The sequence below is a fragment of the Serinicoccus sp. CUA-874 genome (assembly GCF_001942225.1).
GTDB lineage: Bacteria > Actinomycetota > Actinomycetes > Actinomycetales > Dermatophilaceae > Ornithinicoccus > Ornithinicoccus marinus.
The window spans coordinates 1-55,140 of sequence record NZ_MKJZ01000003.1; the positions used below are offsets into that span (position 1 = coordinate 1).

A 55,140-nucleotide genomic window follows, 5' to 3' on the forward strand; every position below is an offset into this window, starting at 1 on the left:
TCGGACCCGTCGGTCACGGTTTCGGGAGTGCCGAGCCGGTCCCGGATCACTGGCTGCAGCTCGCCCAACGCGTCCCGGGAGTAGATCCGCGCGGAGAAGCCCTTCGGCAGCCCGAACATCTCGAACCCGGTGATCTTCGGGTCCATCTCCTCCAGCCACGTCTCGAACAACTCACGCGACGCCGGCAGACCCGCGCTCACCGCACCAGCGTCGGCGCTGCCGCTCGTTCCCCCTCCGGCACCCGCGTCGTCGTCACCACCTGCGGAACGCTTCCACCACGGCATCTTCTGTCTCGTCCTCTCGGTGCTCTGGTTACGTACTCGAACTTAGCCTGTGGGGGTGCCCGTTCCTACCCAGACCTCCCACTCGATGCCCGCCTCCCGCATCCGGCGCTGTGCCGCGGCGCTCGGTTCGTCGCTGAGGATGTAGATGATCGTCCACTCCCGCTCGCGAATCATCTCCGCGTCCTTCTGGATCTGTGCGGTGCTCGGGTTGCCGCCGGACTTGAGCTCGTAGGCGATACCGTTGGACTCGTCGACGTAGTCGTAGTTGCGTGTCCGGCCGTTCTCCAGCTGCACCTTTGTGTTGCGGCGCCAGCCGTCATCAACACGGAAGCCATGGTCGTCCCAGAAGGCCTGCTCGTAGGCCTCGCCCTTGCGCTGTCGGCCCCAGTTGCTGATCGTGTTGTTGTGCCAGCGCTCCCAGCTCCACGGAGTGGTGCCAGCCTTATCATGCCGGTCGATGTACTCCTGCCAGCGCTGATAGAGGTGCTCGCGGGTGCCGACCGGGTAGGCGGCATCCACGTCGATGTCGTCCAGGTCTGCATAGCTCGGCTCGGGGCTGTTGCGCAGTGACTCGCCCGGGCTGTCGTACTCGTACCGTCGGGGGTTGTCCGCGCTGCCACCGACCAGAGGTCGGTTCTTGCCCGGGAGATCGCCCGGTCCAGGGCCTCGCGGTGTGGGCGTGGGCGGTTGATCCCGCTTGAGGAGACGGTCGAGGAAGTCGGTGATCTTGCGCTTCATTGACGCCGGGAGCTGGTCGAGCAGCTTGCGGCCCACACGGCCGAACGCTCCTCCCGGGATGAGAGCGGAGACAGCGGTGAAGGCCCCTTCCATCGCAAGCCGCTTCACGAGCTCCTGGCCGTCGATCTTGCCCTCGCCCCAGTCGGCGACGGTGTCGACCATGTCTCCGGCGCCGATGAGAGCGGCACCGCCTCCCATGAGCGCGATGGCCACCCCCGCGCCGGGCACTCCGGCCAGCGCCCCGATCCCGGTCAAGCTGGCGACGACAGACAGGATCAGCAGCACGGCACCGATGACGACGAGCACCCAGCCGACGACCTTCAGGATGACGGCGACGACGCGCAGGATGATGACGTTGTCCTTGATCCACTCGCGGACGTCGGCGAGGTTCTCGTCGATCCACGCGCCCAGGTCGGCCGTCAGGTTCTCCCACCAGGCCGCCATCGCCTCCCAGGCCTTGGAGACCTCCTCGGCGAGGGTGTCCCAGGCATCGGAGATCTTCCCGGCGAGCCACTCCGCGCCGTCCTTGATGCCGCCGAGGACGTCGCCGCCCAGCTTCTTCAGGCCACCGACCGACAGCAGCGGCGGCTCCTCCTCCGGAGGCTCCGGGGATTGCTCGGGCACGAACTCGGTAGGCGGGGGCGTGCTCGTCGTGCCCCCCGTCAGAGCGCTGATCGAGGTGTCCGCAGGGGTCGGTGGCTGCTCGTCGACGCCGAGGTCGCGGTCGGCCAGCTGGTCCAGCAGCGCGCCGGAGTAGGGCAGCCCGGCCAGCTCTTCGGCTTCCCGCTCGCGCCGCCGCAGGGCGGGGACCACCCGGGTGTCGAGCTCGTCCTGCACCCCCAGGACGGCGTTGAGGTTGTGACTGGGCACCCCGAGCCGGGCGAACTCCGCGCGCAGCGACCTGATCTGGGTCTCCACCGACCGGACGACCCGGTCCAGGTCGCCGTTGGCGCCGTGCAACCCACGGTGGTCGATGTGGACCTCGGTGCCCATCAGAGACCCCACTCGCGGCGCAGCTCTCGCGCGCGCTCCGGGCTGACCTCGCGCGGTAGCCCGTCCCTGACCGAGGCGACGTCGTCGACCAGCCGATCCAACGGACCGTAGAGACCGCTTCGTGCCGGGTCGAGATGCTGATCGCGGAAGCGACGGGCGGCAGGTCCTCGCCACGCGTCCCCGTCGCCGACTGCGGTGAGCGGTGCCGACATACCGGGCACCCGACCGGTCGCCTCCTGGACCCGTCGCACCAGGTCGTCCAGCTCCGCCCGCAGCGGGTTGCCGACCGGCTCCTCCGGCTCGCTCATCGTCTGATCCCCTTGCCCCGATCGTGATCCCTGCGCCCGGCGATCACCCTGCCATGCCGCCCCCACTGGCACAAGCACCGCGCAGCCGGTGCAGACGACCGGGCTCCCGGCGGCTCCACGGTGACCGACGCGGTATGCGGCAGGATGGTCCCATGGACGACGACCGGCTCCGGTGGGGTGATCTGGGAGCTCCTGGCTCCCAGATGGGGGTGGGGGAGCCCCCGTTCGGCTACCGCATCCAGGTGCCTCCCGGCTGGAAGGTGCTCCGCTCCGGTGAGCAGATGGCCGCGGACGTGGAGAAGGCGTGCACCACCACTCCCGGCTGGTCCAACCTGGACCCGGCCCACCAGGTCTCCCTCCGCCAGCTGCTCACCAGCGTGGCGACGCAGGCCGCCCTCGCCGGCGCCGCCCTCACCGCCGTGGACGCGGGGTACGACCGCGAGACCCGCGAGCTGCTCATGGGGTCGCTGACCCTGGCCTGGGTCCGCACCGCACCGATCGAGGCCGACACGGCACTGGCCGAAATCATGGCGGAGGGGGGACGTGAGGTGCGCCAGTTCCCCGGCGCCCACTCCGTCGCCGTCCTGTCCGCGGGCGTCAGCGACACCGGACGGCCGATGATCGAGGGCACCGGCTCCACCGCCTACACGATCCAGGCCTACGTCCCGACGCCCGGCACCACCTGGATGGCCATGGTCACCGGCACGACCCCGCAGGAGCGGATGGCCCCGCTGATGGAGAAGGCCGCCGAACGGATGGCCCGCACCCTCGTGCTCGCTCAGCGCGAGGGTGACGAGCCCGGCGGTGAGGAGCGGACAGGCTAGGTGCACCCGACGCATACCATCGAGGTATGCCCGCCCGCCCGCGCCTGCAGGACCGCCTCCTGACGATCCTCACCACGCTCGCGGCGGTCGTCATCTTCGTCGCGGGGATGTCCCGCGGCAACACCCGGGTCGCCGTGATCGGCGCGGCGTTCTTCCTCGGCTACGGCGTGCTGCACGCGGTCACCCGGCGGCTCGAGCCGGCCGCGCGGCTGCTCACCGGCAGCGAGGCGGACCGCGCCGAAGCGATGGCGCAGTTCCGCGCGACCAGGCTCGCGGGGCAGGGGGCGCTGCTCATCGCGCTGGTCGGCGTCATCCTGGACCTCACGCTGCAGTGGCCGCCCGGGCTGTGGGTGGCCGGCACCGCGCTCGGGGTGCTGGCGATCTTCGTCGGCGGGCTGTGGGGCTTCAGCCGCGGCCTGCGCGCGCGCTGAGCGTCACCGCGTCAGCGTCAGCGCGTCGAGCACCCGGCGGGCCAGCTCCTCGTCGCCGCTCACGTGGTATGCCGTCTGCCCGGTGGGCGTGCGGCCGGCGGTGCGGCGGGCCAGCGCGTGGGTGGACATCGCGATCGTGGTCGTCGGCGAGGACCCCACGCCCGAATCGGACTCGGTGACCGGCACGTCGTCCTCCTCCTCGGCCGCCGAGTGGCCGGTGAAGAGCTCGTGCGCGACCGGCTCACCGGCCTCGTCGACGTCGACCCGCACACCGGCCCGCCCGGTCACCGGGCCGGTGCTCTCGACGATGACCACCGTCCCCGGCTCCGGCGCCACGCGGCGCAGCACGACGCGCGGCACGGCGTCGAGCACCATCGCGGTCCACTGCGCGGCCCCGTCGCCGTCGAGCGACCCGGGGCGTCCCACCGCCTCCCGGATGTCCTGCTCGTGGGTCCAGATGTCGCACAGCCGCAGCCGCACCAGGTCGACGAAGCGCGCCTCCTGGTCACGGATCGAGCGGACCGTCGACTCCAGCTCCAGGTCCGGGGCATACAGGTCCGCCGTGCGGATCTCGACGAGGGAGCGGAGCTCGGCCAGCAGCTGCTCGGGGGAGAGGGCGGCCCGCGAGCGCAGCCCCTGCTCCATCCAGACACCGAGGTCGTTGCGCACGTGCTCGGGCGTGCCGACCTCGATCGTCTCCTCGACGACGGGCTGGGCGGAGCCGGAGAGGTAGTCCTCGACGTGCACGACGTGCGCCACGTGGTCGCGGACGCTCCACCCGGGGCAGTCGGTGGGCAGCTCCCACTCGGCCTCGCGCAGCCCGTCGCAGACGTTGACCAGGGACAGCAGCACCTGGCGGTATGCCTCGACGAAGCCGGGCACGTCGGCGGGCGGGGCGGGGTGGACGACCATATGGCCAGCCTAACGAGGCGACCTACCATGGAGGTATGCCCGTGCCCCCTGCCGCGACCCCAGCGGCACTGCGCTGGACGGTCCCCGTCACCACGGTCCTGACCGCGCTCGTCGTCGCGGTCCCGGCCGCCGCGCTGAGCGGGGCGGCGGCGCCGCTGGTCATCGGCGACGCCGGGCCGCTCGTGCGCTGGGGGATGGTTGTCGTCGAGACGGTCCACCACCTGGCCGCGGCGCTCACCATCGGCCTGCTCGTGGTCGCGGCCTTCCTGGTGCGGGAGGGCCGGGAGACCGACCGGCGCCGCACCGCCGCCCGCGTCGCCGCCCTGGCCGCGCTGCTCTGGGCCACCTGCGCCGCGGCGATCCTCGTCGTCGGCTTCGGCGACCTGGCGGGCATACCGCCGAGCACACCGGGCTACCTGTCCGACCTCACCGCCAACCTCTGGGGCCTGGAGCCGCTCCGGTTACGGCTGATCGAGGTGCTCCTCGTCGCGCTGCTCGTGCCGCTGGCCGCGGCGGCGCGGACCCGGGGCGCGCTCGCCTGGTCCGCGGCGCTCGCGCTGGCCGCCCTGGTGCCGCAGGCCTACGGCGGCCACGCCAGCGGCACCGACGGTCACGAGACGGCCGTCACCGCGCTGCTGCTGCACCTGGGCGGGATGACCGTCTGGGTCGGCGGGCTCATGGCGCTGGGCCTGCTGCTGCCCGTCCTCGGCTCGGCCCTACCGGAGACGCTGCGTCGCTACTCCGCGCTGGCCACCTGGTCGTTCGTCGCGATCGGCTTCTCCGGTGTCCTCTTCGCGCTGCTCACCGCGGACGACCTCGGCGACCTCACCACCGCCTACTGGGCCGTGATCTGGGCCAAGGTGGTGCTGCTGGGTGTGCTCGGGGCCTTCGGGGTGCTCCAGCGACGGGCGATCATCGCCCGCGGCGCCGACCGGCCCTGGCTCTTCGCCGCGCTCGCCGCGAGCGAGCTCGCCGTCATGGCCGCCGCCGTCGCGCTGGGGACCGTGCTGTCCCGGACGCCCCCGCCGGAGGTCGAGTCCTCCGCGGCGACGGACACCGCGGTCTACGCCCTCACCGGCTACCCCATGCCGCCGCCCTACGCCCCGGCCCGGCTGCTGGACGTGTGGCAGGTCAACTGGCTCTTCCTGCTCGTCGCGCTGCTCGCGGTGGGTCTGTATGCCGTCGGCTGCGTCCGCCTCTGGCGGCGCGGTGACCGGTGGCCCTGGTGGCGGCTGCTCGTGTGGGTGCTCGGCTGGGCGGTCTTCGGCTACGCGACCAACGGCGCTCCAGGGGTCTACGGCCGGGTGATGTTCTCCCAGCACATGGTCATGCACATGACGCTCATGATGGCGGTGCCGATCTTCCTGGTGCCCGCTCAGGCGATCACGCTGGCTTACCGCGTGCTGCCGGCGCGCAAGGACCGCACGCTCGGGCCGCGCGAGGTGCTCACCGCCGTGGTCCACTCCCGGTGGGCCGCCTTCGTCGCCAACCCGCTGGTCGCCGGGGTCATCTTCTTCGTCAGCCTCATCGCCTTCTACTGGACCGGGCTGTTCGAGCTCGCCCTGACCACGCACACCGGTCACGTGCTCATGGTGGCCCACTTCACCCTCACCGGCTTCGCCTTCGTCTGGTCGCTCGTCGGGCAGGACCCGGGCCCGCCGCGGTGGGCGCCGCCGTTGCGGATCATGGTGCTGCTGGGGACCCTGGCCGCGCACGCCTTCTTCGGGCTGGCACTGATGCAGGGCACCTGGCTGCTCGCGCCCGGCTTCTTCAAGACGATCGAGGTGCCCTGGGTCGAGGACCTGCTCGTCGACCAGCAGCTGGGCGGCACCATCGCCTGGGGCGTGGGAGAGCTGCCGACGGTGGTGCTCGTGCTCATGGTCATGGTCGACTGGATGCGCAGCGACGACCGGGAGACCCGACGCTCGGACCGGCGGGCCGAGCGCGACGACGACGCCGAGCTGGCCGCCTACAACGCGCGGCTCCAGCGGCTGGCGGAGAGGAGCAGCAGGTGAAGGTCGCGATCATCCAGCTCGGGTATGCCGAGGGTGCCGACGAGAGCGTCGAGGCCCGGGCGCAGCGGGTCGCCGGTCTGGTGCGCTCGGCCGGCGCCGGCCACGACCTGGTGCTGCTGCCCGAGCTGTGGAGCGCCGGCGGCTTCGCCTCGACGGAGTGGGAGGAGCGCAGCCAGGACCTCTCCGGGCTGGAGCGCGGCGAGCTGCCGCCGGCCCTGGTGCCCGTCGCCGAGGCGACGCGCGAGATCGGTGCGGTCGTGCATACCGGGTCCGTGGTGGAGCGGACCGTTGAGCCGGGCGAGGAGGGGCGCCACCTGTGGAACACCTCGGTCGTGCTCGACCCGCGCGGCGAGGTGTGCGCGACCTACCGCAAGATCCACCGCTTCGGCTTCGGCGGCGGCGAGCCGAAGCTCATGGAGGCCGGCGGCGAGGTGGTCGTCACCGACCTGCCGGCCCCGGCGGACGGGCTGAGGATCGGGCTGTCGACCTGTTACGACCTGCGCTTCCCCGAGCTCTACCGCGCCCAGCTGGACCGCGGCGCCGAGGTCTTCGTCATCCCCTCGGCATGGCCGATGGCGCGGGTCGAGCACTGGCGGCTGCTGCTGCGGGCGCGCGCGGTCGAGGACCAGTGCTTCGTCGTCGCCGCCAACACCGCCGGGACGCACGCCGGGGTCGAGATGGGCGGCCACAGCGCGGTCGTCGACCCCGCAGGTTCCGTGCTCGCCGAGGCTGGGGCAGAGGAGGAGACGCTCTCGATCGAGATCGACGCCTCGCAGGTGGGGCGGGTGCGTGAGGCCTTCCCCGTGCTCTCCGACCGCCGTCTGTGAGGGCCGCCGGTTAGGCTGGCCCCAGGCACATCGAAAGGATCACTCATGGGCATCGGCCTCGGAATCTTCCTGCTCGCCGTCGGCGCCATCCTGTCGTTCGCGGTGGGCGACCTGACGAGCGTCGTCGACCTCCCGACCGTCGGCTACATCCTCATGGCCGCCGGTGTGCTCTCGCTGCTGCTGGGGCTGGTGATGAACACCCAGCGCAACAACACCACGCACCGCGAGATCATCGAGCGCAACAACCGTGGTGAGACCCGCTACCGCGACCGCGACGGCTACTGAGCGCCGGGGCGCCGCCGACCGCTTCGCCCGGGCCCGCGCCCGGGTCTACGCCGCCCTCCCGGGGCTGCTCCGTCGGTGGGTCCCGGAGACCGCGATCGGCTTCGCCGCGATCAGCAGCTTCACGTATGCCGTCGACCTGACGCTGCTCGCGGTCCTCTTCGACGTCCTGCGCTGGCCCTACCCGCTCGCGGTGACCACGGGCTACGTCGTCGCCTTCGGGCTCGCCTTCGTGCTCAACCGCTGGCTCAACTTCCAGAGCCACGGCCCGGTGGGCCGCCAGACCGGGCGCTACGTCCTGACCGTCGTCGCCAACTACCTGCTCTTCATCCTCGCGCTGTCCACGACCCTGGAGTGGGTGGGCGTGCAGTTCCTTGCCGCGCGGCTGATCGCCGGTGCGTGCGAGGCGGTCTTCATGTATCTCATGATGCGCAGCTTCGTCTTCCGGCTGAAGCGCTACACCTGAGACGCTCCGCTCTGGCGGCGCGACCGGGCGGATCGTGCGAGAGTGCACCAGGACGGGGATGTCGGCGCGCGCGGGCTCAGAAGGCGGCCTCCGGCAGGTCCATCACGGACGCCACCTGACCGTCATCGGCGGCGGTGACGGTGCGGCGGTCGGCGCCCAGGCGCGGGAGCACCTCGGTGGCGAAGAAGCGGGCCGCGGCGACCTTGCCCTGCAGGAAGGCCTGGCCGTCGTCGTCGGCGGCGCTCACCCCGCTGACGCCGCGCTCGCCGGAGTCCAGCAGCCGCTGGGCGGCCTCCGCCTCGCGCAGCAGCAGCCAGCCGATCAGCAGGTCACCGGTGGCGAGCAGCAGGCGGGTGGTGCCCAGGCCGACGGCATACACCGCCTCGGGCCGGGTCTGGCTCTCCACCGCCCTCGCGGTGAGGAACTCCACCATCTCGTTGACCTCGCCGAGCCCGCGCAGCACCGCGCCCCGGATGTCGCCGAGGCCGTCGTCGACCTGCGCCGAGGCGGTCTGCTGCACCTGCGCCGCGACGTGGCCGAGGGCCTGACCGCGGTCGCGCAGGATCTTGCGGAAGAAGAAGTCCTGCCCCTGGATCGCGGTGGTGCCCTCGTAGAGGCTGTCGATCTTGGCGTCGCGGACGTACTGCTCGATGGGGTAGTCCTGCAGGAAGCCGGAGCCGCCCAGGGTCTGCAGCGACTCGGTGCCGAGCAGCGTGAAGGCGCGCTCACTGCCGCAGCCTTTCACCAGCGGCAGCAGCAGGTCGTTGACCCGAGCGGCCAGCCCGACGTCGGGGCCGTCGCCGGTGTCCTCGCCCTGGTCCTGCGCGGCGTGGACCTGGTCCTGGACGCTCGCGGTGTAGAGCATGAGCGCCCGCAGCCCCTCGGAGTAGGACTTCTGCAGCAGCAGCGAGCGGCGCACGTCGGGGTGGTGGGTGATCGTCACCCGCGGGGCGGTCTTGTCCGCCATCTGCGTCAGGATGGCGCCCTGGACCCGCTCCTTGGCATAGGCGAGGGCCGCCTGGTAGCCGGCCGAGAGCGTGGCGATCGCCTTCGTGCCGACGAGCATCCGGGCATACTCGATGATCCGGAACATCTGCGCGATGCCGTCGTGGACCTCGCCGAGGAGGTAGCCGACGGCCGGGCGGTCCGGGTCCTCGCCGAAGGAGACCTCGCAGGTCGTCGAGACCTTGAGGCCCATCTTGTGCTCGAGGCCCGTGACCCGGACCCCGTTGCGCTCGCCGAGCTCACCGGTCTCGAGGTCGGTGACGTGCCGGTCGGTGAGGATGAACAGCGAGAGCCCCTTGGTGCCCGGGCCGGCGCCCTCCGGGCGGGCCAGGGCGAAGTGGACGACGTTGTCGTAGAACGGCGCGACGCCGCTGGTGATGAAGCGCTTGGTGCCGGTCAGGTGCCAGGTGCCGTCGCCGGCCTTGACCGCCCTGGTCCGGCCCGCGCCGACGTCGGAGCCGGCGTCGGGCTCGGTGAGCATCATGGTCGCGCCCCACGCCTTGTCGACCATGAGCTGCGCGAGCTGCTGCTGCTGGGGGGTGCCGAGGCGGTGGAGGACGTTGGCGAAGGTGTAGCCCGCGGCGAACATCTTGACCGCCGGGTTGGCGCCCATGACCAGCTCGGACATGGCCCAGGTCAGGCTCGGGGGAGCGGGCGTACCGCCCAGCCCCTCCTCGATCTCCAGCCGCCAGAACTCGTTCTCCACCCACGTCTGGTAGGACCGGACGAAGCTCTCCGGCATGCTGACCTCGCCGGTGGCCGGGTCGAAGACGGGTGGGGTCCGGTCGGACTCGGTGAAGGACGCCGCGATCGGGCCCTCGGCGAGCTCGGCGACCTGCGCCAGCGCCGCGCGGGCGGTCTCGACGTCGATCTCCTCGTAGGGCGCCCGGCCCAGGACGTCCTGGCGGCCGAGGACGTCGAAGAGGACGAACTCCGCGTCCCGGACGTTGCTGCGGTAGTGGCCCACGCTGGCTCCTCAGGTGTGCGGTCCTGACCTCTGGTCAGGTATGCGGTACCGACGGTACGCCGTATCTGGCGTCAGTCTATACCGGCCCCTCGGCTCCCTACCCGCGGGTAACCGCTCGCGCCCTGCAGACCGTGCGGTCGGTGCGTGCTTGGCCGTGCGGTCGGTCAGGCGAGGGTGGTGAGCTGCTCGGTGACGGCGCGCTCGAGGCAGTCGGCGGTGTCGGTCCAGGAGGCGGCGGCGCCGTAGGTCGCCGAGAGGTCGACGACGCGGAGCCCGGCGAGCCGCGCCGCGGGGGCGTCCTCGCGCACCACGCCCGCGACGACGATGACAGGTATGCCGTAGGGCTCGGCCTCGTCGACCACCCCGCCGACGACCTTGCCGTTGAACGACTCGGCGTCCAGGGCGCCCTCGCCGGTGACGATCGCGTCGGCCCGCGCGACCGCGTCGGCCAGCCCGACCTGCTCGGCCACCAGCCGGAGCCCCGGCACCAGGGAGCCGCCCAGCACGAGCAGCCCGCCCCCGAGGCCGCCGGCCGCACCCGCGCCAGGAGTGGTCGACACGTCGACGCCGAACTCCTCGACATACCTGCCCTGCAGCTCGAAGAGGCGCCCGGTGAGCTCGACGACCTGGTCGCCGCTGGCACCCTTCTGCGGCCCGAAGACCTGAGCGGCCTCGACGAAGGGGGTCTGCACGTCGCACGCCGCGAGCAGCTCCACCCCGCGCTCGGCCGGCGTCTGCCCGTCGAGCACGGCCCGCGCCGCCTCGACCGCCCCGCGCCCGCCGTCACTCATCGCCGACCCCCCGAGGCCCACGACCACCCGCATCGCACCCTCGAGCACGGCCTGCGCGACGAGCTCGCCGGTGCCGGCGCTGGTCGCGCCCACGGGGTCGTTGCCCTCCTTGCCGCCGGCCAGCACCAGCCCGCTGGCCGACGCGGACTCGATGACCGCCACGCCGTCGTCCCCCAGCCGCCACTGCGCCTCGACCGGCGTGCCCAGCGGTCCGGTCACGGTGCTGGTCCGGTTGGCCCCGCCGAAGGCGTCGAGCATGCCCTCACCGCCGTCGGCCATCGGCATACCGATGACGTCCCATCCCGCCCCCTGCGCCCCGGCGCGCGCGGCGGCGACGACCTCGGGAGCGGTCAGCGACCCGCGGAACTTGTCCGGCGCGATCAGCACGACGGGGCGGGCGGGGGTGTCGGCGGCGGTGCTCACAGCCCTGACCCTAGGGCAAGGATTGGCGCGGGCGTGTGCGGATGCACGATGATGGCGCGCATGACGACGTCGACGAAGACTCGCTCGCTCATCGCCGCGCTGGCCGCGACCGCACTGCTCGCCGGCTGCAACGCCGGGGCCGGCAGCAGCTCGGACACCGGGTCGCCGGAGGAGGGGGAGTCCGCCGGGTCCGGTGACGGCGGCGAGGACACCGCCGCGGCCCCGGAGCCCGGTGGCTCGGACGAGACGGTCCGTATCGGCCTCGTCGCCGAGCCGGCCAGCCTCGACTTCACCACGACCGGAGGGGCGGCGATTCCTCAGGTCATGATGGACAACGTCTACGAGACCTTGGTGCAGATCGACGGGGAGAGCGCGGAGATCGTGCCGGGACTCGCGACGGAGTGGGAGGTCAGCGAGGACCGGCTGACCTACACCTTCAGGCTCGAGGAGGGCGTCACCTTCTCCGACGGCAGCGAGTTCACCGCCGAGGACGCGAAGTTCTCGATCGAGCGGGTCTCCTCCGACGCCTGGACCAACGGGCTCAAGGCCAAGTTCGACGTCGTGGAGTCGGTCGAGGCGGTCGACGACACCACGCTGGAGGTCACGCTCACCCGCCCCAGCAACCAGTTCCTCTACAACCTGACGACCCTCGTCGGGGCGATGTTCGACACCGAGGGGGTCGACAACCTCGCCGAGGAGGCGATCGGCACCGGTCCCTACGTCTTCGAGAACTGGGACCGCGGCTCGCAGATCACGCTGGAGCGCAACCCCGACTACCACGGCGATGCGCCCTACTTCGCCTCCGTCGAGATGCGCTACTTCGACGACGCCAACGCGCTCAACAACGCGATGCTCACCGACTCGATCGATGTCGTGTCGACGGTGCAGGCCCCGGAGTCGCTGGCCGAGTTCGAGGGTGGCGACTTCCAGATCGTCGAGGGGACCACCAACGGCGAGGTCGTGCTGTCGATGAACCAGGAGGAGGGCAACCCGCTGGCCGACGTCGAGCTGCGGCGGGCGGTCCGGCACGCCATCGACCACCAGGCCCTCATGGACACCTGCTGGGCCGGGCGCGGCGAGCTCATCGGCTCGATGGTCCCGGTCACCGACCCGTGGTACGAGGACCGCACCGGCGACTACCCCTTCGACCTCGAGGAGGCGCAGCGGCTCATCTCCGAGGCCGGCGCCGAGGGCACCGAGCTGCGGCTGCGCATACCGTCGCTGCCGTATGCCGTCTCCTGCGGCACGGTAGTCGAGTCCATGCTCGAGGACGCCGGGCTGGAGGTGACCGTCGACGAGCTGGAGTTCCCCGCGGCCTGGCTGGAGACCGTCTTCACCAACAAGGACTACGACATGTCGATCGTGTCGCACGTCGAGGGGCGTGACATGTCTGCCGTGTTCGGCAACCCGGACTACTACACGACCTACGGAACGGAGGAGGTCCAGACCCTCTTCGAGGAGGCCGACGCCGGCACCGAGGAGGAGCAGACCGCGAAGCTGCAGGAGGCCGCCGCGCTGATCAGCGAGGAGGCCGCCGCCGACTTCCTCTTCCTGCTGCCCAACCTCATGGTCGCCGACCCGGACATCACCGGCCTGCCGACCAACGCGATCCGGGAGTCCTTCGACCTGGGCGACCTCGCGCGGGAGTGACGGCGCCCGGGGCTTTCGGCGCCTCGGCCCGACCTGGGCAACCTTGTGCACCGGATACGCCGTCGAGACGGGCGCATCTGGTGCACAACCTCGCGCAGGTCCGAGACGTGCGGCACAACCTTGCCCAGGTCGAGGTATGCCTGTCGCCGGGTCCGTGCCCGCGTCACCCTCTAGGGTGCTGAGCCATGCTCCTGCGCCTGCTGCACCGCGCGCTGGTCCTCGTGGCCAGCGTGCTGGCGGCGTCGGTGCTGGTCTTCGGCTTCATGCGGGTGCTGCCGGGTGACCCGGCGCGGGTGGCGCTCGGGATCAACGCCTCGGACGAGGCCGTCGCCAGGTTGCGCGAGCAGTTCGGGCTGGACCGGCCGCTCGTGGTGCAGTACCTCGACTGGATGCGCGGCCTGGTCACCCTCGACCCGGGCATCGAGTTCGTCTCCAAGGCGGCGATCGGCCCGCAGATCGCCGACCGGCTGCAGGTCACCCTCATCCTCGTCGTCACGGCCATGGTCCTGGCCATGCTCGTCGCCGTCCCGGTCGGCATCTGGATGGCGGTGCGCCACCGCCACCTCGACGGGCTCCTCATGTCGGCGCTGTCCCAGGTCGGCGTCGCGATCCCGGCCTTCCTCGCCGGCATCGTGCTCATCTCGGTCTTCGCGGTGCGGCTGCGCTGGGTGCCGAGCGGCGGCTGGGTCGTGCCGTCGCAGGACCCGGTGGGCTTCCTGCAGCGGATCGTCCTCCCGTCGGTCGCGCTCGCGATGGTGCAGGCGGCGGTGCTGGCGCGGTATGTCCGCTCCGCCGTCCTCGACGTGCTGCGGGAGGACTACCTGCGCACCGCCCGGGCCAAGGGGCTGCGCCCGGTGCAGGCGCTGTGGCGGCACGGTCTGCGCAACGCCGCGGTGCCGGTGGTCACCGTGCTCGGCCTGCAGCTCGCGACCCTGCTCATTGGCGCGGTCGTCATCGAGCAGGTCTTCGTCATCCCGGGCCTGGGGTCGCTGCTGCTGGACTCGGTCGCCGACCGCGAGCTCCTCACCGTGCAGACCGTCGTCATGGTCCTCGTGGTGGCCACGCTGCTCATCAACTTCCTCGTCGACGCGCTCTACCTCGTCATCGACCCACGGCTGCGGACGGGGTCGCGATGAGCGAGATCCAGGGCGCGGCCGCGCAGGGGCTCGAGGCGCAGGCTCCCGCGGGCGGCTCGGCCGGGCGCCGGCTCAACCCCTCGCTGCTCCTCGGCGGGGGTCTCGTCGCCGTGGTCGTCGTGCTCGCGCTCGTCTCCTACGTCTGGACGCCGTATGTGCCGATGCGGGTCCTCCCGGTCGAGGCCTACCAGACGCCCAACGCCGAGCACTGGCTCGGCACCGACCGCTACCGCCGCGACGTCTTCACCCAGATCCTCGTCGGGGCACGCACGACCCTGTATGTCGGCTTCGTCGCCGTCGGCGTCGCGGCGCTCGTCGGGGTGCCGCTCGGCATCCTGGCCGCGATGTCGCCCGGCTGGCTCGGGCAGCTCGTGATGCGCTCCAACGACGTGCTGCTGGCGTTTCCCGCGCTGCTGCTGGCGATCATGTTCGCGGCGCTCTACGGCGGCTCGACGCGGGTGGCGATGATCGCCATCGGCATCGCGACGATCCCGGCCTTCGCCCGCATCACCCGCTCCGGCGCGCTCGGGGTGATGAAGACCGAGTACGTCGTCGCCGCCCGGGCCGCGGGTCGCTCGCCGCTGGGGATCGCGGTGCGCCACGTCATACCCAACGTGGCGGGGCTGGTCATTGTGCAGGCGTCGGTCTCCTTCGCCATCGCGATCCTCGCCGAAGCGGCGCTGGCCTACCTCGGCCTGGGCACGCCGACCGGGCAGGCGAGCTGGGGGCGGATGCTCTACGAGGCGCAGACCACGTTGCGCACTGCGCCGCACCTGGCGCTCATCCCCGGCGCGGCGATCGCGCTGTCGGTGCTCGGCTTCAACCTCTTCGGCGACGGGCTGCGGGACTGGCTGGACCCGAAGCTGGAGGGTCGGTGACAGGATCAGAAAAGTAAAGACTTCGTCAATTCTCGCAAGCGTTGTAGACCTCGATTGGGGGGGGGGAGGTACTGTCCTTGGTATCGAGAGTCTCCGGCGCAAGTGCGCGGCAGAGGCGGTAAGCGAGGGAGGACGGCATGAAAACACGTACAGGACTGTGTGCATTCGTTGCTGGTACGGGCCTGATGTTTGCAGGCGCCATGCCGGCGTTCGCGGCGGTAACCGAGGACGGCGTGTACAACTGCGCGGCCTACCCTGCGGTCCAATTTCGAATCCAGGGGGGTGGCGTCGTCTTGGGGCCGGGAGATGGGACGGCGACCAGGTACACCGCATCCTCGTCAACTTGGCGATCAGGCGACAATCGTGGACCAGGTGGATTTTGGTCCGTCACGGGAAACACCACTGTTGATCTTGCCTATACACGCGGCGTTTGCCGAAACTTTGGGTGACCAGCAAGTCGGCGAGGGGAGTCACCTTTGTTGGGCAGGCAACATCTCACAAGCTTCGTCGCACTGGTCGTCGGCGCAGCGCTCGCGTCCCTTGGAGCCTGTTCGTCGGTTGACGCCATCGGCTCGGCCGTCTCCACCGAGGCATCGAGCAGTGAGGCAGGGGATGTGCCAAGGCAGGAGTTTGTAGGGAACCCACGTGACTATCAAACGTCATTGGCAAAGTGCTTCAGCGACCGAGGGTTTCCCAGTGAGGTGGTGGTGACGGAGCAGGGGGATCTGGCGGTCGATAGTGCGGGCGTCAATCAGCAAACAATGCGGGACTACCTAGAAGTCGACCAGATCTGCACAGAGACGCTGCCTCCCCCCCCGGAGCCGCGCTCTGATAGTGATCTTGCGAGATATTACACGTCGTGGTCCACCCAGCATGAATGTCTCACCCAAGCAGGTTACGATATTCCAAGCCTTCCTACTCTGCAAACTTTCACTGCTACATTCCGGAGCGGTGAGCTTGCGTCGTCGCCAGTGAGTTTGGTTGAGGGTCCACAGCAGTCGGGGGCTGCCAAGCTTTGCCCCCCGGACAATGACCATTGGTGGTGAACCGGCGTCGCGGGACCAACCTTGGCTCAGGAAACAAACCGCACAAGAACGGAAGGTGTGAATGAGATGAAGATGTCAAGAGGAGCTGTCAGTGCTACAGTAGCGATGATTCTAGCGCTGGCGCTCAGCGGAAATCCCGCCATAGCTTACGAGACCAAGCGGGTGAGTGGAAAAATCAGTGGGTGCGGCGGCTACTCTGCCCCGTATGCGAGTGCCTACTCCATCGGCCAGATGATACATGTCAAGCCTGGTGGTAGTAAGAGCCAGGCAACGCGGTACACCAACCCGAGTTGGGCATATAGGGGCCTCTACGGTCCCGGTGGTGAGTGGTCAGTAGATGCGAACTCCAGCTCCAGTTGGATCGAGACCACACGTAGTGGCGGCTATTGTCGCAATCTCTGATGAGGAGAGCCAGGCCCGCAGAGGCGTCCAGTTGTGTGGCATTAGTGTCCGCTGTTTTTCTGCTAAGTGGGTGTAATCCAACTGGCGACACGGATACGGCGGACTCTGTAGCTACAGAGGAATTCAAGAATTTTGACCAGCAGGTGCGTGCATACTATGAGAAGCAAGCGGCGTGCTTGACTGAGGCTGGATTTCCAACAACAATCAATGCCGATGGGAGTATTACGATTTCGGGTATCGACTTCGAGCGCGATGCTCAGGTGGTCCGGCGGTGCGATGACGTATCGGGTGAACATCCTGAGTTGCCTACGCCAAGCGAGGAGGGCCTGAGCGAATTCTATGCTCGGTTGCTCGATGTCCATGAGTGTCTTGAAGCAAATGGCCTGTCATCAGTCCAGCCTCCGAGTGAGCAAGTTTTCATCGAAAGCTATCTGGCGAGCCTTCAAGGCGGATCTAGCGATGCGCCGTGGCATCCGTATGCAGAGTTTTCCAGCGAGGTCGAGAAAAAATGTCCCGCCCCTCTCCTCGAAGACGTGTACCTCGAGTAGTCCAGGCCAAGTTCCGGAGGGGATTCACTTCATCTTTGTGCACCATATCCCCGACCGAGGGCGGCTGGTGTGAGCCCAAGTTGCAGCAAACACAGCCCCGATTTCATGGGGACCCTGCCAAGCCACCGTCGACACAGTTGACGCCATAGTTGGCGTCGTGAAGTCGTAGGTAGGCGCTGGCATGGAGGGGCGAGAGAGCTTTGCCGGTTCTTGTGGCTCAGATGGGATGATGGACTCATGACGGATGAGGTGACGAAAGCCCCACGCAAACTGGGCGTCGTGGTGCTGTTATTGGTGCTCGTGGTTGGCTCCGTTGCCGGCACGTGGGTGTCGCTTCGAGTAACGCTGCTGACGGAATCAGCTGCAGATGCCTCGTCGGCGGCCGGTGAAGAGGTGTGGGGCGAGGTAGTGAGGGGGTCGGTTGGGCGGTCGTTGCCGTTGTCGACCACGGTGCGGCAGCCGGTGGGGGTGGTGGCGGTGAACGGGTTGTCGGGGGTGGTGACCTCGTCGTCGCCGGGCCGGGTGGAGTCTGGTGGTGTGGTGTACGTGGTGGGGCGGACACCGGTGCGGGTGGTGCAGGCGCAGCAACCGTTCTGGCGGGAGCTGTCGCGGGGTGTGCGCGGTGAGGACGTGGTCGCGTTGCAGGAGCTGCTCATCGCCGGGGGGTACCTGGATGCTGAGGCCGATGGTGACTTCGGTCAGGGCACGGAGGATGCGGTGGAGGCGTGGCAGGAGGAGCAGGGGTTGCCGGAGTCTGGGGTGGTGGGCCTGGGGGAGCTGGTCGCGGTGCCGGACCTGCCGGCGACGGTCACGGTCGGTGAGGCGATCAGGGTGGGGGGTCAGGTGTCGGGTGGTGAGGACGCGGTGCTGGCGCCGACGGGGGAGCGGGACTTCGTGCTGGTGGTGACCGCGGAGCAGGCGAGGTTGATACCGGCGGAGACCACGGTCGAGATGACGTTTGAGGACCAGCAGTGGACGGGGGTGATCGCCGGGTCCACCGTGGATGACACAGGTTCGACGGTGTTCGAGCTGACCGCGCCGGGCGGTGGGCCGGTCTGCGGAGAAGACTGCGGGGTGCTGCCGGGGGATGAGCAGGTGACGGTGCGCTCGGAGGTGGTGGTGGTGCCGCGGGTGGAGGGGTTGAGTGTGCCGGCGGCGGCGGTGCGGACCCGCGCGAATGGCAGCGCGTTCGTGTTGACTGAGGACGGGCAGGTCGAGGTGGTGGTGGCCGGTTCGGGGCAGGGTGTCGCGATCGTGGAAGGTGAGGGGCTCGTAGAAGGGTTGCGGGTGCTGGTGGCCGGGGACCCGGTGCAGGCACCGGGTGATGGTGGCGATGAGACCGGGGGAGGGTGAGGCGTGCTGGCCCTGGAGGGGGTGTCGTTCGCCTACGCGAAAGGTGGCGAGGAGTTGTTCGGGGGGTTGTCCCACGTGTTCACCCCGGGGGTGGTGACGGCGGTGACGGGGCCGTCGGGGCGGGGGAAGTCGACGTTGTTGTACGTGCTGGGATTGATGCTGACCCCGACCAGCGGGCGGGTGCTGCTGGGCGGTGAGGCGGTCTCGGCCGCGCCGGATGCGGTGCGTGCGCGGGTGCGGGCGCACCGGATCGGGTTCGTGTTCCAGGACGCGGCGTTGGACCCGACCCGGACCGTGCTGGACTCCGTCATCGAGCCTGCGTTGTATGCCGGGTGGCGCCTGGGCGATGCCCGGGCCGCGGGTCGGGGTTGCTCGAGCAGATGGGGGTCTCGGCGCGGGCGGGTCACCGGCCGGGAGAGATCAGCGGTGGGCAGGCGCAACGGGTCGCGGTGTGCCGTGCCCTGGTGACGGACCCGGTGCTCGTGCTGGCCGATGAGCCGACGGGCAACCTGGACCGGGACAACGCCGCCGGGGTGCTGGCCGCGCTGTCTGCAGCCGCCGGCGGCGCCGACCAGGCCGCAGAGAGTGCCGATAACGGGGCAGGCTCGGGCCCCGACAGGGGGACTCCCGAGGGGCGGACGGTGGTGATCGCCACGCACGACCCGTTCGTGCTGGACCATGCCGATGAGGTGCTCGCGCTGTGAGGTGGGTGCTGGTGGTGCGGGAGGCGGCCGCGACGGCGTGGGCGTCCAAGGTCCCCTCGGCGCTGGTCGGGTTGCTGGTCGCGGTGATGTGCGCAGCGACGATCGCGACCGTGGGGCGCACCGCCGCCGCGGAGCAACAACTCACTGACCGGTTGGACGAGGCCGGGTCGCGGGTCCTGGCCGTTGCCGACGCCCGCGGCGAGGGTCTGCTGCCGGCGACAGTGGTGGACCAGGCGAGCACCCTGTCGACGGTCGAGCGTGGGGTGGGCACCCTGATCCCAGTCGATGTCGTCAACGGGGTCATCGGGCAGGGCGGGATCCGGGTGCCCGCGTGGGGTGTGCACGGTGATTTGGCCGCGGTCGCCGACCTGCAGGCCGGGCGTTGGCCAGGCCCGGGCGAGGCGATCGTCACCGACACCGCGATGACACAGCTCGGGATGGCCGACCCGTTCGGGTGGGTCGCGTTGGCCTCGACCAGCGAGGTCGACGACTGGTCGGTGGTCGGGACGTTCACCCCCAGGGACCCGTTCGGTGACTACGCCGCTGGGGTGCTGTACGTCGCGCCCAGCCACCAGCCGATGGACACCCTGCAGGTCGTGCTGACCGACGCATCGGCCGCGCAGGCCACCCAGGCCAGTGTCCTGGCCCTGGTCGACCCGCCCACCCCGGACGCGGTCACCATCACCTCCCCCGTCTCCCTGGCCGACCTGCAGGACCAGGTCACCGGCGACCTCGCCGCATTCGGTGCGACCTTGCTGCTCGGGGTGCTCGGCGGCGGTGCCCTGCTCGTGGCGATCGTCGTCCTGGCCGACGTCCTCGTCCGCCGCAAGGACCTCGGCCGCCGCCGCGCCCTGGGCGCCACCAGGGCCACCATCATCACCCTCGTCATCGGCCGCACCCTCGCCCCCGCCATACTCGGCGCCGCCCTCGGGGTCGCAGCAGGCCTGGCCCTGGCCGCCCGCATCGGCCCGGACACCATCCCCCCGGCCGACTTCACCACCGGCACCGCCACCCTCGCCCTCATCGCCGCCACCACCGCCGCCATACCACCCGCCCTCTACGCCGCCACCCGAGACCCCGTCCGCATCCTCCGCACCCCATGAGGGCTATACACCAACAATACACGCGACGTGTATCATGCGTGCATGAGCAGGGTGAGGACCAATATCGAGATCGACGACACCTACGTCGAGACGATCATGGATCGCTACGGGGTGAGGACGAAGACCCACGCCGTCGACCTGGCGCTGCGGCACCTGGCCGGGCAGCCGATGTCGAGGCAGGAGGCGCTCGCCATGCGCGGGGCTCGCGCTATCGAGGAGGTCCCGGACGACCTCCCGCCGCAAGGCGTCGCGTGATCCTGGCGGACACCTCGGCCTGGGTCGAGTACGACCGGGCAACAGGAAGTCCCGTCGATGAGCGGATGGCCGAGCTGATCGCCTCCGGATCATCGCTCGCCGTCACCGAGCCGGTCATGATGGAGGTGCTGGCCAGGGCCCGGACCGCGGACCGCGAGGACGACCTGCGCCGGCTCCTCCTCAGCGTCACGTTGCTGCCTGTCGAGCCGGTTGCCGACTTCGACGCGGCGGCGCGGATCTACCGGCGCTGTCGGGAGTCGGGGGTCACGCCACGAGGGCTGCTGGACTGTCTCATCGCTGCTGTCGGGTGGCGACACGGGGCTTCGCTGCTCGCCCACGACGTCGACCTCGACCGCGTCGCAGGAGTCGTGGGTCTGCCGCTCGACGACGCCTCGCTCCGCGCCTGAGCCATGACCTTCCCCCAGATCGCACTCTTCGCCATCTTCGGCGCGGTCATGGTGCTGCTCGTGTCGGTGCCGATGCTGCTCGTGGCGTGGCCGCTCCAGGGGTAGCACCGTGGGTAGGGCGCGAGTAGCATAGGGGTATGAAGGTGAGTATCAGCCTGAGCGCCGAGGACCTCGGGGCCCTGGACAGGTATGCCCGCCAGGCCGGCCTGGCTCCCGCTCGGCAGCCGTCCAGGCTGCCATCCGACGGCTGCCCGACGCCGAGATCGAGAACGACTACGCCCAGGCGTGGGACGAGTGGGCGAAGGGCGACGGCGGTCGCTGGGAGTCGGTTGTCGGTGACGGACTTGCCGATGCTCCGAGGTGAGATCCGCCTCGTCGACCTCGATCCGACCAGCGGCAGCGAGGCCGACAAGCGTCGGCCGGCGGTGCTCGTCAGCAACGACCGTGCCAACACCACAGCAGCGCGCCTCGGGCGTGGGGTCGTGACGGTGGTGCCCGTGACGAGCGCCGTCGAACGCATCTACCCCTTCCAGGTGCTCCTGCCCGCCGACGAGACCTCCCTGCGTGTCGACTCCAAGGCCCAGGCGGAGCAGGTCCGCTCGGTGGACGTGCGACGGGTCGGGGCGGCGGTCGGTCGGGTGCCGACACCGCTCATGGTCGACCTCGAGGACGCCTGCGGGTGCACCTCGCTCTGTGACGCTGGGCGACGTCGAGCACAGCGGCACTCCGCGATCTCGACCTGGTCAGCAGGCAGGCGGTTGCCGCGGCCGCTGTCCAGAGTCATACTCCAGGTATGACTGGGCTCACGACCATCAAGGTGGCGTCTGCGACACGGGACCAACTCAAGGCGCAGGCGAGCCGGGCCGATCTGACACTGGGACAGTACCTGGACGCGCTCGCACGCCGAGGGGAACGAGAGGGGCGCTTCGCCCGGCTCAAGGCACAGATCGCGGCGACCAGCGCGGCGGACCGGGACTCCTGGTCGCGGGAGACCTCGGGTTGGGAGCGTGCCGAGCTCGCTGACTCGGTCACCGATGGGTGAGGGCGCGAGGCCACCGTCGCTGGGGGACATCTGCTGGGCCTGGCTCGATCCGGTGAGCGGTCGGGAGCAGGGTGGGCGTCGCCCGGTGGTCGTGGTGAGCGGCCGCGGCTACCTGGACGTGGTCGATGCGCTCGCCATGGTGGTGCCCGTCACCCGCGTCGACCGGGGGTGGGAAAACCATGTCGCGGTGGAGGCTGGTGTGGTGTCCGGCTTCGCCATGACCGAGCAGGTCCGGACCCTCTCGCGGCAGCGGCTGCAGGGCATCGTGGGTGCCGTCGAGGATGACGTCCTGCGCGAGATCCGCAGGTGGCTCGCGGACTTCTTGGAGTTGGGTGAACCGTGGCCGGGGTTGCCGTGAGCACCGAGGCGGCGCAAGAGGCCAGCGGCGAGCGCACGGTGCTGGCGGTGGAGGGGCTCGACGTGGGGACCGGCATACCCCGTTGCTGCACGACGTCTCCTTCTCCATCGACCGGGGCGAGCGGGTCGGGCTCATCGGGGAGTCCGGGTCGGGCAAGTCGCTGACCGCGCTCGCGGTCTTGGGGCTGCTCGGCGAGGGGCTGCGGGCGAGCGGTGACGTGCGGCTGTCCGGGCGGACCCCCGCCGCGCGCAACCTGCTCGACGTCGGCGAGCGCGAGATGGCGCGGCTGCGCGGTGACGCGATGTCGATGGTCTTCCAGGAGCCGATGACGGCGCTCAACCCGACCATGCGGGTCGGTGCCCAGGTCGCCGAGGTGATGCGGATCCACGGCACCCGCGACAAGGCCGGGGCGCGACGACGGGTCGTCGAGCTGCTCGACCAGGTGGGGCTGCCCGACGCGGCGCACCTGGCCCGGTCCTACCCGCACGAGCTCTCCGGTGGCCAACGGCAGCGGGTCGTGCTTGCGATCGCGCTCGCCAACGACCCCGCCCTGCTCATCTGCGACGAGCCGACCACCGCCCTCGACGTGACCGTCCAGGCCACCGTGCTCGACCTCGTGGTGCGCGGTGTCGAGGAGCGGGACGCCGCGATGCTCTTCATCACCCATGACCTCGCCGTCGTCGCGACGGTGTGCGAGCGGGTGCTCGTGATGTACGGCGGGCGCATCGTCGAGGCAGGCCCCGTCGGTGAGGTCTTCTCCGACCCGCGCCACCGGTATACGCAGGGCCTCATCGGCGCCTCCGACCTCGCCGGCGGGGAGGGTCGTCGAGCCCGGGCCGCGCTGCCGACGATCCCCGGCACGGTGCCCTCCGCCGGCCGCTTCCCCGACGGGTGCGTCTTCCGCAGCCGGTGCGACCACGCCACCGACCGCTGCGAGGCGTTGCCACCGTGGACGGCGCGCGGCGAGCACCCCGCGGGGGAGCTCGCGCACGGCTTCGCCTGCCACCACCCGGCGGGCGAGGCCACCGCCGAGAAGGAGGGGAGCCGTGGCTGACTCCGAGACCCCCGCCGTCGAGCTCCGCGGGGTGTGCCGTGACTTCCGCCGCCCGCGCACGTCGCTGCGCGAGGCGCCCCCGGTCGTCCGCGCGGTGCGCGACGTCACCCTGACCATCGGGCAGGGCGAGCGCTTCGGGATCGTCGGCGAGTCCGGGTCGGGCAAGTCGACGCTGCTGCGGCTGATCTGCGGGCTGGACCGGCCGACGTCGGGAGAGGTGCTGGTCGAGGGGCGCCCGGTCGGCGACCAGCCGGCCCGGCGCCTCGGCTGGCTGCGGGAGAAGCTGCAGCTCGTCTTCCAGGACCCGATGAGCAGCCTCGACCCGCGGATGCGGGTGCGCGACATCGTCGCCGAGCCGCTCTTCGCGCAGGGCATCGGCGGCGACCACGGGGCGCGGGTGCGCGAGCTGCTGGAGCGGGTGGGCCTCGACCCGGACGCCGCCGACCGCTACCCGCACCAGTTCTCCGGAGGGCAGCGCCAGCGGATCTCGGTGGCCCGCGCGCTCGCGCCCGACCCGGACATCCTCGTCGCCGACGAGCCGGTGTCGGCGCTGGACGTGTCGGTCCGGGCCCAGGTGCTCAACCTCGTCGACGAGGTGGTCGACGGGCTCGACCTCACGCTCGTCTTCGTCAGCCACGACCTGTCCGTGGTGCGGCACGTGTGCGACCGGGTCGCGGTGATGCAGGACGGGCAGGTCGTCGAGGTCGGGGAGACCGAGCAGCTCTTCGCCGAGCCGCAGCACGCCTACACCCGGTCGTTGCTGGCCGCCATCCCCGACCTGCACGCGGCGCTGGACGGCCGCACCGCGCAGGACCTCGCGCGCGGCGCCTCGCGCGACTGACCAGGGAGTGCGGTCACCAAGCTGCAACCTCCATCGCCCCTTAGCGTGATGGAGGATGCCGGAAGCTGACCGCACTCCGAGGTGGGGCGGGGTCGGCTGCGCCGGTGTCGGTATGCCGGGCTAGGGTCGGTCTCGCTTCGAGGCTCGAGGACGAGAGGGGAGCACCGGTGCTGATCGGCATACCGCGGCAGGCGCGGGAGACCCAGGCGATCGTCGCCGCCACGCCCGGCACGGTCGCCACGCTGCGCAAGCGGGGGCACACGGTGCTGGTCGAGAAGGGCGCGGGGGAGCGGGCGTCCTACCCCGACGTGGCCTACAGCGACGCGGGCGCCACCCTCGTCGACCCGGGCGGGCTCACCAAGGTCGACCTGCTGGCGACCGTCGACCCGCCCACCCCCGAGGAGATCGCCACCCTCCCGCGCGGCCTCGCCGTCGCCTCGCTCCTGGCCCCCGCCCGCTCGCCCGACCTCCTCCGGGCGCTCGCCGACCAGGGCGTGACGGCCCTCGCCATGGACGCCGTGCCCCGCATCTCCCGCGCGCAGAGCCTCGACGTGCTCAGCTCGATGGCCAATCTCTCCGGCTACCGGGCAGTCATCGAGGCGGCGCACGACTACGGCGGCATGCTCGCCGGCCAGGTCACCGCGGCCGGCACCACGCCGCCGGCCACCGTCTTCGTCGTCGGCGCCGGGGTCGCCGGGCTGGCCGCGATCGGTGCGGCGCAGTCGCTCGGGGCGCAGGTGCGCGCCTTCGACGTGCGGCCGGAGGTCGCCGAGCAGGTCGAGTCGATGGGCGCGACCTTCGTCCGGCTCGACGTCGACACCAGCAGCGGCCGCAGCGACGGGTATGCCGGCGAGCTCACCGAGGACGCCGAGCGCGCCACCTCCGAGCTCTACGCCCAGGAGGCCATCACCGCCGACATCGTCATCACCACCGCGCTCATCCCGGGCCGCCCAGCCCCGCGCCTCATCGACGCCGGGACCGTCGCCGCGATGCGCCCCGGGTCGGTCGTCGTCGACCTCGCGGCGGCCAACGGCGGCAACGTCGAGGGCACCCGGGCCGACGAGCGGGTCGTCACCGACTCCGGGGTCGTGCTGCTGGGCTGGACCGACCTCGCGGGGAGGATGCCGGCCCAGGCCAGCCAGCTCTACGGCACCAACATGGTCAACCTCGTCGGACTGCTCTCCGGGGAGCCGGAGGACGACAGCGCCGGCGGCCCCCCGCTCGTGCTCGATCTGGACGACCAGGTGCTGCGCGCGATGACCGTGGCCCACGACGGCGAGGTCCTCTGGCCGCCGCCGCAGGTCTCGGTGAGCGCCGCCCCGGCGCCCGCCGCGGCGGTGACGCCCGAGGTCGACCCGGAGCACGGGCATACCGAGGCGCGCCCACCGGACCCGCGCCGTCGGCGAGCGGTGCTCCTCGCCCTCGCGGTGCTGGCGGCCCTCGGCGCCGCCTTCGCGCCGGACGAGCTGCGCATGCACCTCACCGTCTTCGCGCTCGCCGTGATCGCGGGCTACTACGTCATCTCGCACGTCACCCACGCGCTGCACACGCCGCTCATGTCCGTGACCAACGCGATCAGCGGCATCATCTGCGTCGGCGCGATCCTGCAGGTCGGCAGCGAGAGCACCTGGGTCACCGCGCTCGCGCTGATCGGCATCACCGTGGCCTCGATCAACATCTTCGGCGGCTTCACCGTCACGCACCGGATGCTCGGGATGTTCCGGAGGGCGGAGTCGTGACGCTCACCTCGGCGGTCGACGCCGCCTACCTCGTCGCCGCGCTGCTCTTCCTCGGCGCCCTCGCCGGGCTGTCGCGGCATGAGTCGGCGCGCCGCGGCAACCTTCTCGGCATCACCGGCATGACGCTCGCGCTGGTCGCGACGGTGGCGCTCGCGGTGAGCACCGCGCAGCGCGGGGCGCTCACCACCCTCCTGCTCATCGCGGTGGCGATGTCGCTGGGAGCGGTCATCGGCATCTGGCGGGCGCGGCGCGTCGAGATGACCGGTATGCCCGAGCTCGTCGCGATCCTGCACAGCTTCGTGGGCGTCGCGGCGGTGCTCGTGGGCGTCAACACCTTCCTCGGCGAGGGGTATGCCGGTGCCGCCGGCGTCAGCCAGCGCATCGAGATCGCGGCCGGGGTTTTCATCGGCGCGGTCACCTTCACCGGGTCGGTCGTGGCCTGGGCCAAGCTCTCGGCCCGGATGAAGAGCTCCCCACTCATGCTGCCGCGGCGCCACCTGCTCAACCTGCTCGTCGTGCTGGCTAGCCTGGCGGTGTCGGTGTGGTTCGTCGTGGCCTCGAGCCTGCTGCCGCTGCTCCTGCTCACCGCCCTGGCGCTGCTGCTCGGCGCGCACCTCGTCGCCTCCATCGGTGGCGGGGACATGCCGGTCGTCGTCTCGATGCTCAACTCCTACAGCGGCTGGGCGGCGGCAGCGGCGGGCTTCATGCTCGGCAACGACCTGCTCATCATCACCGGGGCGCTGGTCGGCAGCTCGGGCGCGATCCTGTCCTACATCATGTGCAAGGCCATGAACCGCTCCTTCGTCTCGGTCATCGCCGGGGGCTTCGGCGCCGACCCGGTGGGGCCGGCGGGGGATGGCGAGGAGCAGGGGACCCACCGCGAGGTCAGCGCCGAGGGTGTCGCCGAGCTGCTGCGGCAGGCCCGGTCGGTCGTCATCACGCCCGGCTACGGCATGGCCGTCGCCCACGCGCAGCACCCGGTCGCCCGGCTGGTCGAGCGGCTCGCCGACCTCGGCGTGGACGTGCGCTTCGGCATACATCCGGTCGCCGGGCGCCTGCCCGGGCACATGAACGTCCTGCTCGCCGAGGCGCGGGTGCCCTACGACATCGTGCTCGGCATGGACGAGATCAACGACGACCTCGCCTCGACCGACGTCGTCCTGGTCATCGGCGCCAACGACACCGTCAACCCGGCCGCGATCGAGCAGCCGGGCAGCCCGATCGCGGGGATGCCCGTCCTCGAGGTGTGGAACGCCCGCGACGTGGTCGTCTTCAAGCGGTCGATGGCGACGGGCTACGCCGGGGTGCAGAACCCGCTCTTCTTCCGCGACAACACGCAGATGATCTTCGGCGACGCCAAGGACAAGGTGGAGGAGATCCTCACCGCGCTGGCAGGCTGAGGGGTATGCACCCCGCCGCCGGCCCCACCAACTCGCTCCTCGACGTCGGCGGGTTGGGGGTGGGGCACCACCAGAGCGTCGGCGACGGCTCCCTCACCGGCACCACGGTCGTGCTCTGCCCGCCCGAGGGCGCGGTCGCCGGGGCGGACGTGCGCGGCGGGGCGCCCGGCACCCGCGAGACCGACCTGCTCGACCCGCGCAACCTGGTCGAGCGGGTGCACGCGGTCGTGCTCTCCGGGGGGTCGGCCTTCGGGCTGGCCGCGGCGGACGGCGTCATGCGCGAGCTGTATGCCCGGGGCCGGGGCTTCCCGATGGGCGGGCCCGGCGAGGTGGTCCCGATCGTGCCCGCGGCGGTCTGCTTCGACCTCGGGCGGGGCGGCGACTTCGGCTCCTTCCCGGACGCCTCCTTCGGCGCGCGGGCCCTGGCCGACGCCGAGAGCGGTGGCGTCGCGGGGCTGGGCAACGTGGGTGCCGGCACCGGCACGCAGGTCGGCGGGCTGCGCGGCGGGGTCGGCACGGCGAGCGCCGTGCTGCCCGACGGCACCACGCTCGCGGCGCTCGTCGTGGTCAACGCTGTCGGGTCCGCCGTCGACCTCGGCACGGGCGAGCTGTGGGGCGCCCGCCACCTGGTCGAGGCGGACGTGCGCGGCATACCAGGATGGCCGGAGGGGGTGCTGCCCGCCCGGCCCGATCCGGCTGAGCTGGAGGCGGCGCGGCGGGCGGCGGAGGAGTCCAACGCGACCAGCCGCGTCCCGCGCTCGCTCGCGACGACGATCGGGGTGGTCGCGACCGACGCAAGGCTGACCCCAGCGCAGTGCTCGCGGCTGGCGACGAGCGGTCACGACGGCATGGCGCGCGCGGTCAACCCGATCCACACGATGTTCGACGGCGACGCACTCTTCGGCCTGTCGACCGGTGCGCGAGACGTGCCGGACGTCGCCGGCTTCCACGCCCTCCTGCACGGCGCGGGGGAGGTGGTGACCCGCGCCATGGTCCGCGGAGTGCTGGCGGCGGAGTCGGTGACCACCCCGGCGGGCTCCTGGCGTGGCTACCGGGACGCCTTCCCCAGCGCGGGGCGGGACGACTCACCGCGCCAGGGCTGCACGCCGGGCCGAGGCGGCCGTCCCTCGAACGGCCACGCCTGCGCCCCTGACCTCGGCTCAGCGTGAGGCGTCGGCGCGGGCGGCGGCACATGCCCGCAGCCCCGAAGGCCGACCCGGTGGACAAGAAGGTCCCCGCCCAGGTCGGCTCCGTCGCGGAGGTCAGCATCACCCTCTGACCCCGACCGTCCCGCCGCCGGTCGAGGAGCGAGCGCAGCGAGCGTCTCGAGACCACGGGTGACGAACGGCCCCCGGACCACCACGGTCCGGGGGCCGTTCGTCGCGAGGTGCCAGCGCCCGTGGCACGAGGTGCCAATCTTCGTACCGTGGGCCGCGGCGGCGCTCAGCCGATCCGCACGACCGCCCGACCGCGGACCCGGCCGGCGCGGTGCGCTTCCCAGGCGGCGGGCAGATCGTCGAGCCCGAACACCTCGTGGTCGACGGCGAGCTGCCCGGCGGCGGCGTGGCAGAGGATCTCGGCCATCGCGACCGCGCGTCGCTCGGCGGTGAGGTCGTTGTTGGTGAAGCCGAGGATGCTGCGCGAGCCGCTGCGCAGGTGCGCGCTGGAGAAGGTCGCGTCCGCCCCGGCCGACGAGCCGAGGTTGACGAGCCGGCCGTGCGGCGCGAGACACAGCGCGGCCGCGCTCGCGGGCACCCCGCACAGCGGGTCGAGCACGACGTCGACCTCGCCGACGACGGTACGCATCCGCTCGGCCAGCGCGGCGACGTCGGCCTCCCGGTCGGAGCCGTCGAGGCCGCCGAGCGGCACGAACCCGTGCGCCCCCAACGCCGTCGCGGCATCGGCGGCACCGGGCTCGACAGCCGCGGCGAACACCGCCGACGCGCCGCGCAGGACCGCGGACCGGACGGCGACCGAGCCGACCACGCCGCTGCTGCCGAGCACGAGCACCCGCTCACCGGGACGCAGCCCGCCCCGGTCGCGCAGCGCCGTCCACGCCGCCATCGCCGACAGGCCGAGGGAGGCGACCACCGTGTCGTCGGGCGCCTCGGCGTCGAGCCGGACCAGGTCGGCCTCCGGCACGACGGCGAGCTCGGCGAGCGCCCCGTCGCCGGGCGTCATCCCGGCACTGGTCGGGAACCAGACCCGGGTGCCCGCCGGAAGTCCTGCGGCCTCCACCACCTCGCCGACACCTTGGACTCCGGGGACGTACGGCAGCGCCGGCGCGCCGAAGTAGCTGGTCCCACTCGCGCAGAGCACGTCCAGCGGCGTCAGCGGCACCGCCCGGACCCGGACCAGCGCCAGCCCCTCTGGCGCAGCTCCGCGCGCCGGGTCGGGGTGGTCATCGACGACGCGGGGGACGCCGCCGTGCTCGTCCAGCAGCCCGGCGCGCATTCAGCCGGCCTGCCCGTCCGACGGGTCGACGTAGACGGCGTTGCGGTCGATGCTCAGGTACATCGAGTTCGCGATCGGGCGCCGGATCTCCTCGGCGACGTGACCCAGCAGCCCGGCGCAGCGCGCCAGCAGCACCGTGCCGCGCAGCAGCTCGGTCGGGATGCCCAGGTCGGCCAGCGCGGCCCCGCTGACGCCGGCGCCGTTGAGCGGCAGCCGCTTGCCGAGCACCTGCTCGTGCACGCGGCCGATCGCCTCGAAGAGCGCCAGGTTGGTGCCGTACTGGCCCTCCTCCCGCGCGATCTCGATGATCCGCGGCGTACGCGGGTCGCCCTGCTTGTGCACGGGGTGGCCGAGCCCGGGCACGAACGTGCCCTTCTCGCGCTGGGCGCGCACCGCTGCCAGGGCGACCTCGTCCCACCCGGCCTCGTCGGTGGGGACCTCGTCGAGGTCGGCGACGACGGCGCGCAGGAAGCGGCCGGTGTCCTCGGTGACGCCCAGGTAGCGCGAGCCGCCGCCGAGCAGGCCGGAGGCGAGCGCACCCTGGATGGCGTCGGGCGCGCTGAGGTAGGTCAGCCGGGCCGCGATCGCGGTGGGGGTGAAGCCGTGGTCGGCCAGGCCGAGCAGCACCGCCTCGAAGAGCCGGCCCTGCTGGCGGGTGGGTCGCTGCAGCGTGAGCAGCCAGTACGCCAGCTCGCCGAAGGTCACCTCGCCCATCAGCTCGGTGGCGACGTCCTTGCCGAGCAGGCTCATCGACGTCAGGTCGGAGGTCCCCAGCGAGGTGGGGAAGGAGGGCTGGTCGGGCGTGCTCATGCGCGGGGTCCGTCCTGGCTCGTGTCGGGGGAGGTGTCGGAAGAGGGCTCGGCCAGCCAACGGCGTACGTCGTCGCCGTCGGCGTCCAGGCGCGGCGGTGCCAGGTCGTAGCGCACGGTCGCGTCGCTGAAGCGGATCGGGTTGCGCACGGTCGGGATGTCGCCGGCCATGGCGACCGGCTCCAGGCCCAGCCGGTCGGCGAGCTCGATGCCGCCGCGGACGTCGTTGATCGGTCCGCACGGGATGCCGACGTCGCTGAGCACCGCGAACCACTCGTCGGCGGAGCGGGTCGCCAGCGCCTCGAGCAGCAGCGGGCGCAGCTCCTCGCGGTTCTCGTTGCGCAGCCCGACCGAGGTGAAGCGGGGGTCGTCGGCGACCTCGCCGATCCCGAGCGCCTCGGCCAGCTTGCGGAACTGCCCGTCGTTGCCGGCGATCACGATCAGGTCGCCGTCGCCGGTGGCCAGCGGCTCATAGGGGAACAGGCTGAGGTGGGCGTTGCCCATCCGGCCCGGCACCACGTCACCTGCGACGTACGCCGAGGTCTGGTTGACCAGGGTTGACAGGGCCGTGGAGAGCAGGTTGGTCTCGACGTGCTGGCCGCGGCCGGTCCGCTCGCGCTGGCGCAGCGCGGCCTGGATGCCGATCACCGAGTGCAGCCCGGTCATCACGTCGAAGACCGAGATCCCGGCGCGGTAGGGCGGGCCGTCGGGGCTGCCGGTGAGGCTCATCAGCCCGGAGACCGCCTGCACGAGCAGGTCGTAGCCGGGCAGGTGCGCGCCGCCGTCGGAGCCGAACCCGGAGATCGAGCAGTAGACCGAGCCCGGGTTGGCCGCGGACACGTCCTCGTAGGACAGGCCGTACTTCGCGAGCCCGCCGGGCTTGAAGTTGTGGATGAACACGTCCGCGCGCCGGGCCAGCTCCTGGGCGACCTGCTGGTCCTCGGGGTCGCGCAGGTCGAGGCTGATCGAGCGCTTGTTGCGGTTGATCGCCAGGTAGTAGGTGCCCTGGTCCTCGCGCAACGGGGGCACCCAGTGGCGGGTGTCGTCACCGGCCGGGCTCTCCACCTTGACCACCTCGGCGCCCAGATCGGCGAGCAGCATCGTGGCGTACGGGCCGGCCAGGACCCGGCTGAAGTCGGCGACCAGCAGGCCCGACAGCGGCCCCTCGGACGGACTGGGCGGGGAGTCGGAGTTTTGCGGACGCATGTCCACGATCTTGGGTCACCGACGCCACGACGTCAAGAAGGGGTCCCGTCGCCGCAGGTCACAGCGGTGGCGCGGGGTCGTCGGAGGCTGGGGCGGATCCGACTGCGGCGCCGGCGACACCAGTGATCCGGGGTTGACATGTGACGCCGGCAACAGCAGGCTGAGCGTCAATGGACATCTGTCCGGCATACGTTCCCCAACGAGGTGGTCGATCATGAGCAGCCAGTCCAACCCGTCCCCGGCGCTGTCCAGCGCGGACGTCGCCGCCGCCCCGGCGACGGTCTTCCGCGGCGGCACCGTCCTGACCATGGACGCCGCCGGCACGGTGCTCACCGACGCCGACGTGCTCGTGGTCGGCGACAAGGTCGAGGCCGTCGGCCCGGCGCTGGAGGTGCCCGACGGCACCGCAGAGATCGACGCCTCGGGCGGCATCGTGATGCCGGGCATGGTCGACACCCACCGCCACATGTGGCAGACCGCGATGCGCGGCTACGGCGCCGACTGGACGCTGACCCAGTACTTCGTGTGGAACTACCTCGAGCACGGCAAGCACTTCCGCCCGGAGGACATCTACACCGGCAACCTGCTCTCGGCCCTGGACTCGCTCGAGGCCGGCGTCACCACGAGCGTCGACTGGTCGCACGGCCTGCAGTCGGTCGCGCACGGCGAGGCGGCGCTGTCGGCGCTCGAGGAGGTCCCCGGACGGTTCGTGCTGGCCTACGGCAACATCCACGCAGGCCCCTGGGAGTGGGCCGACTCCGCCGAGTTCCAGTCCTTCGCGCGCCGGGTCATCGACGGCGGGAAGGTCGGCTTCCAGATGGCCTTCGACGTCACCGGCGACCCGGAGTTCCCCGAGCGGCGGGCCTTCGAGGTGGCGCGCGAGCTCGGCACCACCGTCACCACCCATGCCGGGGTGTGGGGCGCCACCAACGACTCCGGCATCAAGCTGATGCACGAGAACGGCTTCATGACCCCCGGCACCGTCTACGTGCACGCCGCCACCCTGACCGACGACTCCTACCAGCGCATCGCCGCGACCGGCGGTGTCGCCTCGGTCTCCGCGGAGAGCGAGTCCTCCTGCGGCCAGGGCTACCCGTCGAGCTGGGCGCTGCGCCGCCACGGCATCCCGATCTCGCTGTCGGTCGACACCTCGGTGTGGTGGAGCGGCGACGGGTTCTCCGCGATGCGCTCGACGCTCTCGGCCGACCGGGCCCGCGAGCACGACCTCGCCCACGTCGACGGCGAGACGATCACCAACGTGTCGCTGCGCGCCTCCGACGTGGTCGGCTGGGCCACCCGCGGCGGCGCCGAGGCCCTCGGCCTGGGCGACGAGATCGGCAGCCTCGAGCCGGGCAAGCAGGCCGACGTCGTGCTGATCAAGAACGACGCCTCGCCGACCATGTTCCCGCTGCTCAACCCCTACGGCCACGTGGTCTTCCAGGCCCAGCGCGGCGACGTCGACACCGTCCTGGTGCGGGGTCGGCTGGTCAAGCACCAGCACCGGCTCGTCGACGCCGACCTGGCCAGGGCCCGCGCCGCGGTGGAGGACACCGTCGCGCACCTCACCGAGCAGCTCGGCGAGGAGGGCTGGCGGGCCGGGATGACCCCGGAGATCCCGGAGTCGAAGGTGCTCGACAACCCCTACACCTACACCGAGTACCGCGACGCCGGCACCCACGCCCGCGCCTGAGGAGCCGCACGTGAACCAGATCCGCAGCCACTACCCGGTCGTCGTCGTCGGGGGAGGGCCGGTCGGGCTCGCCTCGTCGCTGATGCTCAGCCGCCTCGGCGTCGAGCACCTGCTGCTCGAGCGCCACGAGGGCACCTCGATCCACCCCAAGGCGGTCGGTCTCAACCAGCGCACGGTCGAGATCCTGCGCCAGCTCGGGCTCGGCGAGGAGCTGGCCGCGGCCGCGGCGCCGCCGTCGACGGTCTCGCGCACCGGCTGGTACACCTCCTTCGGCGGCTCGACCGAGCTGCACGGGCGCGAGATCGCCTCGCGCGACGCGTGGGGCGGCGGGCAGTACGCCGAGGAGTACGCCGCGGCCAGCCCGGCGCCGTACACGATACTGCCCCAGATCCGGCTAGAGCCGCTGCTGCGCGCCACCGCGGAGGCGCAGCCGCAGGCCGACGTACGCTTCGCCACCGGCGTGACGGCGCTGGCCCCCGACGCCGACGGGGCCGACGTCACCGTGCTGGTCGACGGCCACGAGCAGGTGGTCCGCGCCGACTACGTGGTCGGCGCCGACGGCGGCCGGATGGTCGCCGACGCGCTGGGCGTGACGGTGTCGGGACCGACCAACCTGGTCGACATGGTCAGCGCCCACTTCGGCGCCGACCTGACCGACGCGGTGCCCAGCCGGGAGAACCTCATCTCGTGGTTCGTCAACCCCGACCACGGGGGCTCGATCGGCAGCGGCTACCTCTACCACCTCGGCCCCTGGGACGAGCAGGGGCGCTCGGAGGAGTGGGTGTTCGCCTGCGGGTTCCTCGCCGACGACCCCGACCGCTTCGACGAGGAGGCGATGGCCGCGCGGATCGGGCGCAGCCTGGGCCTGCCCGACCTCGAGGTCGACCTGCACTCGATCTCCCACTGGTACATCCAGTCCGTCGTGGCCGACTCCTTCACCGAGGGCCGCTGCTTCCTCGTCGGCGACGCCGCCCACCGGATCCCGCCGTGGGGCGCGCTGGGCCTCAACACCGGCGTCCAGGACGCGCACAATCTGACCTGGAAGATCGCCCTGGCCCTGGCCGACCCGCGCACGGCGGGCCTGCTCGACTCCTACGAGCAGGAGCGCCGGCCGGTCGCGCAGAGCGTCGCTGCGAGCTCGCTGCACAACTTCCAGAGCCACGGCGGCGTGATCGACGCCGCGATCGGCCTGCGTCCCGACCTGCCGCCCGAGGAGGGCTGGGAGCGGCTGCGCACGCTGTGGTCGGGCAGCGAGGAGGGGCAGCGGCTGCAGGCCGCGCTCGACGAGGCCGTGGCGTTCATGGACCGGGAGTTCCATGCCCACGGCGCCGAGAACGGCTTCGCGTACGTCGACGGCGCGCTGTGCCCCGATCCGGAGGCCAGCGCGCTGCCCGAGGACACCCTCGTCTACCGCCCGACCACCCGGCCCGGCCACCACGTGCCGCACGCGTGGCTCGAGGGCCGGGGGAGTCGCTGCTCGACCCTCGACCTGCCGGCGCCCGGGCGGTTCGCCTTGCTCGTGGACGCCGAGGCCGACACCTGGCGGGCCGCGGTCGACGGGGTCGACCACCCGCTGGCCGGCCTCCTCGACGTGGTCGCGGTCGGGGCCGGCGGGTCCTGGGAGGACCCGGACGGCTCCTGGTCCTCGCTGCGCGAGGTCGGGCCCGGCGGCGCGGTGCTGGTGCGCCCGGACACCGTCGTCGCCTGGCGCAGCACCGACCTGCCCGCGGACCCGGCGGCGGCGCTGGGCGCCGCGCTGGCCGAGGTGCTCGAGCCGGCCAGTGATCTCGCGCGTGATCCCGCGCGGGAGCCGGCCTGATGCGGCTACTCGACGTGCGGGCGGGTCAGCCAGTGCGCCCAGTCGGCGGAGACGTCGGAGGCGGTGCGGATCAGCAGCGGCAGGTGGTCCTCCAGCAGGGTCTCCCGGCTGGTCTCGGAGGCGTGAACCGTGACGTTCATGGCGGCCCGGACGGTGCCGAGGTGGTCACGCACCGGGACCGCGACCGAGCGGATGCCTGGGGCGAGCTCCTCGTCGGCGACCGCCCAGCCCCGGGCGCGGACCTGGCTGAGGTCGTCCTCGACGTCGCCGTCGTACGCCGGCACCGTCACGCCCGCGCGGCTCGGCTCGGCGAGCACCCGGTCGCGCTGCTCCTGGTCGAGGGCGGCGAGCAGGACCTTGCCCTGCGAGGTCCACAACGCCGGGAAGCGGGTGCCGATGTCGACGCGCAGCGCGATCAGCTTCGGCACCGAGACACGGGCGACGTAGACGATGTCGGAGCCGTCGAGCTGGCTCATCGAGGACGACTCACCGGTGCGGGCGACGAGCTGCTGGAGGTGGGGGCGGGCCATGTCCCACAGGCCAAGCGAGCTGGCGTACGCCGTGCCGAGCCGCAGCACCGCCGGGGTCAGCTCGAAGCCGCTGTCCACCAAGCGGACGTAGCCGAGCTCCTCCAGCGTGGCCAGCAGACGCCGCGCCGTGGGCCGGGCGAGGCGGGTCGCCGTCGCCACCTCGCTCAGGCTCATCCGCCGGTGGTTCGCATCGAAGCAGGTCAGGACATCGAGGCCGCGGGCGAGGGACTCCACGAAGTCCGGTCCGGTGCCTCGTCCCGCCACAGTGCCACCTCGTCATCCCGGAGCCGGTCGGTCGGTCGACCGGCCGGCCGATCGTCTCACAGTTTCGCCCAGGACCGTAGAGCGGACACCTGGACGCAGATCCCGACGCGCATGATCGCGTCGACCACCACGAGAGGAACCCCCTGATGGCCGACCTGGTCGCGATCCTAGCGACGACCCACCACCCGTTCTACTACCGCACCAGCCGGTTGCCCGCGGACGAGGCGCCGCCGTTCGCCGCGGAGTGGGTCCGCAAGGTGGAAACCTACCGCGAGACCCTCACCCGGGCCCGCCCCGACGTGCTGGTGATGGTCGGCTCCGACCACTTCCACCAGCTGTGGCTGGACAACATGCCGCAGTTCCTGGTCGGCAAGGCGCCGTTCTACGACGCCAACTGGGAGAACGAGATGCGCGAGTTCGGGATGCCCAAGCTGCTTCTGCGCGGGCACGAGGAGCTCTCCGAGTACATGCTGCGCGAGGGCATCGACCGCGGCTTCGACCTCGCCTTCAGCAACGAGCTGCGCATCGACCACTCGGTCACCTGCCCGATCTTCACCGTACGCCCCGATAACGACCTCCCGATCGTGCCGATCTACACCAACATCTTCGCCCCGCCGCTGCCGCGTCCCGAGCGGTTCGTCGAGCTCGGCCGCACGATCCGCGAGATCATCGACTCGTGGCCCAGCGGGCTGCGGGTCGCGGTGATCGGCAGCGGGCACCTGTCCCTGGAGCTCGGCGGCCCGCGCCAGTTCGGCCCGCACGGCCCGGACCCGGAGTTCGACGCCCGCGCGATCGACTGGATCTCGCGCGGCGACATCGACGGCTGCCTGTCCGAGGTGACCCTCGACAGCCTGCACGCCCCCGGCAACGCCACCCACGGGTTCATGGACTTCATGCTGATGATGGGCATCGCCGGCTACGCGAAGGCCGACCACGCCGACAGCCTCGACCTGTTCCACACCATGGAGGCCTATTTCACCTGGTACCCGGACCAGCAGCTGATCGGAGCCGAGGCATGAGCAAGTACCTGGTCAACAAGTTCCTCTTCACCGTCGACCGCGACCGCGAGCTCACCGAGCGCTACCGCGAGGACCCCGCCGGGCTGGTCGCGTGGTGGGAGGAGAACCTCGGGCCGCGGCTGCTGAACTCGATCGAGGACGAGCGGACCACGTGGCTGGCCCTGACCGACGACGAGCGCCGCGCCCTGGTCGAGCACGACCACGTCGCCCTCTTCGAGATGGGCGCCCACCCGTTCCTGACCCTCACCTTGTGGATCGCGATGTTCGAGCGCGACTGGGACGAGCCCTTGGGCATGCAGCTCGACTACGCCGCCAAGCTGGCCCACCTGAACGTGCAGCCGTACCCCGACATCGGCACCTGACCCTCGCCGGTCGATTCGTCGGTGGAGGAGCGAGCGCAGCCAGCCATCCGCCGGTCGCGAGCGGCGCGGGCGGCGCGATCAGCCGTTGACGGCGTCCTTGAGCGCGGAGGCCGGCTTGAAGGCTGGCGCCTTGGAGGCAGCGGTGCCGCACCCCCCAGCCCCAGCACCGTCAGCGCCGCCAACGTCAGCCTGCCCCTCATGCGAGATCCCCTGTCTGTCGGTGTCGTCCCTATGACGCCTCGGGGCCGCGTCGAGGTTGTCCCACGCCGCCGGGAGCTGCTCCGTGACGTCCCGGTCCACGCCAGGCCGGCCGGAGACCGCGGCCCCGGCGCTCCGGCATACCTCGGGCCCGACCTAGACTGGGCGGCCGTGAGCCCCGAGACGAGCCGTGACTTCGTGCTGACCCTCTCCTGTCCGGACCGCGCCGGCGTCGTCCATGCCGTCGCGGGCGCGATGCTCGAGCACGACCTGACGATCACCGAGAGCCAGCAGTTCGCCGACCCGAGCACCGGTGAGTTCCACCTGCGCATGGAGGCCACCCGGGAGGGGAGCCCGATCGAGGTCGAGGCGCTCCGGGCCGGTCTGACCCCGGTCGCGGACGGGCTGGCGGGTCAGTGGCAGGTGCACGACCGCGCCGAGCCGCACCGGCTGCTCGTCATGGTGAGCCGCATGGGTCACTGCCTCAACGACCTGCTCTTCCGGGCGCGGACCGGGCAGCTGCCGGTGACGATCCCGGCGATCGTGTCGAACCACGAGGACTTCCGTGGCCTGGCGGAGTGGCACGGCATCCCCTTCCACCACGTCCCGATCACCGCCGACACCAAGCCGGAGGCCGAGGCGCGGCTGCGCGGGATCGTCGACGATCACGACGTCGACACCATCGCGCTGGCGCGCTACATGCAGGTCCTCTCGCCGGACCTGTGCCGTGACTACTCCGGGCGGATCATCAACATCCACCACTCCCTGCTGCCGAGCTTCAAGGGGGCCAAGCCCTACACCCAGGCGCACGACCGCGGTGTCAAGGTCATCGGTGCGACAGCGCACTACGTGACGGCCGACCTGGACGAGGGCCCGATCATCGAGCAGGACTTCCGCCGGGTCGACCACCGGCTCACCCCCGCCCAGCTCGCCCAGCAGGGCCAGGAGGTCGAGGCGGCAGCCTTCTCGCGGGCGATCCGCTGGCACGCCGAGCACCGCGTGGTCCTGCGCGGCGGCCGCACCATCGTCTTCAGCTGAGCCCGACCGAGCGCCGCCCATGGTTGGCCTGACTCCCTGGCGCGCGCCTTAGGTGGGCGGGGTGAACCGTCCGTCGATCGCGGTCCAGCCGCCGTCGACCATGACCTGGCTGCCGGTGACGAAGCTCGCGGCGTCGGACGCCAGCCAGCACGTCGCCCCGACCAGCTCCTCCGGCCGCGCCCAGCGACCGAGCGCCGACTTCTCGGCATACGCGCGGTCCCACTCGGCGTCGTCGCGGATCTGCTGGGTCAACGGGGTCGCCACCACGCCGGGCGCGACCGCGTTGATCCGCACGCCGGCCGGCCCGAGCTCGGCCGCCCAGGTCCGGACGAGCTGCTGCACGCCGGCCTTGGTCGCGGCATACACCCCCTGCCCCGGCTCGACGGTCACCGCGCGGATCGAGGTCAGCGCGACGATCGATCCGCGACCGCGCTCCACCATGCGCGGCGCGAAGGCCCGCACCGCGTCGAAGGTCCCACGCAGGTTGAGGGCCACGACCCGGTCGAACTCCTCCGCGCTGTAGTCCAGGAGGCGCTTGCGGACGTTCATCGCCGCGGTCAGCACGAGCACCTCGACGTCGCCGAGGGCGCCGGCCAGAGCGCGCAGGTCGTCCGGGTCGAGCACGTCGACGGGGTATGCCGCCCCGCCCGGCGCGCGCTCGAGCGCGGCCTCGGCGACCGCCGGGTCCTTGTCGAGGCAGCTGACCCGCGCCCCCTGCGCGGCCAGGCCGGCCACGATCTCGGCACCGATGCCGCCGCACCCGAGCACGACGGCGTGCCGCCCGTCGAGACGGAACATCTGGGCGTAGTCGAGAGGCATACCCCGATCCTGCCAGCAACCACGAACGACGCTCGGTGGGGTTGGGGGCAACCCTTCGCAGCGCTCGGTGGCGGTCAGGGGTGGCGGAGGATCTCCTCGCCGCGCTCGCGCAGCTCGACCTTGCGCACCTTGCCGGTCACCGTCATCGGGAACTCGTCGACCACCTGCACGTGCCGGGGGATCTTGTAGTGCGCCAGCGATCCGGTGCAGAACTCCCTGACCGCCTCGGCCGTGAGCTCCTCGGCGCCCTCGCGCAGCCGCAACCAGGCCATGAGCTCCTCGCCGTAGCGCTCGTCGGGCACGCCCACCACCTGGGCGTCGACCACGTCGGGGTGGGTGTAGAGGAACTCCTCGACCTCTCGCGGGTAGATGTTCTCCCCGCCCCGGATCACCATGTCCTTGATGCGGCCGGTGATCTCGACATACCCGTCCTCGTCCATCACGGCGATGTCGCCGGTGGACATCCAGCCGTCCCGCAGGACCTCGGCGGTCTTCTCCGGCTCCTCCCAGTAGCCGAGCATGACCGAGTAGCCGGCGGTGCAGAGCTCGCCCGGCTCCCCGCGCTGCAGCACCTCGCGTGTCGTGGGGTCGACCACCTGCACCTCGAGGTGCGGCCCGACGCGGCCGACGGTGCCGACCTTCTTCTCGAAAGGGTCCGAGGTGGCGGTCTGGGTCGACACCGGCGAGGTCTCGGTCATGCCGTAGCAGATCGTCATCTCCCGCACGCCCGCGTCGATGAGCGAGCGCATCACCGAGGCCGGGCACAGCGAGCCGGCCATGATCCCGGTCCGGACCGTGGCCAGGTCGTCGAGGGAGTAGTCGTCGTCGGACCCGATGAGCTCCAGCTCGGCGATGAACATCGTGGGCACGCCGTAGAGCGAGGTGCACCGCTCCTCGCGCACCGCCCGCAGCGTCGCGGCGGGGTCGAAGCCGGGCCCGGGGATCACCATCGAGGAGCCGTGCGTCACCGCGGCGAGATTGCCCATGACCATGCCGAAGCAGTGGTAGAAGGGCACCGGTATGCAGATCACGTCACGTTCGGTGTAGCGGCACCCCTTCCCGACGAAGTAGCCGTTGTTGAGGATGTTGCGGTGCGACAGCGTCGCGCCCTTGGGGAAGCCGGTGGTCCCCGAGGTGTACTGGATGTTGATCGGCTCGTCCGGGGTCAGCGACCCCTGCAGCTCGGCCAGCCGGCCCGGGCTGACCTGGTGCGCCCCGGCGAGGAAGTCCTCCCACGCCGCGTCGCCGATGACGAGCACCTGCACCAGCTCGGGGCACTCCTCGCGCACCTGCTCGACCAGGTCCGGGTAGCGCGACCCCTTGAACTCCTGCGCGACCACCACCGTGCTGACCCCCGCCTGCCGCAGCACGAAGGCGAGCTCGTGCGAGCGGTATGCCGGGTTGATGGTCACGAGGATCGCGCCGATCTTCGCCGTCGCCAGCTGCACGAGGGTCCACTCGGCACAGTTCGGCGCCCAGATGCCGACCCGGTCGCCGCGGCGGACGCCGGAGGCGACGAACGCCCGCGCGAGCAGGTTCACGTCGCCGCGCAGCTCGGCATACGTCCAGCGTCGGCCGGTCGCGACCTCGACCAGAGCCTCGCGGTCCCCGTGCTCCTCCGCCGTCGCGTCGAGGCTCTCGCCGATGGTCTGGTCCAGCAGCGGAGGGTCGGTCGCGCCGATGTCGTGCGCCAGTGCCTCGGACATGGCCCCATCCTGCCCGCCCCGCGGCGCGGGCACCACCGCGGCGAGGTCCCCTACAGTTTCGTGTATGACGATTTCACCCGACCCGACCCGCGAGGCGCGCATCCGGGAGCTCTCCCGGGCGCACGTCCTGACCTCCTGGTCGGCGCAGGCCGCGATCGACCCGCTGCCGCTGGCCGGGGGAGAGGGCGCCTACTTCTGGGACCACCAGGGGCGCCGCTTCCTCGACTTCACCTCGCAGCTGGTCAACGTCAACATCGGCTACCAGCACCCACGGCTGTCCGCGGCGATCGCCGAGGCCGCCGGAGGACTCACGACCGTGGCGCCCTCCTTCGCGCAGGAGAGCCGGGCGCGCGCCGCCGCCGCCATCGCCGGCGTGGCCCCGGAGGGGTTGAGCAAGGTCTTCTTCACCAACGGCGGTGCGGAGGCCAACGAGAACGCGCTGCGGATGGCGCGGGCGCACACCGGCCGGCACAAGATCCTGGCGGCCTACCGCAGCTACCACGGCGCGACCGCGGGGGCGATCACGCTCACCGGGGAGCCGCGCCGCTGGGGCGCCGAGCCGGGTATGCCCGGCGTCGCCCACTTCTGGGGCCCGCACCTCTACCGCAGCGAGTTCCACGCGAGCACGCCGCAGGAGGAGAGCGAGCGCGCGCTCGCCCACCTGCGGCACACCGTCGAGGCGGAGGGGACGCACCAGGTCGCCGCCATCATCCTGGAGACGGTGGTCGGGTCCAACGGCATCCTCGTGCCGCCGCCGGGCTATCTGGAGGGGGTGCGGGCGCTGTGCGACGAGCTGGGCATCCTGCTGATCCTGGACGAGGTGATGTGCGGGTTCGGCCGCACCGGGGCCTGGCTCGCCGTCGACCACTGGGGCGTCCGCCCCGACCTGGTGACCTTCGCCAAGGGCGTGAACTCCGGGTATGTCCCGCTCGGCGGCGTGATCGTCTCCGACGAGGTGGCGGCGACCTTCGACGAGCGACCGCTGCCCGGGGGGCTGACCTACTCAGGCCACGCGCTCGCGACCGCCTCGGCGCTGGCAGCGATCGAGATCATGCGCGACGAGGGGGTCGTGGAGCACGCCGCGGAGGTGGGCGAGCGCAGCCTCGGCCCCGCGGCGACCGCGCTGCTGGGCACGAATCCGCTGGTGGGGGACGTGCGTGGGCTGGGAGTCTTCTGGGCCGTGGAGCTGGTCTCGGACCAAGACTCGCGCCGACCGGCCGGTGGTGAGACGATGAAGGCGGTGCAGGCAGGCTGTGTGAAGCGGGGGATGTGGCCGCTGATCGTCGCCAACCGTGTGCATCTCGTGCCGCCGTGCGTGATCAGCCACGAGGACGCCGATCGTGGCGTCGGGATCCTCGCGGACGCGCTGGCGGACGCGATCCCGTGACCCCCGTGACGAGATGAGCGACATGAAGGAACGACCACAGCTGATCGAGGTACGCATCAGCGTGCCCACCAAGGAGTCGGCCAAGAACATCTCCGAGGAGCTCGTCGGCCGCCGGCTGGCGGGCTGCGTGCAGATCCTGGGCCCGATGACCTCCGTCTACAGCTGGCGCAGCCAGGTCCACGAGAGCAAGGAGTGGCTGCTGCTGGCGAAGACCACCGAGGGGAACTTCGACGACCTCGTCGAGGCGACGAAGTCCCTGCACGGCTACGAGGTGCCGGAGGTGTTGGCGGTGCCGGTGACCTCTGCCTTGGGGGAGTACGTCGACTGGATCACCGACCACCTGCAGGGCCGTGACCAGGCCGGGTGGGGCCTGGAGTCCACCGGCTGAGCCGACGGGATGGAGCGGGCGACGAGAATCGAACTCGCGTATTCAGCTTGGGAAGCTGATGTTCTACCATTGAACTACGCCCGCAGCGCCCTCGATCACGAGGGCGCAGCCATGATAACCATCGCTGCTGGCGCTCACCAAAGCCGCCCCGGTTAGGGTGTCGGCGTGCTGCTCTCCGATCGCGACATCCTCGCCGCCGTCGACGCCGGACGGGTCCGGCTGGACCCGTGGGACCCGCAGATGGTCCAGCCCTCGAGCGTGGACATCCGCCTGGACCGCTTCTTCCGGCTCTTCGACAACCACAAGTACGCGGTCATCGACCCGGCGCAGGAGCAGCCGGACCTGACCCGTCTGGTCGAGGTCGAGCCGCAGGAGAGCTTCGTGCTGCACCCCGGCGAGTTCGTGCTCGGGTCCACCTACGAGGAGGTCTCTCTCCCCGACGACATCGCCGCGCGGGTCGAGGGCAAGTCGTCGCTGGGGCGACTGGGCCTGCTGACGCACGCCACGGCGGGCTTCGTGGACCCGGGTTTCACCGGCCACGTGACCCTCGAGCTGTCCAACGTGGCGACCCTCCCGATCGTGCTCCACCCCGGGATGAAGATCGGTCAGCTGTGCTTCTTCCGGCTCAGCTCGGCCTCCGAGCATCCCTACGGCAGCTCGGCCAAGGGCAGCCACTACCAGGGCCAGCGGGGTCCGACCGCCAGCCGGTCGTGGTCCAACTTCACCCGCGTCGACGTCCGCCGCTGACGCCGCCGGTCTGCGGCGGCCGGCGGCCGGCGGCCGGCGGCCGGTGCTAGGCGACCGGCTCGCTGTCCGCGGCCTCGGCCGGCTCCGGGCTCTCGCCCCGACGCACCGCGGCGAGCAGCATCTGGGCGACGTCGACCACCTCGACCTGCTCGCCGGTGCCCTCGGCCTGCTTCTGCGTGAGCCCGTCGGAGAGCATCACCCGGCAGAACGGGCAGCCGATCGCGATCCGGTCCGCGCCGGTGCCCAGCGCCTCCTCGGTGCGGTTGAGGTTGATGCGCGTCCCGAGCTTCTCCTCCATCCACATGCGGGCACCGCCGGCGCCGCAGCAGAAAGACTTCTCGGCGTGCCGGGGCATCTCGGTGAGCTCCACCCCGGGCAGCGCGCCGAGCAGCTCGCGGGGCGGGGCATACACCTGGTTGTGGCGCCCGAGGTAGCACGGGTCGTGGTAGGTCACCGTGCCGGCGGTGGAGGCGACGCCGGAGGTGTCGGCGGTGTCCGGACGGGAGACCGGCGTCAGCCGCTTCTCGCGCACCAGCCGGTTGAGCAGCTGGGTGTGGTGGACGACCTCGAACTGGCCACCCACCTGGGGGTACTCGTTCTTCAGCGTGTTGAAGCAGTGCGCGCAGGTGACGACGATCTTCGTCGCACCGACCTCGTTGAGCACCTCGACGTTCTGCATCGCGAGCATCTGGAAGAGGAACTCGTTGCCGCTGCGCCGGGCCGGGTCGCCGGTGCAGCTCTCACCGTCGCCGAGCACGGCGAAGCTCACCCCGGCGGTGTGCAGCAGCTCGGCGACCGCGCGGGTGGTCTTCTTGGCCCGGTCCTCGAAGGCGCCGGCGCAGCCGACCCAGAAGAGGTAGTCCATCTCGGCGAGGCTCTCGAGGTCCTCGCCCACGATGGGGATGTCGAAGTCGAGGTCCTTGTCCCAGTCCATCCGCAGCCGGGCGTTCATGCCCCAGGGGTTGCCCTTGTTCTCGAGGTTCTTGAACAGTCCGCCCAGCTCGTGGGGGAAGGCCGACTCGATGAGGTTCTGGTAGCGGCGCATGTCGACGATGGCGTCGACGTGCTCGATGTCGACCGGGCACTGCTCCACGCAGGCGCCGCAGGTGGTGCACGACCACAGGACGTCGGGGTCGATGACGCCGCCACCGTCGGGCACGGTCGGGTCTCCCTCGGTCTCGCCGACGAGCGGCCGCTGGGCGGCGATGACCGCGCTGGTCGGTATGCCGTGCAGCTCCTCGGGGAGCCCGTCCGCGTCCGCACCTCCCGCGGCCTCCAGCGCCTGGGCGGCGGCGTCCCGGTGCTCCTGCCCGGCGAGCAGCCAGGGCGCGACGGCGTGGTGCTGGTCGCGCAGGCTCGTGACGAGCATCTTCGGCGACAGCGGCTTCTCGGTGTGCCAGGCCGGGCACTGCTCCTGGCAGCGGCCGCACTCGGTGCAGGTGGAGAAGTCGAGCAGGCCCTTCCAGGTGAAGTCCTCGACCTTGCCGACGCCGAGCGCGGCGTCCTCGTCGAGGTCCTCGATGTTCTCGAAATCGACCGGCTCGCCACCGACCGCGATCGGCTGCACGGCCCCCAGCGAGGTACGGCCGTCGGGGTGCCGCTTGAACCAGATGTTGAAGAAGGCGAGGAACCGGTGCCAGGCGACGCCCATCGTGGGGGTGCGCGCGATGATGATCATCCAGGCCATGGAGATGAGGATCTTGAGCAGTGCCACCCCGATAATCGCGCCCTCGAGGGTGTCGACCGCGAGGCCGTCGAGGAGCGTCCCGATCCACGCGGTGAGCGGGAAGTGCAGCGCCGTGGCCCAGGCCTCGCCGGTGACCCGGCCGAGGGCATACTCCAGGGCGCGCAGCGCCACGATGCACAGCCCGACACCGAGGATGACCAGCTCGACGACGTACGCCTGCCAGAAGGTCGAGCCCCAGAAGCGGGACCGGCGGCCCAGGCGGCGCGGGTGCTGCCGCTGCCGCACGACGATGAGCGCGACGATACCGACGACGGCGCCCCAGCCGAAGAGCTCGGTCAGCCACTCGTAGGGCCAGAAGTGGCCGATGAGGGGCAGGACGAAGTGCGGGTCGACCAGCTGACCGTAGGCCTGCACCAGGGTGAGGAAGAGCAGGCCGAAGGAGACCATGACGATCCAGTGCGCGACCGCCACCCATGGCTTGCGACCCATCCGGGTATGCCCGAGCACCTCACGGAGCAGCGTCACCGTCCGCGCGCCGGGCTCGTCGGCGCGCTGCGTGGGCTGCCCGAGGCGGAACTGCTCGACGAAACCGGCGATCGTGCGCACGAACAACGCGACCGCGGCCAGGGTCACCAGGCCCGCGACGACGATGGCGAGGACCTGCAGCACTCCGAACGACATGACCGAAGCCTAGACTCCCCCGCCGACGTCGTGCGGCGTGGTGCGCGTGCCATCCCATGGAATAACGTGGTGTTGCTCGATGTATAACAAGCCGAGAGAGCACCACGCCCCGACGAAAGGCACCATCCCGTGCGCGTTCACGACGACATCACCCAGGCCATCGGCGGGACCCCGCTGGTCCGGCTCAACCGTCTCGCAGAGGGGCTCCCCGAGGGGACGCAGGTCCTGCTCAAGATGGAGTCCCAGAACCCGGCCGCCTCCGTGAAGGACCGCATCGGTGCCTCGATCATCGATGCCGCCGTCGAGGCCGGTGAGCTGAAGCCCGGCGGCACCATCGCCGAGGGCACGTCCGGCAACACCGGCATCGCGCTGGCGATGGTCGGCGCCGCCCGGGGCTACCACGTCGTGCTGGCCATGCCGGAGACGATGAGCCTGGAGCGCCGTGCCCTGCTGCGCGCCTACGGCGCCGAGCTGGTCCTCACCCCGGGCCCGGAGGGCATGAAGGGCGCCGTGGCCAAGGCCGACGAGATCGCCGCCGAGCGCGGGGCCGTCCGCGCCCGGCAGTTCGCCAACCCGGCCAACATCAAGGTCCACTACGAGACGACCGGGCCGGAGGTCTGGGAGGACACCGACGGGACCGTCGACATCTTCGTCGCCGGCGTCGGCACCGGCGGCACGATCACCGGCGCCGGTCGCTACCTGCGGGAGCAGAAGCCGGACGTCGGCCTGGTCGTCGTCGAGCCCGCCGACAGCCCGATCCTCACCGGTGGCCAGCCCGGACCGCACAAGATCCAGGGCCTGGGCGCCAACTTCGTGCCGGAGATCCTCGACACCGACCTCTACGACGAGGTCGTCGACGTGCAGCTCGATGATGCCCTGCGCGTGGCCCGCTCGCTGGCCACCGAGGAGGGCGTGCTCGCCGGCATCTCCTCCGGCGCCAACGTCTGGGGTGCCCTCGAGGTCGCGAAGCGGCCGGAGAACGCCGGCAAGACCATCGTCGTGATCATCCCCTCCTTCGGCGAGCGCTACCTGTCCACCGTGCTCTTCGAGGGCCTGCGGGACTGAGCATGGTCCACCGGCTCAGCGAGCACGCACGCCGCGGGGCAGGTGCCCTGCGGCGGGCCGTGGCCTCGGCGCGGGAGGACCTCGACGCCGCGATAGAGCGTGACCCGGCGACGAGCAGCCGGGTCGAGATGGCCCTCGCCTCGCCCGGGCTGCACGCCCTGTGGGTGCACCGCGCCAGCCACGCGATGTGGGGGGCCGGCCTGCGACTGCCGCCCGGCTGCTCTCGCAGGCGGCGCGGTCGGCGACCGGGGTGGAGATCCACCCGGGGGCGAGCATCGGACGGCGCTTCTTCGTGGACCACGGCATGGGTGTCGTCATCGGCGAGACCGCCGAGATCGGCGACGACGTCATGCTCTACCACGGCGTGACCCTGGGCGGGCGCTCGCTCGACCCGACGATCAAGCGGCACCCGACCCTGGGCGACGGCGTCACCGTGGGCGCCGGGGCGAAGATCCTGGGTGACATCGCCGTCGGTCACGGGGCCCAGGTCGGCGCCAACGCGGTGGTCACCAAGGACGTGCCGTCCATGGCCGTCGCGACCGGCATCCCCGCCTCGGTGCGGCGTCCCGAGCCCGGCAGCGACCCGCAGCAGGCGCTCTACGACGACCCGGCGATCTGGATCTGAGCGAAGACCGGTACACCGCGGGATCACCGGGTATGCCGAAGGCCCACCTCCGGACCGGAGGTGGGCCTTCGTCGTGCTCGGGCGGGCGTCAGGGCAGCTTCTCGCCACCCGGGCCGAAGCCGGTGGTGTCGACGGTCGCCCCGCCGTCGCCGTCCAGGCTGCCGGTGCGGTTCTCGTAGGACCCGTCGGTGCCGGTGGTCTCGTGGCCGCTCACGCGGGACTTGACCTCCTCGGCCTTCCCGCGGGCCTGGTCGCTGACCTTCTGGCCGATCTCGGGGGCCTTGGCCTTGACCTGCTCGACGGTCTCCTGGACCTTGGGGTTGCTCCAGGCCTTGTTGGCCTGGTCGGCGATCTGGTCGTAGCGCTCGCGCCCGGCACGCGCCCCCAGGACGTAGCCTGCGGCCGCACCGACGAGCAGCATCAGCTTGTTGCGCATCGTTGACTCCTTCGTGATGGTCGTGCGTTCGTCCCCGACCATACAGCCGCCTCGCCCCGTCGGCGGGCTGGGTCAGCGCCTCGCGCGCTCGGGTCGCCGGGACCGACAGCCCCGTCTGCGGTGGCGGTGGAGCGTACGTCGTCCGCGCGACACATCGGCGGAGGGTGTGGGATTCGAACCCACGGAGGTCTCCCTCGGGCGCTTTCAAGGCGCCTGCACTAGGCCACTATGCGAACCCTCCAGGCCGGGGCGGCTCCGGTGCGGGGAAGCCGGACCTGGCAGTGCCCATCATCGCACGGTGGCGCGATGCCACGTCCGGGCTGTGCGGCTGATAGCGTGGGGACCTGGTTGGCGTTGTATCTTCTCGCGAGTGAGCTGGGGGGTTCACCACCACCACCGTCCGCGCCCTGCGGGCGGTTGCACATGCACAAGCACAGCAGAAAGAAGATCGCCCATGGCACAGGGAACCGTGAAGTGGTTCAACGCGGAGAAGGGCTTCGGCTTCATCGCTCAGGATGGCGGTGGCCCCGACGTGTTCGTCCACTACTCGGCCATCGAGACCAACGGCTACCGGACGCTCGAGGAGGCCCAGCGGGTCGAGTTCGACGTCACCCAGAGCCCCAAGGGGCCGCAGGCGGACGCTGTTCGCCCGATCTGAGGTAGGCCGCTCCTAGAGCTTCCGCGAAGGCCCCCGTCACCATCAGGTGGCGGGGGCCTTCCGCATACCTCGATCGACCGCGGTGGGTCGTGCCGATCAGCCGCAGACCGCCCCGACGTCCTCGAGCTCGTCGGTGGGCTCCTCCGAGGTGGTCGCCGCAGCTTCCTCCGGGGGTGCCTCGGTGGTCTCCTGCGCCTCGTCCTCCGGCGCGTTGGTGGCGGTGGCCTCCTCGGGCGGGGGCTCCGGGGCCGGCGTGGGGTTGAGCGCCTCGTAGACACGCGCGCGGATCTGGGAGTAGTTGGGGTCGACGGTGTCGATGTTGGCGCCGGTGAAGGGAAGGCTGCTCATCGTCGCCCCCTGCACCTGCAGCACCAGCCCTGCCCACTCGTCGAGGTCCTCCTGCGGCAGGTCGGTCACGACGTTGTCGCCCACCGCCCCGATGATCTGGGGGTAGCGCTGCAGCATCGTCATCGGCTCGACCTGGTCGACGACCGCCGCCACCATGCAGCGCTGCCGCCGCATCCGGGAGAAGTCGTCGGAGGTCACCCGGGAGCGGGAGTAGGCCAACGCCTGGGGCCCGTCGAGCCGGTGCGAGCCCGCCTCCAGCCACTCGTAGTCCGAGGTCTGGTCCAGCTGCAGGGTGCCGTTGGCGTCGGTGAAGGTCCGCCCGCCGATCGGGATCCGCTCCTGGACGTTGACGAGACCCCGCCCATGGCGTCCACCAGGTCGGCGAAGCCTCCATGTTGACGATCACCGTGTGGTGGATCGGTATGCCGAGGATGCCAGAGAGCACCTCGCGGGTCGCCGTCTGCCCCGGCGTCGGGTCGTCGGCATACCACTCCGGGTGCTCCTCGGCGGTGGCCTCGGCCTCGGTCCAGATGCTGTTCATCAGGCACTGGTCGCCGCAGTCGTAGACCGGTCCGTGGACGCGGTGGAGCGGGTTGTCCCGGGGGAGCGGGATCCGCTGCAGGTTGCGGGGGATGGAGAACAGCACGCTGTCCCCGGTCTCGGTGTCGATGCTCGCGACGATCATCGTGTCGGTGCGCGTCCCCTCGCGGGCGTCTGAGCCATCGGAGCCGAGCAGCATGACGTTGACCCGCGGGAGGTCCTTCCACGGGTCGTCGGGGTCGTCACCGACCACCGACGTGGGCGTGGCCCCGCCGCCGCTCCCGCCGACGACGCCGCCGGAGCTGAAGACCTTGTCGACAGCGTCCACGTGGGCGGTGATGTAGCGCACCCCGAAGACCGCCGGGGCCGTCACCGCCAGGCACAGCACCGCGGTGAGCGTCACGAGCGCGGCGCGGCCGCCCGAGGTGGGCCGACGTGGTGCCGAGGACAGCGCGGTCAGCGCGATACCGCTCACCCAGACCAGGGTCCCGAGGACGAGCACGACCGCGATGGCCCGGAGCCGCCCGGTGTCGGCGGCGGTCTGCAGCGCGGTCGTGGTCAGGCCGTTGGTCAGGGCATACCCGCCGACGACGAGCAGTGCGACCAGGGCGAGCGCGACGATCACCAGGCCCAGCCGGCGTCGCGGGGTCCCCAGGAGCCCGGAGCCGGGCACCACGGCGCTCAGGGTGGTGAGGCCGAGCGAGCGGCGCAGGCTCGGGTCCGCCCACGACTGCCGGGAGAGCCACTCCGAGCGCGATGCGGGTGCACCGGACCCGCGCTCGGAGGTGCCGCGGCTGTCGGACATGCGTGGGGCCTTTCAGGTCGTCGGGAACCATACTCTCCTACCAGTCCAGGCTGGTGACGGGCTGGGAGAGGCGTGTTTGGCCGTGCCGGAGGTGACAGGTAACCTGATCCACGCCGTGGAGGTGTCGCCTAGTCTGGTCTATGGCGCCCGCCTGCTAAGCGGGTTTCGGGTTTATAGCCCGATCGAGGGTTCAAATCCCTCCACCTCCGCCGAACACCCAGAACCCCCGGAGCCGCTGCCCCGGGGGTTCTGTGCGTCTGCGCCCGCTCAGGAGACGTCCTCCTCCTCGCCCTCGGACGTCTCGTCCGGCTGCTCCTTGGAGTCCTGCGCCTCGGCGGCCTCGTCCGACCCCGACGCCCGCAGCTTCTTGTCCAGCTCCTCCACCTTGGCCTCGATGTCCCCGTTGCCCGGGGGCAGCGGCTCCTCGGCCAGCATGGGCTCGTCGGTGCGGCCTCGGGGCTCCTCGCCCGGGGTGATGCTCATCGTGCACGACCTCCTCGATCCAGGGAAGGTCAGCCTGCCACCCCGCACCGCCGAGCACCACCGCGAGTGCCCGGTCCACGGATTAGGAGCCGCCCACGGCGATCCGTTAGAGTTGGCGTTCGCCAGCGCCCGTAGCTCAACGGATAGAGCATCTGACTACGGATCAGAAGGTTAGGGGTTCGAATCCCTTCGGGCGCGCTCTGGTCGAGAGATGGACGAAGGCCCCCACCGGCTGCGGTGGGGGCCTTCGCCATGTCCGTGGCTCAGCCCTCGACCGGCTCCACCCCGAGCTCGCGCAGCATCCCGCTCACCCGAGACCGGATCTCGTCGCGGATCGGCCGGACCGCCTCGACGCCTCGCCCGGCCGGGTCCGCCAGCGCCCAGTCCTCGTAGCGCTTGCCGGGGAAGATCGGGCAGGCGTCGCCGCAGCCCATGGTGACGACGACGTCGGAGGCCTGGACCGCCTCGGCGGTGAGCACCTTCGGGGTCTGCGCCGAGATGTCGATCCCCTCCTCGAGCAGCGCCTCCAGGACCGCGGGGTTGACCTCGTCCGCCGGCGCGGAGCCGGCCGAACGGACCTCGACCGCGCCACGGGACAGGTGGTGGGTGTAGGCCGCGGCCATCTGGGAGCGGCCGGCGTTGTGGACGCAGACGTAGAGGACGGAAGGACGACTGTCGGTGGTCTCGGTCATGCTGATCTCCTCGGGGTGCGGATCTCGACGGGAGGGTGAGTCAGGGTGGTCGGACGACGTGGGTACGGGGCTGCGCTCTGGTCAGCCCAGGATCTGGCGCAACAAGGTCGTCACCCGCCCCTGGATGTCGTCGCGGATCTCGCGGTGGTTTGGGGTATGCCGTGCCGAGGCTGATCCCGCGCTCGGCCAGGACGTCGACGACGAGGGGGTTGATCTCGCCCGTCGGTGCGGAGCCGGCGGACCGCACGTGCACGCGACGGTCGGCGTCGGTCAGGGGGGTCGGGGTCATCCTGCTGCCTCCGCGGTGGATGTGGGCTCGTCGGGAACGGCGATGGGCGTGGACTCCCTCGGGGTGGGAAAGAGGGCGAGGACGGCCGCCACACCGATCGCTGCGCCGACGACCTGGGCCAGGACGAAGCCAGGCGCGGAGACCGGGGCGATCCCGGCGAAGGTGTCGGAGAAGATGCGACCGACGGTGACCGCCGGGTTCGCGAAGGAGGTGGAGCTGGTGAACCAGTAGGCGGCGCCGATGTAGGCGCCGACCGCGGGGGCGACGACGGCCTTGCGGCCCGCTCGCAGCAACCCGAAGATGAGCCCCACCAGCCCGGCGGTCGCGACGACCTCGGCGAGCAGGTGCGGACCGGTCGCCCGGTCGGTCGTCGACAGCGCCGTCGGGACGGCGAACATGAGGTTGGCGAGCACGCAGCCCGCGATGCCGCCGACGACCTGGGTGACCGCGTACGCCATGCCTTCTGTCGCGGTCGGGCCGGAGCCGTCCCGGCGCCCGAGGAACCACGCGGCGAGCGTCACCACCGGGTTGAAGTGGGCGCCGGACACCGGGCCCAGGACGAGGATGAGGACCGAGAGCCCAAGGACGGTCGCGGTGGAGTTCTGCAGCAGCTGGAGCCCGACGTCGTCGGGGGAGAGCTGCTGGGCCATGATCCCGGAGCCGACGACGGTGGTGACGAGCAGCGCGGTGCCGATGCCCTCGGCGAGGAGGCGTCGGGGGAGAGGAGGGGTGGTCACGACCGCATCTTGACGGACCCTGATTGCTCAGTCAAGATTGAGGCAATGAACATTGAGCAAAGTTCCGAGCTGGAGCGTCGGGTGCGACGGCACGCGGCGCTGGCGGACGCGACCCGGCTGCGGATCGTCGACGCGCTGGCACTCTCCGACCGTGCGGTCTCGGCTCTCGGCAGGGGTCTCGGCCTCTCGTCCAACCTGCTCGCGCACCACCTCAGGGTGCTCGAGGACGCCGGGCTGGTGCGCCGGCACCGCTCGGAGGGCGACGGCCGCCGGACCTACGTCTCGCTCGTCGGGGGGCCGCCGGGAGAGGCGCCTGCCGCGCCGGACCTCGGCACCGCCGAGCGCGTGGTCTTCGTGTGCACCGCCAACACGGCCCGCTCGCATCTCGCCGCGGCGCTGTGGCGCGCGGCCACCACCGTGGACACGGTGTCGGCCGGGACGCACCCGGGGGAGCGCATCGCGCCGGGTGCACTCGCCGCCGCGCGAAGGCACGACCTGGAGCTGCCGGAGGTCGAGCCGCGGCAGGTCGACGGGCTGCTGACGCCGGGCGACCTCGTCGTCACCGTGTGCGACCGGGCGCACGAGGAGCTCGGCGGCGCGGACGCCGTCCACTGGTCCGTGCCGGACCCGGTCCAGGTGGGCACCGCCCGCGCCTTCGACGAGGCCCACGACGACCTCGCCGCCCGGGTCGCTGCCCTCGTCCCCGCGCTCACCCCGGGCGCGGGCAACCTGAGCAGAGAAGTCAGCCCGAGACGCTGGTTATTGCGTTGTCCCGGCTCGACAATTTTGCTCAAGTTCTACCCGGGGGCGGGGCCGGCGCCAGTCACCCTCGGGCACCGCGGCCGCGCGGTATGCCGTCCGCCCACCTCAGCGGATGGGTGAGGGCGGCTCCTCGCCGGCCAGCACGGCGACGGCGTTGTCCGCTGCCAGCGTGGCCATCGCGGTGCGCGTCTCGATCGTGGCGGAGCCCAGGTGGGGCACGAGCACGGCGTTCTCGCAGTCCAGGAGGCCGGGGTGCACGTCCGGCTCGTCCTCGAAGACGTCCAGCCCGGCACCGGCGATCTGCCCGCTGCGCAGGGCCTCGACCAGCGCGGCCTCGTCGATGACCGGCCCGCGGGCGGTGTTGACGAGGTATGCCGTCGGCTTCATCGCGGCGAGCTGGTCGTGGCTGATCAGGTGGTGGGTGGCGGGGGAGTAGGGGCAGTGCAGGCTCAGCACGTCCGACTCGGCGAGCAGCGTGTCCATGTCGACGCGGTGGGCGCCGAGCTCGAGCTCCAGCTCGCGCGCGGCCTGCGAGCGAGAGGAGTAGATGACGTTCATCCCGAAGGCACGCGCCCTGCGTGCGACCGCAGCCCCGATCCCCCCGAGGCCGACGACGCCCAGCGTCTTGCGCTGCAGCCCGGAGCCGAGGAGGTAGAACATGCCCCACTGCCACGGGGTGCCGCTGCGGATGATCCGCTCGCCCTCGCCCAGGCGCCGCGTCGCCATGAGGATCAACCCCATCGCGATGTCGGCCGTCGCCTCGGTGAGCACCCCCGGGGTGTTGGTCGCGACGACGCCGCGCTCCCGGCATACCTCGACGTCGACGTTGTTGTAGCCCACCGCGACGTTGGCGACGACCTGCAACTGGTCCCCGGCGGCGTCGAGCAGCTCGGCGTCGACCTTCTCGGTCAGCAGCGTGAGCAGCGCGTCGGCGCCATGCACGTGCTCCAGCACCGACTCCCGTGGCTGCGTGTCCTCGCCCTCCCAGGCGTCGACCTCGTGGCCGGCGCGGCGCAGGATGTCCAGTCCCGGCTTGGGGATCCTCCCGGTGACGACGACCCGGCTCACGCGTGGCTCCCGACCCAGTCGCGCAGCCCACCGAGGCCGCGCCGGATCTTGTCCTCGGACAGCCCGGAGTAGGCGAACCGGATGTAGCTGCGGTCCTCGCCCGGCTGCGGCCGGCCGAAGTGGTTGCGGGTGCAGAAGCTCACGCCGGTCGCGTGCAGCGCCTGCTGCGCGAAGTCCGTGAGCCCGTCCGCCCCGACGATCTGGATCGCCTCGGTCACATCGGGGAAGAGGTAGAACGTCGAGCGCGGCGTCTCCACCGACATACCGGGCGTGCCGTTGACGATCTCGCACGCGGCGTCCCGTCGCCCGCGCAACGTGTCGAGCATGTCGGCGACCGGCTGCTGCGTGCCCTGGAGCGCCGCGATCCCGGCCCACTGGACGTAGTGGGTGGTGCACGACTCGTCGTTGGTGTTCATGGTCGAGAAGACCTTCCCGAGCTCGGTCGGGGCGACCGCGCACCCGAGCCGCGATCCGGTCATCGCGAACTTCTTGGAGAAGGTGTAGAGGATGCAGGTGCGCTCGGCCATCCCCGGCAGGCTCGCGATCGACGTCGACTCGCCCTCGTAGCGCATCTCGAAGTAGGCCTCGTCGGAGAGCACCCAGAGGTCGTGCTCCTGGGCGAGCGCGGCGACCGCCTCCCGCTCGG

At 71.4% G+C, this 55,140-nt stretch carries 56 protein-coding genes, 4 tRNA genes and 2 pseudogenes (1 of these 62 only partly in view); 39 read left to right on the top strand and 23 right to left on the bottom strand.

Translation table 11 applies throughout. The features are described 5' to 3' along the window. The 3 genes from BJF80_RS01035 to BJF80_RS01045 all read right to left on the bottom strand — a co-directional run. A partial coding sequence (locus BJF80_RS01035; RefSeq protein WP_143553925.1) for a hypothetical protein occupies positions 1–200 on the bottom strand: 200 nt, incomplete at its 3' end. Positions 201–326: 126 nt separating this feature from the next. Further along, on the bottom strand, positions 327–2,015 hold the full coding sequence (locus BJF80_RS01040) for a hypothetical protein (RefSeq protein ID WP_075810892.1): 1,689 nt from the start codon (positions 2,013–2,015) through the stop codon (positions 327–329). Continuing rightward, a complete protein-coding gene (locus BJF80_RS01045; RefSeq protein ID WP_075810893.1) occupies positions 2,015–2,323 on the bottom strand; it encodes a hypothetical protein in 309 nt (102 codons plus the stop codon). Before BJF80_RS01045 ends, BJF80_RS01040 begins: the two co-directional genes overlap by 1 nt. 152 nt (positions 2,324–2,475) lie before the next feature. Between BJF80_RS01045 and BJF80_RS01050 the strand changes: the two genes are divergently transcribed. Together BJF80_RS01050 and BJF80_RS01055 are read left to right on the top strand one after the other, a co-directional pair. Beyond that, complete coding sequence (locus tag BJF80_RS01050; protein WP_075810894.1) at positions 2,476–3,147, top strand: hypothetical protein; 672 nt, start codon at positions 2,476–2,478, stop codon at positions 3,145–3,147. 26 nt (positions 3,148–3,173) lie between these two features. Further along, positions 3,174–3,578, top strand: a complete 405-nt coding sequence (locus tag BJF80_RS01055) for a hypothetical protein (protein ID WP_075810895.1) — start codon at positions 3,174–3,176, stop codon at positions 3,576–3,578. Positions 3,579–3,581: 3 nt separating this feature from the next. Here BJF80_RS01055 and BJF80_RS01060 read toward each other — a convergent pair whose 3' ends face one another. Next, positions 3,582–4,490, bottom strand: a complete 909-nt coding sequence (locus BJF80_RS01060; protein WP_022926050.1) for a maleylpyruvate isomerase family mycothiol-dependent enzyme — start codon at positions 4,488–4,490, stop codon at positions 3,582–3,584. Positions 4,491–4,525: 35 nt separating this feature from the next. On the opposite strand from BJF80_RS01060, the gene BJF80_RS01065 reads away from it, so the two are divergent. From BJF80_RS01065 to BJF80_RS01080, 4 genes are read left to right on the top strand one after another with little or no spacing between them, the layout of a single operon-like run. After that, entirely contained in the window at positions 4,526–6,505 is a 1,980-nt protein-coding gene (locus BJF80_RS01065) for a bifunctional copper resistance protein CopD/cytochrome c oxidase assembly protein (protein ID WP_075810896.1), read from the top strand. Continuing rightward, positions 6,502–7,332 (top strand): carbon-nitrogen family hydrolase, encoded by an 831-nt coding sequence (locus BJF80_RS01070; protein WP_075810897.1) that lies wholly within the window; start codon positions 6,502–6,504, stop codon positions 7,330–7,332. The genes BJF80_RS01065 and BJF80_RS01070 overlap by 4 nt, the downstream gene beginning before the upstream one ends. Positions 7,333–7,377: 45 nt before the next feature. After that, on the top strand, positions 7,378–7,617 hold the full coding sequence (locus tag BJF80_RS01075; RefSeq protein ID WP_022926047.1) for a DUF6458 family protein: 240 nt from the start codon (positions 7,378–7,380) through the stop codon (positions 7,615–7,617). Beyond that, positions 7,583–8,080, top strand: coding sequence for a GtrA family protein (locus BJF80_RS01080; RefSeq protein ID WP_075810969.1), 498 nt, complete (start codon positions 7,583–7,585; stop codon positions 8,078–8,080). Before BJF80_RS01075 ends, BJF80_RS01080 begins: the two co-directional genes overlap by 35 nt. 76 nt (positions 8,081–8,156) lie before the next feature. Here the strand turns inward: BJF80_RS01080 and BJF80_RS01085 are convergent, their stop codons facing one another. Further along, the gene (locus tag BJF80_RS01085) at positions 8,157–10,052 is read right to left on the bottom strand and encodes an acyl-CoA dehydrogenase (protein ID WP_075810898.1); all 1,896 of its coding nucleotides are present in this window, start codon (positions 10,050–10,052) and stop codon (positions 8,157–8,159) included. Positions 10,053–10,216: 164 nt separating this feature from the next. Continuing rightward, positions 10,217–11,266: a glycerate kinase family protein gene (locus BJF80_RS01090; protein WP_075810899.1), complete on the bottom strand. Its 1,050-nt coding sequence runs from the start codon at positions 11,264–11,266 to the stop codon at positions 10,217–10,219. Positions 11,267–11,326: 60 nt separating this feature from the next. Here BJF80_RS01090 and BJF80_RS01095 point away from each other — a divergent pair, with 60 nt between their 5' ends. The 18 genes from BJF80_RS01095 (at position 11,327) to BJF80_RS01175 (ending at position 28,351) form a co-directional block, all read left to right on the top strand. Further along, the gene (locus BJF80_RS01095) at positions 11,327–12,916 is read left to right on the top strand and encodes an ABC transporter substrate-binding protein (RefSeq protein ID WP_075810900.1); all 1,590 of its coding nucleotides are present in this window, start codon (positions 11,327–11,329) and stop codon (positions 12,914–12,916) included. A gap of 185 nt (positions 12,917–13,101) precedes the next feature. Continuing rightward, entirely contained in the window at positions 13,102–14,052 is a 951-nt protein-coding gene (locus BJF80_RS01100; protein WP_075810901.1) for an ABC transporter permease, read from the top strand. Beyond that, the gene (locus BJF80_RS01105; protein ID WP_187344339.1) at positions 14,049–14,930 is read left to right on the top strand and encodes an ABC transporter permease; all 882 of its coding nucleotides are present in this window, start codon (positions 14,049–14,051) and stop codon (positions 14,928–14,930) included. Before BJF80_RS01100 ends, BJF80_RS01105 begins: the two co-directional genes overlap by 4 nt. A 1,483-nt stretch (positions 14,931–16,413) precedes the next feature. Beyond that, complete coding sequence (locus tag BJF80_RS18050) at positions 16,414–16,926, top strand: hypothetical protein (RefSeq protein WP_143553926.1); 513 nt, start codon at positions 16,414–16,416, stop codon at positions 16,924–16,926. 237 nt (positions 16,927–17,163) lie between these two features. Further along, positions 17,164–18,279, top strand: coding sequence for a peptidoglycan-binding domain-containing protein (locus BJF80_RS01110; protein ID WP_075810902.1), 1,116 nt, complete (start codon positions 17,164–17,166; stop codon positions 18,277–18,279). Positions 18,280–18,381: 102 nt separating this feature from the next. Beyond that, on the top strand, positions 18,382–18,747 hold the full coding sequence (locus BJF80_RS20965; RefSeq protein ID WP_321166329.1) for an ATP-binding cassette domain-containing protein: 366 nt from the start codon (positions 18,382–18,384) through the stop codon (positions 18,745–18,747). Then, complete coding sequence (locus BJF80_RS20970) at positions 18,648–18,983, top strand: ATP-binding cassette domain-containing protein (RefSeq protein WP_321166328.1); 336 nt, start codon at positions 18,648–18,650, stop codon at positions 18,981–18,983. Before BJF80_RS20965 ends, BJF80_RS20970 begins: the two co-directional genes overlap by 100 nt. Next, positions 18,980–20,086, top strand: coding sequence for an FtsX-like permease family protein (locus BJF80_RS01120; protein ID WP_075810903.1), 1,107 nt, complete (start codon positions 18,980–18,982; stop codon positions 20,084–20,086). The genes BJF80_RS20970 and BJF80_RS01120 overlap by 4 nt, the downstream gene beginning before the upstream one ends. Positions 20,087–20,128: 42 nt before the next feature. Continuing rightward, complete coding sequence (locus BJF80_RS01125) at positions 20,129–20,341, top strand: type II toxin-antitoxin system VapB family antitoxin (protein WP_083652891.1); 213 nt, start codon at positions 20,129–20,131, stop codon at positions 20,339–20,341. Beyond that, on the top strand, positions 20,338–20,748 hold the full coding sequence (gene vapC / locus BJF80_RS01130; RefSeq protein WP_075810905.1) for a type II toxin-antitoxin system VapC family toxin: 411 nt from the start codon (positions 20,338–20,340) through the stop codon (positions 20,746–20,748). The genes BJF80_RS01125 and vapC overlap by 4 nt, the downstream gene beginning before the upstream one ends. A 350-nt stretch (positions 20,749–21,098) precedes the next feature. Continuing rightward, positions 21,099–21,545 carry a type II toxin-antitoxin system PemK/MazF family toxin gene (locus BJF80_RS01140; protein ID WP_083673382.1) on the top strand — a complete coding sequence of 149 codons (447 nt, stop codon included), beginning with the start codon at positions 21,099–21,101 and terminating at the stop codon, positions 21,543–21,545. Then, positions 21,542–21,790, top strand: a complete 249-nt coding sequence (locus tag BJF80_RS01145) for a hypothetical protein (protein ID WP_075810906.1) — start codon at positions 21,542–21,544, stop codon at positions 21,788–21,790. The genes BJF80_RS01140 and BJF80_RS01145 overlap by 4 nt, the downstream gene beginning before the upstream one ends. Continuing rightward, the gene (locus BJF80_RS01150; protein ID WP_075810907.1) at positions 21,783–22,148 is read left to right on the top strand and encodes a type II toxin-antitoxin system PemK/MazF family toxin; all 366 of its coding nucleotides are present in this window, start codon (positions 21,783–21,785) and stop codon (positions 22,146–22,148) included. Before BJF80_RS01145 ends, BJF80_RS01150 begins: the two co-directional genes overlap by 8 nt. 82 nt (positions 22,149–22,230) lie before the next feature. After that, the gene (locus BJF80_RS01155) at positions 22,231–23,202 is read left to right on the top strand and encodes an ABC transporter ATP-binding protein (protein ID WP_237767374.1); all 972 of its coding nucleotides are present in this window, start codon (positions 22,231–22,233) and stop codon (positions 23,200–23,202) included. Further along, positions 23,195–24,043, top strand: a complete 849-nt coding sequence (locus BJF80_RS20975; RefSeq protein ID WP_075810908.1) for an ATP-binding cassette domain-containing protein — start codon at positions 23,195–23,197, stop codon at positions 24,041–24,043. Before BJF80_RS01155 ends, BJF80_RS20975 begins: the two co-directional genes overlap by 8 nt. Positions 24,044–24,210: 167 nt before the next feature. Further along, entirely contained in the window at positions 24,211–25,782 is a 1,572-nt protein-coding gene (locus tag BJF80_RS01165; protein ID WP_075810909.1) for a Re/Si-specific NAD(P)(+) transhydrogenase subunit alpha, read from the top strand. Beyond that, complete coding sequence (gene pntB, locus BJF80_RS01170) at positions 25,779–27,182, top strand: Re/Si-specific NAD(P)(+) transhydrogenase subunit beta (protein WP_075810910.1); 1,404 nt, start codon at positions 25,779–25,781, stop codon at positions 27,180–27,182. Before BJF80_RS01165 ends, pntB begins: the two co-directional genes overlap by 4 nt. Positions 27,183–27,187: 5 nt before the next feature. Next, entirely contained in the window at positions 27,188–28,351 is a 1,164-nt protein-coding gene (locus tag BJF80_RS01175) for a P1 family peptidase (protein WP_083673384.1), read from the top strand. A gap of 274 nt (positions 28,352–28,625) precedes the next feature. On the opposite strand, the gene BJF80_RS01180 is transcribed toward BJF80_RS01175, so the two are convergent. From BJF80_RS01180 to BJF80_RS01190, 3 genes are read right to left on the bottom strand one after another with little or no spacing between them, the layout of a single operon-like run. Continuing rightward, positions 28,626–29,636 carry a quinone oxidoreductase family protein gene (locus tag BJF80_RS01180; RefSeq protein ID WP_075810911.1) on the bottom strand — a complete coding sequence of 337 codons (1,011 nt, stop codon included), beginning with the start codon at positions 29,634–29,636 and terminating at the stop codon, positions 28,626–28,628. Next, positions 29,637–30,446 (bottom strand): citryl-CoA lyase, encoded by an 810-nt coding sequence (locus BJF80_RS01185; RefSeq protein ID WP_075810912.1) that lies wholly within the window; start codon positions 30,444–30,446, stop codon positions 29,637–29,639. It abuts the gene before it with no gap. Next, complete coding sequence (locus BJF80_RS01190; protein WP_075810971.1) at positions 30,443–31,651, bottom strand: CaiB/BaiF CoA transferase family protein; 1,209 nt, start codon at positions 31,649–31,651, stop codon at positions 30,443–30,445. Before BJF80_RS01190 ends, BJF80_RS01185 begins: the two co-directional genes overlap by 4 nt. Positions 31,652–31,865: 214 nt before the next feature. On the opposite strand from BJF80_RS01190, the gene BJF80_RS01195 reads away from it, so the two are divergent. Together BJF80_RS01195 and BJF80_RS01200 are read left to right on the top strand one after the other, a co-directional pair. Beyond that, the gene (locus BJF80_RS01195; RefSeq protein WP_083673385.1) at positions 31,866–33,341 is read left to right on the top strand and encodes an amidohydrolase family protein; all 1,476 of its coding nucleotides are present in this window, start codon (positions 31,866–31,868) and stop codon (positions 33,339–33,341) included. 10 nt (positions 33,342–33,351) lie between these two features. Continuing rightward, positions 33,352–35,160: an FAD-dependent monooxygenase gene (locus tag BJF80_RS01200; protein WP_075810913.1), complete on the top strand. Its 1,809-nt coding sequence runs from the start codon at positions 33,352–33,354 to the stop codon at positions 35,158–35,160. 5 nt (positions 35,161–35,165) lie between these two features. On the opposite strand, the gene BJF80_RS01205 is transcribed toward BJF80_RS01200, so the two are convergent. Then, a complete protein-coding gene (locus BJF80_RS01205) occupies positions 35,166–35,954 on the bottom strand; it encodes an IclR family transcriptional regulator domain-containing protein (protein WP_075810914.1) in 789 nt (262 codons plus the stop codon). A gap of 146 nt (positions 35,955–36,100) precedes the next feature. Between BJF80_RS01205 and BJF80_RS01210 the strand changes: the two genes are divergently transcribed. The 3 genes from BJF80_RS01210 (at position 36,101) to purU (ending at position 38,571) form a co-directional block, all read left to right on the top strand. After that, positions 36,101–36,973 carry a DODA-type extradiol aromatic ring-opening family dioxygenase gene (locus BJF80_RS01210; protein WP_075810915.1) on the top strand — a complete coding sequence of 291 codons (873 nt, stop codon included), beginning with the start codon at positions 36,101–36,103 and terminating at the stop codon, positions 36,971–36,973. Continuing rightward, entirely contained in the window at positions 36,970–37,335 is a 366-nt protein-coding gene (locus tag BJF80_RS01215; RefSeq protein WP_075810916.1) for a hypothetical protein, read from the top strand. The genes BJF80_RS01210 and BJF80_RS01215 overlap by 4 nt, the downstream gene beginning before the upstream one ends. 369 nt (positions 37,336–37,704) lie before the next feature. Beyond that, positions 37,705–38,571: a formyltetrahydrofolate deformylase gene (purU, locus tag BJF80_RS01225; protein WP_028131205.1), complete on the top strand. Its 867-nt coding sequence runs from the start codon at positions 37,705–37,707 to the stop codon at positions 38,569–38,571. Positions 38,572–38,619: 48 nt separating this feature from the next. Here purU and BJF80_RS01230 read toward each other — a convergent pair whose 3' ends face one another. Next, positions 38,620–39,390, bottom strand: a complete 771-nt coding sequence (locus BJF80_RS01230) for an SDR family NAD(P)-dependent oxidoreductase (protein WP_075810918.1) — start codon at positions 39,388–39,390, stop codon at positions 38,620–38,622. A gap of 74 nt (positions 39,391–39,464) precedes the next feature. Further along, entirely contained in the window at positions 39,465–41,096 is a 1,632-nt protein-coding gene (locus tag BJF80_RS01235; protein ID WP_075810919.1) for an AMP-binding protein, read from the bottom strand. Between the two features lie 64 nt (positions 41,097–41,160). Here BJF80_RS01235 and BJF80_RS01240 point away from each other — a divergent pair, with 64 nt between their 5' ends. Together BJF80_RS01240 and cutA are read left to right on the top strand one after the other, a co-directional pair. Next, complete coding sequence (locus BJF80_RS01240) at positions 41,161–42,483, top strand: aminotransferase class III-fold pyridoxal phosphate-dependent enzyme (protein WP_075810920.1); 1,323 nt, start codon at positions 41,161–41,163, stop codon at positions 42,481–42,483. 22 nt (positions 42,484–42,505) lie between these two features. Continuing rightward, positions 42,506–42,871, top strand: coding sequence for a divalent-cation tolerance protein CutA (cutA, locus tag BJF80_RS01245; protein ID WP_075810921.1), 366 nt, complete (start codon positions 42,506–42,508; stop codon positions 42,869–42,871). Positions 42,872–42,881: 10 nt separating this feature from the next. On the opposite strand, the gene BJF80_RS01250 is transcribed toward cutA, so the two are convergent. Then, positions 42,882–42,955: transfer RNA gene (locus BJF80_RS01250), tRNA-Gly, on the bottom strand. Between the two features lie 81 nt (positions 42,956–43,036). Between BJF80_RS01250 and dcd the strand changes: the two genes are divergently transcribed. Next, positions 43,037–43,618, top strand: coding sequence for a dCTP deaminase (gene dcd, locus BJF80_RS01255; protein ID WP_022926020.1), 582 nt, complete (start codon positions 43,037–43,039; stop codon positions 43,616–43,618). A 46-nt stretch (positions 43,619–43,664) separates the two neighbouring features. Here dcd and BJF80_RS01260 read toward each other — a convergent pair whose 3' ends face one another. Beyond that, positions 43,665–45,986, bottom strand: a complete 2,322-nt coding sequence (locus tag BJF80_RS01260; RefSeq protein ID WP_075810922.1) for a (Fe-S)-binding protein — start codon at positions 45,984–45,986, stop codon at positions 43,665–43,667. Between the two features lie 129 nt (positions 45,987–46,115). On the opposite strand from BJF80_RS01260, the gene cysK reads away from it, so the two are divergent. After that, positions 46,116–47,051 carry a cysteine synthase A gene (cysK, locus tag BJF80_RS01265; RefSeq protein WP_075810923.1) on the top strand — a complete coding sequence of 312 codons (936 nt, stop codon included), beginning with the start codon at positions 46,116–46,118 and terminating at the stop codon, positions 47,049–47,051. Further along, positions 47,048–47,676 (top strand): annotated as a pseudogene (epsC, locus tag BJF80_RS01270) (serine O-acetyltransferase EpsC). Before cysK ends, epsC begins: the two are co-directional and overlap by 4 nt. Before the next feature lie 88 nt (positions 47,677–47,764). Here the strand turns inward: epsC and BJF80_RS01275 are convergent. Both BJF80_RS01275 and BJF80_RS01280 read right to left on the bottom strand, forming a co-directional pair. Beyond that, positions 47,765–48,112, bottom strand: a complete 348-nt coding sequence (locus BJF80_RS01275) for a YtxH domain-containing protein (RefSeq protein ID WP_075810973.1) — start codon at positions 48,110–48,112, stop codon at positions 47,765–47,767. A gap of 158 nt (positions 48,113–48,270) precedes the next feature. Further along, a tRNA-Ser gene (locus tag BJF80_RS01280) sits at positions 48,271–48,353 on the bottom strand. Between the two features lie 213 nt (positions 48,354–48,566). On the opposite strand from BJF80_RS01280, the gene BJF80_RS01285 reads away from it, so the two are divergent. Next, positions 48,567–48,770 (top strand): cold-shock protein, encoded by a 204-nt coding sequence (locus BJF80_RS01285; protein WP_075810924.1) that lies wholly within the window; start codon positions 48,567–48,569, stop codon positions 48,768–48,770. 96 nt (positions 48,771–48,866) lie between these two features. On the opposite strand, the gene BJF80_RS19155 is transcribed toward BJF80_RS01285, so the two are convergent. After that, positions 48,867–49,451: an LCP family protein gene (locus BJF80_RS19155; RefSeq protein WP_202817122.1), complete on the bottom strand. Its 585-nt coding sequence runs from the start codon at positions 49,449–49,451 to the stop codon at positions 48,867–48,869. A 112-nt stretch (positions 49,452–49,563) separates the two neighbouring features. Then, a pseudogene (locus tag BJF80_RS21740) lies at positions 49,564–49,857 on the bottom strand (LCP family protein); the annotation flags it as partial. Here BJF80_RS21740 and BJF80_RS01295 point away from each other — a divergent pair. Both BJF80_RS01295 and BJF80_RS01300 read left to right on the top strand, forming a co-directional pair. Then, on the top strand, positions 49,751–50,002 hold the full coding sequence (locus tag BJF80_RS01295; protein WP_075810926.1) for a hypothetical protein: 252 nt from the start codon (positions 49,751–49,753) through the stop codon (positions 50,000–50,002). The pseudogene BJF80_RS21740 and the gene BJF80_RS01295 sit on opposite strands and share 107 nt — an antisense overlap. A 578-nt stretch (positions 50,003–50,580) precedes the next feature. After that, positions 50,581–50,672, top strand: a tRNA-Ser gene (locus tag BJF80_RS01300). Positions 50,673–50,730: 58 nt separating this feature from the next. Here BJF80_RS01300 and BJF80_RS01305 read toward each other — a convergent pair. Continuing rightward, positions 50,731–50,946: a hypothetical protein gene (locus BJF80_RS01305; protein WP_075810927.1), complete on the bottom strand. Its 216-nt coding sequence runs from the start codon at positions 50,944–50,946 to the stop codon at positions 50,731–50,733. A 125-nt stretch (positions 50,947–51,071) separates the two neighbouring features. On the opposite strand from BJF80_RS01305, the gene BJF80_RS01310 reads away from it, so the two are divergent. Next, positions 51,072–51,144: transfer RNA gene (locus tag BJF80_RS01310), tRNA-Arg, on the top strand. A 65-nt stretch (positions 51,145–51,209) separates the two neighbouring features. Here the strand turns inward: BJF80_RS01310 and BJF80_RS01315 are convergent. Further along, on the bottom strand, positions 51,210–51,638 hold the full coding sequence (locus BJF80_RS01315) for an arsenate reductase ArsC (protein ID WP_075810928.1): 429 nt from the start codon (positions 51,636–51,638) through the stop codon (positions 51,210–51,212). Positions 51,639–51,923: 285 nt separating this feature from the next. Next, positions 51,924–52,664, bottom strand: coding sequence for an aquaporin (locus BJF80_RS01320; protein ID WP_075810929.1), 741 nt, complete (start codon positions 52,662–52,664; stop codon positions 51,924–51,926). 45 nt (positions 52,665–52,709) lie between these two features. Here BJF80_RS01320 and BJF80_RS01325 point away from each other — a divergent pair, with 45 nt between their 5' ends. Next, positions 52,710–53,546 (top strand): arsenate reductase/protein-tyrosine-phosphatase family protein, encoded by an 837-nt coding sequence (locus BJF80_RS01325; RefSeq protein WP_083673387.1) that lies wholly within the window; start codon positions 52,710–52,712, stop codon positions 53,544–53,546. On the opposite strand, the gene BJF80_RS01330 is transcribed toward BJF80_RS01325, so the two are convergent. Then, positions 53,532–54,494: a 2-hydroxyacid dehydrogenase gene (locus tag BJF80_RS01330; RefSeq protein ID WP_075810931.1), complete on the bottom strand. Its 963-nt coding sequence runs from the start codon at positions 54,492–54,494 to the stop codon at positions 53,532–53,534. The genes BJF80_RS01325 and BJF80_RS01330 overlap by 15 nt on opposite strands. Continuing rightward, positions 54,491–55,140 carry the 3' portion of a pyridoxal phosphate-dependent aminotransferase gene (locus tag BJF80_RS01335; RefSeq protein WP_075810932.1) on the bottom strand. The gene runs 550 nt beyond the window's last position, so the window shows 650 of its 1,200 coding nt (coding positions 551–1,200); its start codon lies off the right edge, out of view — the gene reads right to left on this strand; its stop codon occupies positions 54,491–54,493. Before BJF80_RS01335 ends, BJF80_RS01330 begins: the two co-directional genes overlap by 4 nt.

What these genes read in the sequence shown, in the direction of transcription:
- BJF80_RS01240 (WP_075810920.1), top strand. Translation starts at nt 41,161, where the DNA reads ATGACGATTTCACCCGACCCGACCCGCGAGGCGCGCATCCGGGAGCTC.
- BJF80_RS01140 (WP_083673382.1), top strand. Translation starts at nt 21,099, where the DNA reads ATGCTCCGAGGTGAGATCCGCCTCGTCGACCTCGATCCGACCAGCGGC.
- BJF80_RS01040 (WP_075810892.1), bottom strand. Translation starts at nt 2,015, where the DNA reads ATGGGCACCGAGGTCCACATCGACCACCGTGGGTTGCACGGCGCCAAC.
- BJF80_RS01145 (WP_075810906.1), top strand. Translation starts at nt 21,542, where the DNA reads ATGACTGGGCTCACGACCATCAAGGTGGCGTCTGCGACACGGGACCAA.
- BJF80_RS01105 (WP_187344339.1), top strand. Translation starts at nt 14,049, where the DNA reads ATGAGCGAGATCCAGGGCGCGGCCGCGCAGGGGCTCGAGGCGCAGGCT.
- BJF80_RS01230 (WP_075810918.1), bottom strand. Translation starts at nt 39,390, where the DNA reads ATGCCTCTCGACTACGCCCAGATGTTCCGTCTCGACGGGCGGCACGCC.
- BJF80_RS01185 (WP_075810912.1), bottom strand. Translation starts at nt 30,446, where the DNA reads ATGAGCACGCCCGACCAGCCCTCCTTCCCCACCTCGCTGGGGACCTCC.
- BJF80_RS01195 (WP_083673385.1), top strand. Translation starts at nt 31,866, where the DNA reads ATGAGCAGCCAGTCCAACCCGTCCCCGGCGCTGTCCAGCGCGGACGTC.
- BJF80_RS01060 (WP_022926050.1), bottom strand. Translation starts at nt 4,490, where the DNA reads ATGGTCGTCCACCCCGCCCCGCCCGCCGACGTGCCCGGCTTCGTCGAG.
- BJF80_RS01180 (WP_075810911.1), bottom strand. Translation starts at nt 29,636, where the DNA reads ATGCGCGCCGGGCTGCTGGACGAGCACGGCGGCGTCCCCCGCGTCGTC.
- BJF80_RS01175 (WP_083673384.1), top strand. Translation starts at nt 27,188, where the DNA reads ATGCACCCCGCCGCCGGCCCCACCAACTCGCTCCTCGACGTCGGCGGG.
- BJF80_RS01325 (WP_083673387.1), top strand. Translation starts at nt 52,710, where the DNA reads ATGAACATTGAGCAAAGTTCCGAGCTGGAGCGTCGGGTGCGACGGCAC.
- BJF80_RS01100 (WP_075810901.1), top strand. Translation starts at nt 13,102, where the DNA reads ATGCTCCTGCGCCTGCTGCACCGCGCGCTGGTCCTCGTGGCCAGCGTG.
- BJF80_RS01305 (WP_075810927.1), bottom strand. Translation starts at nt 50,946, where the DNA reads ATGAGCATCACCCCGGGCGAGGAGCCCCGAGGCCGCACCGACGAGCCC.
- BJF80_RS01055 (WP_075810895.1), top strand. Translation starts at nt 3,174, where the DNA reads ATGCCCGCCCGCCCGCGCCTGCAGGACCGCCTCCTGACGATCCTCACC.
- BJF80_RS01235 (WP_075810919.1), bottom strand. Translation starts at nt 41,096, where the DNA reads ATGTCCGAGGCACTGGCGCACGACATCGGCGCGACCGACCCTCCGCTG.
- BJF80_RS01285 (WP_075810924.1), top strand. Translation starts at nt 48,567, where the DNA reads ATGGCACAGGGAACCGTGAAGTGGTTCAACGCGGAGAAGGGCTTCGGC.
- BJF80_RS01295 (WP_075810926.1), top strand. Translation starts at nt 49,751, where the DNA reads ATGGAGAACAGCACGCTGTCCCCGGTCTCGGTGTCGATGCTCGCGACG.
- cutA (WP_075810921.1), top strand. Translation starts at nt 42,506, where the DNA reads ATGAAGGAACGACCACAGCTGATCGAGGTACGCATCAGCGTGCCCACC.
- BJF80_RS01275 (WP_075810973.1), bottom strand. Translation starts at nt 48,112, where the DNA reads ATGCGCAACAAGCTGATGCTGCTCGTCGGTGCGGCCGCAGGCTACGTC.
- BJF80_RS01315 (WP_075810928.1), bottom strand. Translation starts at nt 51,638, where the DNA reads ATGACCGAGACCACCGACAGTCGTCCTTCCGTCCTCTACGTCTGCGTC.
- BJF80_RS01110 (WP_075810902.1), top strand. Translation starts at nt 17,164, where the DNA reads ATGACGGATGAGGTGACGAAAGCCCCACGCAAACTGGGCGTCGTGGTG.
- BJF80_RS01190 (WP_075810971.1), bottom strand. Translation starts at nt 31,651, where the DNA reads ATGCGTCCGCAAAACTCCGACTCCCCGCCCAGTCCGTCCGAGGGGCCG.
- BJF80_RS01260 (WP_075810922.1), bottom strand. Translation starts at nt 45,986, where the DNA reads ATGTCGTTCGGAGTGCTGCAGGTCCTCGCCATCGTCGTCGCGGGCCTG.
- BJF80_RS01125 (WP_083652891.1), top strand. Translation starts at nt 20,129, where the DNA reads ATGAGCAGGGTGAGGACCAATATCGAGATCGACGACACCTACGTCGAG.
- BJF80_RS01215 (WP_075810916.1), top strand. Translation starts at nt 36,970, where the DNA reads ATGAGCAAGTACCTGGTCAACAAGTTCCTCTTCACCGTCGACCGCGAC.
- BJF80_RS01045 (WP_075810893.1), bottom strand. Translation starts at nt 2,323, where the DNA reads ATGAGCGAGCCGGAGGAGCCGGTCGGCAACCCGCTGCGGGCGGAGCTG.
- BJF80_RS01065 (WP_075810896.1), top strand. Translation starts at nt 4,526, where the DNA reads ATGCCCGTGCCCCCTGCCGCGACCCCAGCGGCACTGCGCTGGACGGTC.
- BJF80_RS01050 (WP_075810894.1), top strand. Translation starts at nt 2,476, where the DNA reads ATGGACGACGACCGGCTCCGGTGGGGTGATCTGGGAGCTCCTGGCTCC.
- BJF80_RS01075 (WP_022926047.1), top strand. Translation starts at nt 7,378, where the DNA reads ATGGGCATCGGCCTCGGAATCTTCCTGCTCGCCGTCGGCGCCATCCTG.
- BJF80_RS01095 (WP_075810900.1), top strand. Translation starts at nt 11,327, where the DNA reads ATGACGACGTCGACGAAGACTCGCTCGCTCATCGCCGCGCTGGCCGCG.
- BJF80_RS01150 (WP_075810907.1), top strand. Translation starts at nt 21,783, where the DNA reads ATGGGTGAGGGCGCGAGGCCACCGTCGCTGGGGGACATCTGCTGGGCC.
- BJF80_RS01210 (WP_075810915.1), top strand. Translation starts at nt 36,101, where the DNA reads ATGGCCGACCTGGTCGCGATCCTAGCGACGACCCACCACCCGTTCTAC.